This window comes from Cryomorphaceae bacterium (assembly GCA_017798125.1).
Classification (GTDB): Bacteria; Bacteroidota; Bacteroidia; order Flavobacteriales; family ECT2AJA-044; genus ECT2AJA-044.
This window is the reverse complement of sequence record CP059070.1, coordinates 2,767,544-2,825,214: the sequence shown is the minus strand read 5'-3', so window position 1 is coordinate 2,825,214 and position 57,671 is coordinate 2,767,544. Positions and strand designations below refer to the sequence as shown.

Sequence of the window (57,671 nt, the reverse complement as noted above, 5' to 3'; positions counted from 1 at the left end):
GTCCAACGCTTACCCGCTTCAACACAACGCGGCAGGATCCCTGATTCACTATCAAAAGGGCCGCCTCGTCCTGGACATGCTCCGCGAAGAAGTGGGAGACGTGGTGTTCCGCCGGGTCATTTCCCAATACGTCATTGAAAACGGATTCGGACTGGTAGACTCGGAGGAGTTGCTCAACTACTTCAGCGATGTCGCCGGCCGATCCCTGGGCTGGTTTTGGGACCAGTGGATTTATGAGGCCGGTGTTCCGACCCTACGGGTCGATGTAGACACCACGCGTTCAGAAGAACAGACGGTCTACGGATTCACCCTCAACCAATTTCAAGAATCCGAGCCCTTCCGCTTCGGTTGGAACTGGGAAATCGTACTGGAAGGCGGAGGCCGTTTGAGCGGTCGGGAATTCGTTGTAGATCGCCAACACCGATGGACGGTGAGCCTTCCCGAAGGACAGAGGATTGCCTACATCCTCTACGATCCAGACGGAATCGTGCTCAAACAGTTTGTGCATCCCTACACCATGGAAGAGCTTTTGGCCATAAGTCAGGATACCGCACATTACTTTTCCAGAGCCCAAGCCCTGAAAGAACTCAGTAGATTCCCTGGTCTGGCTCCAGCCGAAGATTGGCTGACCGCCATGCCGCTGGACGATGACCTTCGAAAGCTTTGGGCCCGCAACTTTATTTACTATCCCGAAGAGGCAGTGCAAGTCGGTACACAATGGCTGCAATCGAGTCGAGAAGAGCTGTACGAAACCGCTTGGTACTTGGGGCAGGGTGATCCATCCCTCTTGGATTCCACGCTCATCTCAGAGCTTTGGAAAACAGGAAGCCCTCTATTCCTAGAAACGCTTTTGGACGACTTAATGGAACGCGATGCCGAGCGCTTTGCCTACTTGCTTCAGGATACCTATCCCGGAAATAATGGAAACAATCTTGAAGTGCGTCGGGCCATGTGGAAATACGCCTTGGACGGCGAGGATCAATCCCTGAAATACCTACTGGGCTTTGGATCAGAGGCCTACAATCGCCAAACACGGGAAAATGCTTGGCGCGCTCTGCGCACCGTGGAGTGTAAAGACGTACGCTGGCGCGAGCAGCTCGAGGCCGCAAGCGAGCACTACAATTATCGTTTCCGCACAGCTGCGAAACGATATCTTCAGTATTTACAGGAAGTCAATTAGTGGGCCATCTGAAGGCCAATGCTCTCTGAGTGAACTTCTTTGTATTCATTCACCATTCCATAAGGCTGCTCGTCTACGACAAACTTCCCTTTGGTTACATGTCCCAAGAGCGTAAAGCGCACTCCCGCATCCATTAAGATGGTGATGAAGTCATCTTCCTCATCGGGATCTACACTCACCACAACGCGGCTTTGGCTTTCCCCAAAGAGGTAGGCGTCTTCGCGAATCTCGCTGTCGGTTAAGACATCGAATCCGAGGTCGTTAACGAAAGAAGCTTCTGCCAAGGCGACGAATAGTCCTCCCTCACTCACGTCATGTGCGGAGCTGATGGTACCCGCTTTAATCAGTTTCTTCAGAGCATCTTGCATGTTGAACTCCTCGTCCAAGTCAAAATGCGGTGCTGGACTGGCCTTGATGCCGTGGTGATGCACCAGGTACTCAGAGCTCGAGATATCTTCTTTTGGGTCACCGATGAGATAGATCAAATCTCCCTTCTTCTGAAACCCGAGTGGGGTGATGTTCTTTTTGTCCTGAACGATTCCCATCATACCAATCGTCGGAGTTGGGTGAACCGGTACGGTCTCATCACCGATGACACTTTGGTTGTAGAAGCTCACATTACCTCCCGTGACGGGGGTTTGGAACTTCTCACATGCGGCACTCATCCCCTTGATGGCCCCGACAAACTGCCAGTAGGCTTCAGGATTATATGGATTACCGAAGTTCAGGCAGTTCGTGATGGCACTGGGCTCTCCTCCCGAACAAACGATATTACGTGCAGCCTCAGATACAGCGATGGCTGTTCCCACTTCTGGGTCCGCATGGACGTAGCGAGAATTACAATCTACCGTAAAGGCCAGTGCACGATCGGTGTCTTTAATGTTGACCAATCCTGCGTCGGTGGGTTGGTTGGTGCTCATGTTCACGGTTCCCACCATGGAGTCGTACTGTTCGTAGACCCACTTCTTCGATGCGATGTTCGGTGCACCCATGAGTTTCTTAGCAACAGCAACCAGGTCTGAAGGCTCGGAAACACTGTTGATGTCGAATTTCTTGTATTCCTCGTAGTAGGCAGGCTCTTTGTACTCGCGCTCGTATTGTGGAGCTCCGCCGCCCAACACTAAGTGCTCTGCAGGGACTTCCGCCACGAGCTCATCATTCATGAAGTAGCGTACTTGACCGCCCTCAGTGACCACACCGATCTCCGCGCAGTTCAAATCCCACTTGTCAAAGATGGCCTCAACTTCTTTCTCCGTGCCTTTTTTCACGACCACCAGCATGCGCTCTTGCGATTCGCTGAGCAAAATCTCCCAGGCCTGCATATTGTCTTGACGGGTAGGAACTTTGTCCAACCAGAGGTCCATACCGTGCTCACCAGCCGCGCTCATTTCGCAGCTCGAACAGGTGATACCAGCAGCACCCATATCCTGCATTCCGACGATGCAGTCCGTCTTCGCCAATTCCAATGTCGCCTCGAGGAGGAGTTTTTCTTGGAACGGATCTCCCACCTGTACAGCGGGTAAGTCTTCTGCTGACTCTTCGGTAATGTCTTTAGAGGCAAAAGCGGCTCCGTGAATTCCGTCTTTTCCGGTCGATGAACCAACGATGTATACCGGATTGCCCGCACCGCTAGAAGTAGCGCTGATCATTTCGCCGACTTCCATAATACCGGCCGAAAAAGCATTCACCAATGGGTTCTGGTTGTAGCTTTCATCGAAGTACACCTCACCACCAACGATTGGAATACCAAAGGCGTTTCCATAGTCTCCAATTCCTTTGGTCACACCTTCGAGCAACCACTTTGTCCGCGCTTCTTCCAAGTTTCCGAATCGAAGCGAGTTCAACTGAGCAATCGGACGAGCACCCATGGTAAAGATGTCGCGGTTAATTCCGCCCACACCAGTCGCTGCACCTTGGTAAGGCTCCAAGGCCGATGGGTGGTTGTGCGACTCAATTTTGAAGGCGCACGCCAATCCATCTCCAATATCGACCAACCCGGCATTTTCTTCACCGGCCTCCACCAACATATGCGGTCCGTCCTTCGGCAATTTCTTCAACCAGAGGATGGAATTTTTGTACGAGCAGTGCTCGCTCCACATCACTGAATAGACGCTCAACTCCGTGAAGTTGGGAACGCGACCGAGGCGCTCCTGGATCAATTCGTATTCAGATTCAAGTAGCCCGAGGTTTTGGGCATCTTCTAGAGTGGTGAGTCGCGTGTTGGTATCGGTCATCGATGTCAGAATTTGCCGCAAAAATACCAAAGATTGGTCAGAGCATGAACCAAAAAAGTTCTTTCGGTTATATTTAGGAACTGAATTGAAAGAAAAAACGACCGATATGGAAATTAAAAGGCTCTTTGACTTCCCTTATTACGCCTTGGCACATCACCCCAAGAAGGATGCCATCGCCAGCAAAGTGAATGGGAAATGGGTCCATACTTCTACCCAAGAATTCGTCGACCAAGCCAATAAAATTTCTCGTGCCCTGCTGCGTATGGGCCTGCGGCCCGATGATAAAATCGCGATGATTTCCAACAACCGTACGGAGTGGAACATCGTTGACATGGGAATACTTCAAATTGGAGCACAGGACGTGCCGATTTATCCGACGGCCTCAGAATCTGATTACAAGTACATCTTTAACGATGCGGGCATCAAGCTCTGTTTTGTGTCGGATCGTGAGCTATACGAAAAGGTTATGCGGTGCAAGCCCGAAATTCCATCACTCGGCGAGGTCTACACCTTTGATGAGGTTGAGGGAGCAAAGAACTGGTCCGAAGTACTGGCTCTTGGGGAAGATGCGAGCAATCAATCTGAGGTGAAAGAACTCATGGATAAGGTCAAATATGAAGACCTAGCGACCCTGATTTACACCTCGGGTACGACCGGGACGCCTAAAGGGGTGATGCTCAGCCACAGCAATATTGTGAGCAACGTGATGGGCAGCCGTCCACGCCTTCCGGTAGATGCTCAGGCAAAAGGAGTGAGCTTCTTGCCGCTCTGCCACATCTATGAGCGAATGATTATCTACTTATATGTCTATTCAGGAGTGTCCTTGTACTACGCTGAATCACTGGACACGATCGGGGATGATATTCGCGAAGTGCAACCCGAAGTCTTTACGGCCGTGCCACGACTTTTGGAGAAAGTATACGACCGCATAATCGCCAAGGGAGAGGAATTGACTGGTGTTAAAAAAGCACTCTTTTTCTGGGCGGTAAGCGTAGGAGAAGAATACGATGTGGTCGGAAAGTCAGCCTTCTATAAAATGAAGCTGGGTATTGCCCGAAAACTAATCTTCAGCAAGTGGCAAGAAGCGCTTGGAGGTAAGGTGAAAGCAGTTGCCTCTGGAAGTGCCGCGTTAAATCCCAAGTTGGCTCGGATCTTCTTAGCTGCGGGCATTCCGGTGCAGGAAGGATACGGATTGACCGAAACCTCTCCTGTAGTTTCTGTAAACGGTGATAACGACAATGACCGCCGCATTGGAACGGTGGGGCCGATACTCGAAGATGTTGAAGTGAAGATTGCGGACGACGGCGAAATCCTTGTGAAAGGACCAAACGTCATGATGGGATACTACAACAAACCCGACGTTACGGCTGAAGTCATCACGGATGGATGGTTCCACACTGGAGATATAGGCAAGATCGTCGAAGGTCGATTCCTCAAGATTACCGACCGGAAAAAGCAGATCTTCAAGACCTCAGGTGGAAAGTACATTGCGCCTCAGATTATGGAGAACACCTTTAAAGAAAGCCGTTTCATTGAGAATATTATGGTGATAGGTGAAGGTCAGAAACACCCGTCGGCCTTCATTCAACCCGATTTTGCTCACTTGCGGAACTGGTGTGAAATAAAGGGCATTGAGTACAGTACCAATGCGGAGATGATTCACGATGAGCGAATCATCAAGCGGTACCATAAAGAAGTGGACAAGAAAAACGAGCCCTACGGAAATTGGGAGAAGATCAAGCGCTTTGAGTTGACTCCCGAAGTTTGGACGGTCGAAGGTGGGGAGATGACACCGACCATGAAGTTGCGTCGGAAGCCCATACTCGAAAAATACGCCGCTTATTACGAGAAGATCTACGGAGAGGCTCCGATGCAGAAATAAGCGAAATACTTCAGATTCAAGGGAATCCGTTCGAACCATTCGGGCGGATTCTTTTTTATTTAACACAAAGTACTATGCTTGCATAATATATTTTTTATATCTTCGACAACGATGAAAAGAGAAGAGACCATTGATTTCCAGGTAAAAGCGCTGTGGCACAGCATTGCCAGGATGTATAATGAAGAGGCTGAGAAATACGGTGGAACCTTGACGATTGCCTATGTGCTTTTGAATGTCGATCCAGAAGGAACGCCATCTACGGCCTTGGGTCCTCGCATCGGAATGGAGCCCACTAGTTTGTCTCGAACCCTGAAGAATATGGAAGAGAAGGCCCTCATTGAGCGCAATCCAAATCCAGCAGATGGGCGTGGCGTACTGGTGACCTTGACCGCCGAAGGAAAGAAAAAGAGAAAGGTGTCTAAGGATGCCGTGGTCAACTTCAATGAACGGATTAAGTCCGTTGTGCCAGACGCCGACATGAAATCCTTCTTTAAGGTCATGGACGCCATTCAACAAATGATCAACGAAAAGCAAATACACTTAGCAGACGTATGAAACGTACCATCAAAAAAGTTGCGGTCCTCGGTTCGGGGATCATGGGGTCACGCATTGCGATGCACTTTGCGAATATTGGCGTAGAAGTGCTCCTTTTGGACATCGTCCCCTTTGAGTTGACGGAAGCTGAAGAGAAAAAAGGCTTGACGAAAGAACATCCGGCCGTGCGAAATCGCATTGTGACGGAATCTTTCCAAGGAGCCTTGAAATCAAATCCGTCACCGATTTACAGAAAGAAATACGCCGATCGAGTTTCCCTCGGAAACTTTGATGATGACCTTCACCGCATCAAGGATGTGGATTGGGTCATCGAGGTCGTTGTGGAGCGCCTAGACATTAAGAAGCAAGTCTTCGATAAGGTGGAGCAACACCGTAAGCCAGGCACCTTGATCTCGAGTAATACGTCTGGGATTCCGATCCACTTGATGTTGGACGGACGAAGTGACGATTTCAAAAAGCACTTCTGCGGAACACACTTCTTCAACCCACCGCGCTACCTGCGCTTATTGGAGATTATCCCCACTCCTGAAACAGATCCGGAAATCACCGATTTCCTCATGGAGTACGGAGACTTGTTCTTGGGAAAAACGACCGTTCTGGCGAAGGATACACCGGCCTTCATTGCCAATCGTATTGGAGTGTACAGCATCATGAGCTTGTTCCACTCGGTCAAGGAACTCGGCTTAACGGTTGAGGAAATTGACAAACTCACGGGACCTGTATTGGGCCGTCCGAAATCAGCGACCTTCCGCACCTCGGACGTCGTAGGTTTGGATACCCTGGTACACGTGGCCAACGGGCTTAAGGAGGCCGTGCCCAACGATGAAATGAATGCGCTCTTTGCGCTTCCGGATTTCATCCAGCACATGATCGACAACAAACTGCTCGGGTCTAAAACGGGAGCCGGTTTCTATAAGAAGGTCAAAGGAGAGGACGGAAAGTCTTCCATTCTGACCTTGGATTTAGAAACACTTGAGTACCGCGAGAAGAAGCGCGCCAAGTTCGCCACTTTGGAAATGACCAAGCCAGTAACGGATTTGCGGGAGCGCGTTCCGATGTTGGTGAAGGGCAAGGATAAAGCCGGCGAGTTTTATCGCAAGATGTTTGCCGGTGTCTTTGCCTATGTGAGCCATCGCATCCCTGAAATTTCAGATGATCTTTTCCGAATCGATGACGCCATGAAGGCTGGTTTCGGATGGGAGCTCGGACCTTTTGAATATTGGGACTTGATCGGAGTCAAAAAAGGACTCGAATTGATCGAGGCTGAAGGACTTACCGCAGGAGATTGGGTGACCGAAATGGTCTCATCGGGCCGTGAGGCCTTCTACCAAATCACCGACGGTGAATTGGAGTACTACGACATACCGTCTAAAGCAACGGCGAAAGTGCCCGGACAAGATGGATTTATTATTCTCGACCGAATCCGTGAAAGCAAGACGGTTTGGAGCAATGCCGAGTCCGTCGTGGAAGACTTGGGAGACGGCATCCTCAACTTTGAGTTCCGTTCCAAAATGAATTCTCTAGGCAGCGGTGTGATTCAAGGGCTCAATAAGGCCATTGACTTGGCTGAACAGGATTACCGCGGGCTGGTGATCGGAAACCAAGCAGCGAATTTCTCTGTAGGAGCCAACTTGGGGATGATCTTCATGATGGCCATCGAGCAGGATTATGATGAGTTGAACTTCGCCATCAAGATGTTCCAGGACAGTATGATGCGCGTGCGTTACTCGAGCATTCCGGTGGTTGTAGCACCACACGGCATGACCCTCGGAGGAGGATGCGAAATGACCCTTCATGCCGACCGCGTTCAGGCGGCTGCAGAGACCTACATCGGACTTGTGGAGTTTGGTGTTGGGGTGATCCCGGGTGGAGGTGGAACCAAGGAAATGACCTTGCGTGCCGCTGAACGCTACATGAAAGATGACGTGGAGCTCAATGCTCTGCGCGAGTATTATTTGAACATCGGTATGGCCAAGGTGGCGACCAGTGCTTCAGAGGCCTTCGATATGAAGGTATTGCGCGAAGGTCAGGACCACATTTCCTTGAACAAGGATCGCCAGATCGCCGATGCAAAGGCTGGAGCCATTGAATTGGCCGAACTGGGCTATACACAACCGGTTCGCAAGAAGGTGAAGGTGTTGGGTAAGCAGGCGCTCGGAATGTTCTACATCGGAGCCCATGCCATGACCAGCGGCCACTACATCAGCGAGCACGATGAGCTTATCTCCCGCAAACTGGCCTATGTAATGGCTGGAGGGGATTTGAGCGAGCCTGCACATGTAAGTGAGCAGTACCTCTTGGATTTGGAGCGCGAGGCCTTCTTGAGCCTCTGTGGGGAACGCAAGACCCTCGAGCGCATCCAGCACATGTTGAAAACCGGTAAGCCCTTGCGCAACTAAAAATCGACGACAAAGATGGAAGCATATATCGTTAAAGGATACAGAACAGCAGTAGGGAAGGCGAATCGCGGACAGTTCCGATTTAAGCGCCCGGATGATTTGGCCGCGGAGACCATTCAAGGTCTAATGAAAGCGGTTCCAGAATTAGACCCTAAACGGGTCGATGATGTCATCGTCGGAAATGCCATGCCCGAAGCAGAGCAGGGCCTCAACGTCGGACGTTTGATCTCGCTTATGGGACTTAACGTAGTCGACGTTCCCGGAATGACGGTGAACCGTTACTGCAGCAGTGGACTGGAAACCATTGCCATTGCCACAGCGAAAATTAAGAACGGCATGGCCGATTGCATCATCGCTGGAGGAGTGGAAAGCATGAGCTACATCCCCATGGGTGGATACAAAGTAACCCCCAACTTGGATGTGGCCCGGAACAATCCGGATTGGTACTTCTCCATGGGTTTGACCGCTGAGGCGGTGGCCAACGAATTTAAGGTGGCCCGTGAGGACCAGGATGAGTTTGCCTACAACTCCCACATGAAGGCCTTGAAGGCCATCGAAGAGGGGCGATTCAAGGATGACATTCTTCCGATCGATGTCGAAGAGGTTTACTTGGACGAAAACGAAAAGCGTCAGACCCGAACGCATGTAGCGGATACAGATGAAGGTCCACGTGCTGGTACCAATATGGCGGCCCTAGGGAAACTACGTCCCGTATTTGCTCAGGGCGGAAGTGTCACAGCGGGTAACTCCTCACAAACCAGTGATGGGGCGGCCTTTGTGATTGTGATGAGCGAACGCATGGTCAACGAATTGGGCTTGAAGCCGATTGCGCGCTTGGTGAGCTATGCCGCCATGGGGGTAGAGCCTCGAATCATGGGTATCGGTCCCGTGAAGGCGATTCCTGCCGCATTGAAACAGGCGGACATGAAGCTCGCTGACATTGACCTCATTGAGCTGAACGAGGCTTTCGCTTCTCAGTCCTTGGCCGTTTTGCGCAAGTTGGACATCAACCAAGAAATCGTCAACGTGAACGGAGGGGCCATTTCACTGGGTCATCCGCTTGGGTGTACAGGAGCCAAGTTGAGCGTGCAGCTATTCAACGAGATGCGCCGACGAGGCAACAAATACGGAATGGTGACCATGTGCGTGGGAACCGGACAAGGTGCTGCGGGCATCTATGAATTCATCAATTAAGAAATGATTTAATACACGATATAATGGCACTCAAAGGAGGAGAATTCCTAATCAAAGACGCAACACCAGCAGAAGTCTTCATTCCCGAAGACTTTAACGAAGAACAACGCATGATGGCGGATGCCGCCACGGAATTCATTGAAAAAGAAGTCGTTCCTCAGCGCGAACGCTTCGAGAAGAAGGACTATGCCTGGACGGAAGAGCTGATGAAGCAGCTCGGAGAAATGGGCTTGTTGGGTATTGGGGTTCCGGAAAATTACGGTGGACTCGGAATGGACTTCAACACCACCATGCTGATTTGCGATCGCGTGAGCGGAGTCAGTGGTTCCTTGTCTACGGCCTACGGAGCACACACGGGAATTGGAACACTGCCCATCTTGCTGTACGGTTCAGAAGAGCAAAAGCAAAAGTACTTGCCGAAGTTGGCCAGCGGAGAATTCATGGGATGTTACTGCTTGACCGAGCCGGGAGCCGGATCAGATGCCAACAGTGGTAAAACCACGGCCGTATTGACTGATGATGGGGAGCACTACGTCATCAACGGTCAAAAAATGTGGATTTCCAATGCTGGGTTTGCTGACCTATTCATCGTTTTCGCTCGTATTGAAGACGATAAAAACATCACGGCGTTCATCGTAGAAAAAGGAGCAGAGGGGCTGGAGCTCAACGAGGAAGAGGATAAACTCGGAATTCGCGCGAGCAGTACCCGTCAAGTCTTTTTCAACGATGTCAAGGTACCGGTGAGCCACATGTTGAGTGAGCGTGGAAATGGCTTTAAGATCGCCATGAACGCATTGAATGTTGGACGAATCAAGTTGAGCGTAGCATGTCTCGACAGCGTTCGCCGTATTTCGACCTTGTCGACTCAATATGCAAACGAGCGTCACCAATTTGGTCAGCCGCTTTCTAGTTTCGGAGCCATCAAGGTAAAGCTGGCGGAAATGGCATCTAAAATTTATGCCTCTGAAAGCTTGACCTATCGTGCCGGTCAGGATATCGAAGATAAAATCAACCAATTGGTCGCTGAAGGAGCGGATCCACAAACTTCTAAGTTGAAGGGTGTTGAAGAATACGCCATCGAGTGTGCCATTGCTAAGGTACACGGATCTGAAGTCTTGGACTACGTTGTGGACGAGGGTGTTCAGGTCTACGGTGGAATGGGATTCTCAGAAGATGCACCGATGTCGGCGGCTTACCGCGATGCCCGAATTGCGCGCATCTATGAAGGTACCAATGAAATCAACCGCATGCTGACCGTGGGGATGATTTTGAAAAAGGCCATGAAGGGAGAGTTGGATTTGATGACTCCAGCGATGAGTGTAGCCAACGAGCTCATGTCGATTCCGAGCTTTGATACCCCAGACTACAGTGCTCTATTGGCTGCTGAACTGGAAGTGTTAGGCAAGCTCAAGAAAGCCATTTTGATGGTGGCTGGAAAGGCAGTTGAATCCTTCGGAATGAACATTGAAGCGGAGCAAGAGGTGATGATGAACGTAGCCGACATGATCATTGAAACCTATGCCGCGGAAAGCGCTATCCTGCGCACCTTGAAACTGGCCGAAAAGAATGGTGAGGACAAGGTGAAAGGCCAGATTGCCATGACCCAGTTGTACGTCTACAACGCCATTGAAGAAGTGGCACGTGCAGGTCGAGAGGCGGTCGGTTCCTTTGCGGAAGGAGACGAGCGCCAACTCTTGATGATGGGATTGAAGCGCTTTACCAAGCCAACCAACATCAATGTCAAAGAAGTACGCCGCGCAATTGCTGAAGAGCTGATTGCCGCCAACAAATACTGTTTTTCTATTTCCTAATAGGAAGTAGTCTGTTTTGGTTAATGTAGGGAGTCCCGACTGTGGTGGTCGGGACTTTTTCTTTCCCGTATCTTCGCGCCCATGGAAGTCCTGCGTTTTGAGCTAGCAAACGGCATACGCGTCGTTCATGCACCGATTGATCGGCCCGTAGCCCATTGCGGACTCTTCATCGATGCGGGCAGCCGAGATGAGCGTCCGGAAGAGCAGGGTATGGCCCATTTCATCGAGCATATGATGTTCAAAGGGACCTCCAAGAGAAAGGCCTACCACATCTTAAGCCGAATGGAAGACGTGGGCGGTGAATTGAACGCCTTTACAGGGAAGGAAGACACGACCCTGCACACTTCATTTTTATCCGCGTATTACGGACGGGCCATTGAGCTGATGAGCGATATTTTGCTCAATCCCAAGTTCCCAGCTAAGGAAATTACCAAGGAAAAAGCGGTGATTGTCGATGAGATCTACAGCTATGAAGACTCTCCCAGTGACCTCATTTTCGACGACTTCGAAGAAATGCTCTTCCCGGATGACGCCATCGGAAAAAACATTCTAGGCACTCCCGAAATCGTGCGCAGCTTCAAAGCGCCCATGCTCCGCGCCTTTCGCAAGCGGAGGTATGCTCCAGAGGAACTCGTTTTTGCCAGCGTTGGCCGAATCAGCGAAAAGAAATTGCGCAAGTACCTCGAAGAACATTTGGGTGGGCACAAGCTCCCGGCGGAGTCTTCGGAGCCGCGCATCGCGCCGCAGGCGCACCGTCCTCAAGAAAAAATCATTCAGCGCGAAACCTATCAAAGCCATTGTATCCTGGGGAACCGGTGCTATGATGCTTTTGACGAACGCCTGACGGGGATGGCCTTGCTCAATAATTTGCTGGGTGGGCCGGGTATGAATTCCCGTTTAAACCTCAATGTTCGAGAGCGTTACGGATTCACCTACCACATCGAGAGCTACTACCAGGCTTATAGTGACACGGGCGTGTTCGGCATCTACCTCGGTACGGACAAAGGACAGATGCAGCGCTCACTGGACTTGGTACAGCGAGAGCTCAAGAAACTGCGCGAAAAGCCTTTGGGGGTCTTGCAGCTCAGTCGGGCGAAGAAGCAGCTGCTCGGACAGCTGGCCATCGCCACCGAAAACAACGGCAGCCTTATGCTCGCCTTGGGAAAAAGTCTGCTGCAGCGCGATCGCTTTGACTCCATTGAGGAGCTCGCCGCGAAAGTAGAGGCGGTAAGCGCCGCGCAAGTTCAAGAACTGGCCAAAGATATTTTTGACCCCAGTCAATTGAGTACCTTGGTCTATCAAGCCAAATAAAATGGATTTTCTAGACCCCAGAATCGAAGACTACTCTGAGCAGCACAGCTCCCCGGAGAGCGAACTCCTGCAACGCATCAACCGTGAAACCCACATGCAGGTCCTCAATCCGCGCATGTTGAGCGGCCCCCTTCAGGGCCGGTTTTTGTCCCTGATTTCGCAAATGATTCAGCCCAAGTATATTCTTGAGGTCGGGACCTACACGGGTTACAGCGCTATTGCTATGCTTCAGGGCCTACGGCCCGATGGCGAACTCCACACCATCGATCGCGATGAAGAGCTCGCCGATCGCGTGTCCGGATATTTTCAAGAGGCCGATGGCGGAGATCGCATCCATTCGCATATCGGTGATGCGCGCGGTATTTTGGAAGACCTTAAACGACCTTGGGATCTGGTTTTCTTGGATGCCGATAAGGAGAACTACAGCCACTACTACGATCAGGTGATCGACGACCTTCAGCCTGGGGGATATTTACTTGCGGATAATGTGCTTTGGAGCGGAAAGGTGTTGGAGCCTGCTGCATCTGGGGATGTGGACACCGCTGGGTTGCAGGCCTTTAATGCCAAGATTCAAGACGATGACCGCGTGGAGAATATGCTTCTTCCTCTGCGCGATGGACTCATGATGGTCCGTAAGAAAGCATGATAATTGTTTACGGCTTTGCGCTAAGAAATGGTTAACTTTGTGCTACGTTTATTAACTCAAACACTTATTTATGAAGAGAATTTCTATGCTTTTTGCAGCAGTTATCGCTTTCGGATTTGCTTCCGCTCAGAACGATACTCTGTTGTGGATGAACTTTGAAAATGCAGATACTGCATTGATCGTGGCCGGTGCGCCATCTGGAAATGATGACCCAAACTGGATCAACTTGGATTTCGACGGATTGGCAGATGCGAATGGTCGTCCACAAGAGTGGTTCTTGTCTTTGGGATACGCTGACGTAGATTCAACCAACATCGTATTGGGTTCAAGCTCATGGTTGGCTGGATTCTTGCCAGGAAACCGCAACTACTTCATTTCTCCACAAGTTACTTTGGGGAATGACGCTTCTGAGTTGCGCTGGAAATCAGCTTCTCGCCAGACTCCATTGTACATCGATGGATACGCTGTAGTTGTTTCTACCACAGATAACTTGGAGACGAGCTTCACGGATACTATTTTCCGTGCAGGTCAATTCTTGGGTGCTGATTCAGATTCTTCTGGAGCAAGCCCAATCCCACAGTTCAACTGGTACGTATTCAGCGCTGGTTGGGTACAAGGATTTGACGGAACTGGTATCCAGTACGATCCAGGTGCAGATTCAACTCGTTTTATCGGTGAGTTGACTGAGCACACTGTAGATATGTCTGCCTACAACGGTCAGTCTATCCACATTGCTTTCATCCACAACTCAGATGATGACAACTTGATCTCGATTGACGACATCTTGTTGCTCGGAACCGATGCTTCTAGCATCGAAGAGAATAAGTTGGAAGCATCCATCCAGATGTTCCCTAACCCTGCGACGACTATCTTGAACGTTGAGTACGAATTGACCGTGTCTACTGAAGTCAATATCGTAATCACCGACATGCAAGGTCGTACAGTTGCTGTTCAGAACTTGGGAGATCAAGTTCCTGGAACATACGAGACCACTCAAGACGTTTCAAACTTTGCAGCTGGCGCGTACAACATGACCATCGAGGCCATGGGTACTAGCTTCACCAAGAATTTCGTTGTGAAGTAATTGAACGTTTTTATCGTTTTAAAAGGCCGTCCCGTTGGGGCGGCTTTTTTTATTTCAGAAAAAACAGGCCCCTCATTTTCAGATGTTTCGCATCGCTTCTTAAATTAGACACATGAAACGCACTCTACTCATTGCCACCTTGGTAGGGGCCTTCATAACCGCCTTTGGACAGAACGACACCATTTTCTATCTGGACTTCGAGTCGGGAGTGATGCCTACTAACTTTGTGGATACCCAGGATACAGCGGACATTACCGTTTGGCAGAACTACAGTCTAGACAGCATTCCCTCCGCCAACGGCTTAGATCCGAACTGGTTCTTAGGACCTGGAATTGCCAATGTGGATACGAGCAATACGGTGATCGCTTCGACTAGTTGGCTCGAAGGCTTTGCCCCTGGAAATCGCAATTACCTGATTTCGCCCGCCTTCTTTTTGGTTGACGATTGGACCAACTTAAGCTGGTACTCGGCCAGCAGGCACGCACCGATCTACCTCGATGGTTACTCCGTAGTCGCCAGTACCACGGGGAGTCGTCCAGAAGACTTTACGGACACGTTGTTCCGTGCAGCCCAGTGGATTGGATCGAATCCCAACCCAACCACGGACAGTCCGGTCCCGGTCTTCAATAACCATCGCTACAGCGAGGGGTGGGTACATGGATATGACGGTACCTACCTTGAAATCGACGGCGACTCACTGAATTGGCGGTGCGTACTCCAGCCCCATACGGTTTCCTTGAGCCAGTACGAAGGCATGAATGTCCGGATTGCCTTTGTCCACGACAGCGATGACGACAACATCATCTCCCTCGACAAGATTTTGCTTCGCGGTACCAAGATCATCGGATTGGAAGAAGAGGAGGCCCTACGGGCCGATGTCTATCCGAATCCTGCCGTAGGCAGTATCAACCTCCGCTTTACAACCGAGGAGCTCTCAGCGTGTACCTGGAAGCTTCATGACCTTCAGGGAAAAGTTGTTTCAGAGGGCCAACTCGGTACATTAATGCCCGGAACGCATACCGTCGAAGTTGATTTAGCTGGACTTTCTTCCGGGACCTATCTCCTTCACTACCAGGTCGGCAGCACTTCAGATTCCCGAGAGATTATTGTACATTAGAACATTAATGCGGTAAGATTGCTATTATTCTACCAACCGCATTTCTCCCTCGTTCGTCAATTCTGGTATGAAGAAGCTCTGGATCTACTCAATCATTTGCATGCTTCTGATCCCATTGGGTTCAGATGCTTGGCATATTGTGGGTGGTGAGATCTACTACGAGTGCATCGGAAATGACGATTACATCATCACCCTTAAGGTGTATCGCGATTGCAATAGTCAGGGAGCTCCATTTGACAATCCAGCTACGGTAGCTGTGTACGATAGCGCTGGCTTTTTGGTCACGACCGTTCAGATGTTCAGCCCAGCGATTACTACGGTTCCTCCGTACATCAATAACCCTTGCTTAACCAGTCCACCGAACGTCTGCGTCGAGGAAGGAATCTATGCCGAAATCGTCAACCTTCCGCCCATAGCCGGTGGGTATACCCTCGTGTATCAACGCTGTTGCCGAAACGCGAGTATCAACAATATTTTCTTGCCGGAAGAGCAAGGGGCCACATACGCTACAACCATTCCAGGCCCTCCTTATCACTGCAACAACTCGGCCTTTTTCAACAATTTTCCACCTATCGTTCTGTGTACCAATGACACCTTGGATTTTGATCACAGCGCTACTGATTTGGATGGAGATTCTCTGTACTATCGTTTTGCCACACCTTACAACGGAGGCTCCCAAATGAATCCAGCGCCGAATCCGCCGCTGCCGCCACCCTTTCCCAACGTGCTGTGGAATCCGGGATACACCATTCAGTACCCCATTGATGCGAACCCGGCCTTCGTCATCGATTCAAGCTCTGGTCAGCTTACGGGGTCTGCAACCTTAATCGGTCAATATGTGGTAACCGTTGTGGCAGAAGAATACCGGAACGGTGTCCTTTTGACCGAAAACCGCAGAGACTTCCAATTCAACACGGCCGTGTGTTTGAGCGCCACGGTTGCAGGCATTACACCGCAAACTCAGTTCTGTACGGGAACAACCTTCAATTTCAACCACCAGAGCCTGTTTACGTCCTTTTATTACTGGGATTTTGGCGATCCAACCACCACTACGGATACCAGTACATCACCGAATCCGACCTATACGTATCCCGACACCGGTACCTACATGGTTACTTTGGTGGCCAATCCCGGTTATTACTGTGCAGATACCATTACGACCTGGATTGAAATTGCCGAAGGAATCCCGGTGGATTGGTCGTATACAGGAATTGACTGTATCGATGGAAACGCCTTGGATTTCACGGTGCTGAGCCAGCACACTCCTGATGCTGTTTTTGATTGGGACTTTGGAGATGGTACTACCAGTCAAGTATCCAACCCATCCAAGTCCTATGCTGCTCCTGGAGAGTATTTGGTGACCTTGACCGTGAGCGAAAATGCCTGCACGACTTTTTTGACGGATACGGTTCGAATTTTTCCCGAGGTGGAGCCTGATTTCGATACGGATACGGTTGTGGGTTGTGCGCCTTTGACGGTTCAGTTTGTGGACAACATCAACACTTGGGTAAACATCAGTTATCTCTGGGAATTTGGAGATGGTTCGGCCAGTACGGCCAGTAGTCCTACACATACCTACAACCTCCCTGGAAGCTATGATGTCCGATTGACCATTGAAGTCTTGGAGGGCTGTGTAGACACCCACGTGGTGGTCATTGAGGATATGGTTGTCGTGGATCCGAGCCCTATTGCCGGATTTGTGGTAGATCCAGAGGTTACCTCATTTTTTGAACCAACTGTGGTGGTACAAGACACGAGTATAGGTTCGTATTGGACCACGTTTGACATGGGAGACTCCACCGTTTATTCGGCTTCGTATTTTGAGCACCGATATTTGGAGGACGGGAATTATACCGTCCGGCAAGTTGTTGGAAATGAATTCGGATGTACCGATACCATGTATCGGACGGTAGTCGTTCAGCCTGAGTATTTACTCTATGTACCGAATGTGTTTACGCCGAATCAAGATGGATTGAACGAGTCTTTTGCCCCAAAAATATTTGGAGAAGTGGACTATCAGTTCTCGGTATTCAGCAGGTGGGGGGATCTCGTGTTTTATTCGGAAATCGTTGGCGAAGGTTGGACAGGATTGGACGCCAAGAAGGATCGACCCGCACCGCAAGACACGTATTTGTGGGAAGTTAAGGTCATGGATGTCAATGGCGCTACCCATCGCGAAACAGGATTTTTCTCCTTGATTCGTTAAAGGGTCCCTCAAAACCTACTACAGCGTCATTCGGGTGCTCAGCCGTTGAAACCTCATGAAGAGCAGTACTGCGCTCACGGTTAGCCCCGCCGCAAGTCCGTACCAAATGCCCTGTTCATTAAGCCCTTCGCTAAAGGCCAAGTAATAGCCAAGCGGAATACCAATGATCCAATAGGCAAAGAGTGTAATCACTGTTGGTATCCGAACATCCTCTAGTCCTCGCAATGCCCCGAGCGTAACCACTTGGGCTCCATCGGATAATTGGAAAATAGCAGCGATCAACAAGAGGGCAGAAGCTGATTCAATCACCGGTAATTCATCGATGTACAGACGCGCCAAGGGTTCCCCGGCGGTGGCGAAGAGAATTCCTGCTGTTCCCATAAACAGGGTGGCGAGGATGAGGGCAGAAAATGCCGCATTCCTGAGGTTGTGGCGATCCTTGAGTCCGCGTTGATTCCCCACTCGGATGGTGGCCGCAGCGGCCATTCCACTGGCCAGCATGAAGCTGATCGAAGCGAGATTCAGGGCAATTTGATGTGCTGCCAAGGCCTCAGCTGAAATCTGACCAATCCAAATGGCAGCGATCACAAAGGCACCCACTTCAAAGAGCATCTGAAGACTGGTTGGAATCCCGAGTTGAAGTAAACGACCAAAGAAGTCTCTTCTCCATGGCATGGCAAAGAAGTACGGACGAAAAGGGCGGAAGAGATTGGATTTCCACAAATAGTACCCGATGCCCACAACCATTAAGCTCCTACTGATTAAGGTGGCAATACCTGCACCATTCAGCCCAAGCTCAGGGAAACCCCAGTTTCCGTAGATCAAAAGCCAGTTGAGACCAACATTTAAAAAGTTTGCGGAAAGGGAAATCAGCATGGGTTGAAACGTGTGCGAAAGACCTTCCATGAACTGCCGGAATGCCTGAAAGATCATCAGCGGTAAAAAGGACCAAGTAATGATGCTCAAGTAGGGGTAGGCCAGCTTCATCACTTGAGGTTCTTGGTCCAAAGAGCCCAGAAAAGGCCATGCCGCGAACATGAGTGCACCGAGTATAACCGTCACGATCAGATTCAAAGCCAAGGTGTGCCGAAGCATGGAGCCGATCATCCGAAACTGCTTTTCCGCGTGTGCTCGGGCAATAATGGGCGTTACGGCCTGAGAAATTCCATAGCCAACCACGAAAATGACAATCCAAATACTGTTGCCAAAGGCCGCCGCCGCCAAGGGCTCCGTACCCAATCGGCCGACCATCACCGAATCGGCTACACCAACCATGATATGCCCCAATTGGGAAAGCATAACTGGATAAGCGAGCTTCAAATTCTTGATGATATGATCCCTGAGGGTGAGGTCAGACATGTCGACAAAGGTACCTTAATCCGCGAAGGCCTTAAGAATGGGCGAAAATGAAATTTCTGTTAAGATGACTTGTGAAAAAGGCAATTAAATGTGATATTTGAAGTAACTGATGGGAGAATATACTTTTTAAAGAGATTCTTATGTTGAAAAGAGTACTATTCATTTTAGCGTTGTTTATCGGCTCGCTTGCTGTACAGGCAGGAGGAGATGATAAGACGTTTGATGTGTATCCAAATCCCGCGGTAGACGAAGTTGTCTTTCATTTCGAAGGTGATATGGCCATTAAAGGCGGTACCATCTCGATATACAATACGATAGGTGTCTTGGTTGGACAAGTTCCAGTTGGTCCGTCTGTGGATTTTCGTTTTAAAATTCCACAACAATGGACTCCTGGTCTGTACATCGTAACCTTTGAGGATACGGATGGGGCTTTAACCGCTCCGATCAAGTTGACCATTAAATCGACAATTTAAGTGTTAAGTGTTTCTGTTTCATTGGAGAGTCGGGTTCGCCCGGCTCTTCTTGTTTTTAGTCGAAACAGATAAGCGACTCTGGGCGTTTTAGTAGTATGAAACGACTCCTTCTCATCCTCACCCTTCTTCCGAGCACGCTACTTGCCCAGCATGGCATATGGCGTGAATTGGGCCCCACTCATCCGCCTGAGAATGCGCAAATGAGGCCAGAGACCTTTACGCGTATTAAAGGGACGGGAAGATTAGCTTTTGTTGAATTTGATACGCGGTTGCCCAACCGCATTTTCACTGGCTCCCCCTCGGGAGGCCTGTTTATTTCTGATGATCGCGGAGTCTCGTGGCGAAACGGGGGAACAGACTTTTTTTGGGTTCCCGGAGTTTCACACATTCAAGTCGCACCAGAGTCATCCTCGACCTGGTTCATTGCCAACGGAGATGGGGATGCGGACTTTTCATTTTCACTAGGGGTTGCGCGCACACGGGATGAGGGTCAGACCTGGGAGTGGATTAATGGAATCGAGGAGTCGCTTCCGTTTACAGATCTCAATAAGCCATGGAAAATCGTTCGGATTCGAAAACTCCTGATTGATCCAAGGGATGGAAATCGTTTATGGGCGGCAACAACGGAAGGACTCTTTCTGGCGACCAATGCCCTTGCAAAAGCAGATCAAATCCGGTGGAAAAAGGTGGCTTCGGGAGTCTTTTACGACCTCTGCTTTCAACCAGCATCCATGGGACGAGTCCTACTGGCCTCGGGCGATGGATTGTACCGATCGCGAGATGGTGGATTCCAGTTTGAACAAATGACCCTTCCGGATGAATTTGGCTTTCAGAAGGATGACCTACCCGTAAAGCAATTGACTATTCGCATCAGCCCGGCGGATCCCTCCACGCTTTGGGTCGCCTATACCGCCAATGAAGGCCATAGCTCCCGAAAGTTCAATGCCGAATTGTACTCAGTGGATTTGGATTCTGAGCAATGGTCTTTTGTACGTGCTTTTGGCAAGGACTTAGGTGTACAAAGAAGGCTGGGTCATGGCCGATCACAGGCCTTTGCAGTGCATCCGACCAACCCCGACGAATTGTACTGGGAAATGTGTTAACGGTTTTACAAAACCGAAGACGGGGGGCAAAATGTGGCGGCGGTGACCAAAGATTATCACGATGATCTTCATTGGATTTCTTTTGATCCCCATCGTCAGGAGCTGTATATCGCAACGGACGGTGGAATCAATAGATCCGTCGATGGTGGCCAATCCTGGGAAGACTTGACCAATGGAATTGGCGTAGCCAACATGTATAATGTAGGATCGTCCATGACCCGTCCTGGACATCTCTCCTACGGAGGGTTTGACACGGGGAATGTATGGCGTGACCCTCTTGGGATTTGGCGGCAAGTCTTCTTTGGCGATGGGTTCAAGTCCATACCTGTAGTGAATGACTCCAGTATATACATCTACTGTTCGTCTAGTTCTGGATTTGGAGTGACGGATCCAAATGGGAAAACAAGTTACTTGACGCCGAATGGGGCCATTGGAGGTCGACAATGGAAGAAGCATTACAGCATTGATCCCCGGCAACCGGAACTCGTGTATTACGCAGCTCAAAAAGGACTTATTCGATCTTGGAACAGCGGTGTGGAATGGGAGATGGTTTGGCCTGTTCCTGAAGGAGGAGAAGGTTGGGAGGCCTACCTCAACCGATACAACACCAATGAACTTTACTTCACAAGTATTTCAGGAGTCAAGGGGATCTGGAAAACGAATGACATCCGGAATGAACGGATCAAAGACATGAAATGGGAAGAGCTGCATCCGTGGCTTTCTGCCTATGAAGGAGGTGAAGAAATCAAAATGACTGTGACCGATGTTGAACCCGACCCCTTTCAACCTGGAGCGTGTTGGATTTCTTTTGGGAAACTAGAAAGCGGATTTAAGGCGTACCCTCATCCAAAGGTCATTTACTTCAACGGAAGCGGTTACGAAGATTGGACCGGTCTTTTCGAAGGCGATCCTTCGCTGAAAAACAGAAAGGTAACGGAGGTAGAGGCGGACCCTGGTCATCCCGGACGAATTTATGTGGGCACTTCTTCTGGTGTTTTTGTCAAGGAAGGCCGCGGAGGAATCTGGAAGGAAGAGCGAGGAATTCCTTACGCCGAAGTGAGTGAACTTGAATTGCATCCATTTGCGCGTGTTCTTCGGGCGGCTACTTTTGGCCGAGGATTATGGGAGATGGACCTTCCTCAAGTGAGCGAAGAGATAAAGGTGAGGGGGAATCAGCAATGGACCAATCGCTCGATCTACACCAACTTGGTCGTCAAAAAAGGATCTGTTCTCGCCTTGAAAGGCAAGACATGGATCGCCAAAGAAGTTCAAATTAGAGTGGAACCCGGAGCAAAAGTCATCGTACAAGGAGAACTCTACAGATCCGAAGATTCAGACTGGCGAGGCTTTAAAGTAGAAAGCTCCAAGGGCTTTCTTTTCTTCAAGGGAAAAACGGGCGAGGTCGAGAGCCGAAGCGTCATCGAGCGCTGATCACGTCTGTAACACCCCGGTGTTGTAAGGGCGCTCCGCAGGTGCGTGATTCGCCATTTCAATCCCTATACTCAAGACTTTTCGCGTATCGCGTGGGTCTATGACGGCATCCAACCAAAGGCGTGAAGCTGCGTAATACGGAGAGGTTTGGTCGTCGTAGCGCTTCTCAATAGTCTCCAATAGAGCCTGCTCCTTCTCAGGTGTAATCTCTTCCCCCTGAGCCTTGAGCCGGCTTTTTTCAATTTGAAGCAAGACTTTGGCGGCTTGAGCTCCACCCATCACGGCAATGTTGGCTGTTGGCCAGCCCACAATGAGACGTGGATCATAAGCCTTACCACACATCGCATAGTTACCGGCCCCATAGCTGTTTCCGACGACTACGGTGAATTTGGGTACCACACTGTTGCTCATGGCATTGACCAGCTTGGCACCGTCTTTAATAATACCTCCGTGCTCACTGCGCGATCCCACCATGAATCCCGTCACATCCTGCAAGAACACCAGTGGAATTTTCTTTTGGTTGCAGTTCATGATGAATCGGGCCGCTTTGTCGGCTGAATCGGAGTAAATGACCCCGCCAAACTGCATCTCACCTTTTTTACTCTTCACCAACTTGCGCTGATTGGCCACAATTCCCACGGCCCAGCCATCGATACGGCCATAACCACAGACGATGGTCTGCCCGTAGTTGGCTTTATACTCTTCCCAACTGTCCGCATCGATCAAATGCTCAATGAGCTCATGCGTGTTGTAGGGCTTATCTCTCTTCTCGGGCAGAATGCCCATGATCTCTTCATAGGGCTTTGCCGGAGCCTGCGGCTCGATGCGATTGAATCCCGCCTTATCAAAATCACCCATCTTGTCCATGATGTTCTTGATGGAATCCAGGCAGTCCTTGTCGTCTTTGCTCTTGTAATCCGTCACCCCAGAAATTTCGCAATGGGTTGTGGCGCCCCCTAAAGTCTCGTTGTCGATGTCCTCACCAATGGCCGCTTTCACCAAGTAGCTCCCCGCAAGGAAAATAGACCCCGTTTTATCGACGATAAGCGCCTCATCGCTCATGATGGGTAAGTAGGCCCCACCAGCCACGCAAGAGCCCATAATGGCCGCGATTTGGGGGATACCCATACTGCTCATGACCGCGTTGTTGCGGAAAATCCGACCAAAGTGCTCTTTATCTGGGAAAATCTCGTCCTGCATCGGCAGAAAAACCCCTGCTGAATCCACCAAGTAGATGATGGGCAATCGATTCTCCATGGCAATCTCCTGAGCCCGCAAGTTCTTTTTACCCGTGATGGGGAACCAGGCTCCAGCCTTCACCGTGGCGTCGTTGGCTACGACCACGCACTGACGCCCCTGAACATAAGCGATTTCAATAACCACACCACCGCTCGGGCAGCCGCCGTACTCCTCGTACATGCCGTCGCCGGCAAAGGCTCCGATTTCCACACGCGGACGCCCCTTGTCTACCAAGTAGTCGATGCGTTCGCGGGCCGTCAACTTGCCCTGTGCGTGCTGTTTTTCGATTTTCTTTTGACCTCCGCCCAGGCGGATCTTGGCCAAGCGCTGCTCCAAATCAGAAACCAGGAGCTTTAGCGCATCTTCATTCTTATTGAATTCGATGTCCATATCTTTTTGTGTAGTGGGTCAAATTTATCTGCCTCACGGCAGGATGACAAATTAAGCGTCCCGAAGTTCACCCTGCAACAGAAAAGCGTAGGCGGCTGGGCCTTTGGCGAAAAGCAGGTCCAGAATACTCAAGTCCTCCAAAAAGCCGTGTCGGTCACCAAAGACCTGATGATACTCCTCGGCTTGAAGTAGACTTGGTTTTTTGGGGTGGATTCGATCCCGATAGTCTTTTTCTCCTGGGCCTGCGGCCCGATATTCCACAAGCTCTTCCCAATCTAATTCCATTTCAAGCTCCTCGGCTACCCATGCGCAGCTGGCCAAGCACAAGTCCGCCAGCGTTTCAAAACGCTGCTCAAATAGCGTTTTTAGGGAGTCCTCGTAGTACTCAAAATAAGGGGAGCTGCGGTAACTCGCTTCCAGGGTGCGCCAGTGAATCAACGGCCAGTTCTCGGCGTAGCTCAGTGGGGCTTTGGCCGTTTTTAAACGCTCTCCCGAGCGGTGCAGAATGGGAACGATGAGGTTCTTTTTTCCGTGCGGGTCTGCAATGCTCGCTCTACTTCGGTAGCTCTGCTTCTGATAGTTCTCGGATAAATCAATAGCGTTTGCCCCATCGTGCCGTAAGGCAACCCAATAAGAAATCGGAGGGAAATAGGCGAGGCTAAAAAGCTTACGCGGCATTACTTCTTCGCTTCTGAATGAATCGGAAACCGAAGTATCCGATCAAGAGTACAATGAAGTAGGGGAAGAGGGAAGTCCTGCGTCCTTTTCCATGCACCATGGTGAATACGCGTTCTGTTCGGATCTTGTCCGCTCCTTCTTGGAATTTATCGAAGCTCATCCATATGAAGGATGCCTTACCGACGATATGATCCTCCGGGACAAAGCCCCAGAATCTCGAGTCGAGCGAATTGTGGCGATTGTCTCCCATCATCCAGTAGTAGTCCATCTCAAAGGTGTATTCCGAGACCACCTCACCGTCGATGGATACTTCTCCTCCATTGACTTGAAGGTCATGGCCCTCATAGAATCCAATGACGCGTTCGTAGAGTCGAATATTTTCTGGACTGAGACGGACGGTTTCACCTTTTTTCGGAATGTACAAGGATCCAAAATTGTCCACGTTCCAAGGAAAATGTTGGGGATCTTGTGGAAAAATAGTCTCATCCGTTTGATCGGCCGGTTTAATCATCGGTTCCACGCTTTCCACGTTGGGAAATTGGCGGAGCTTGTCTACATTTTCTTGGGTCAACAAGAAGATGAAATCGGTCCGTGAACTCTGGCCCCCTTCCGTAATGTCCATTTCGAGCAAGGTCTTGCGGTTGAAGCCCTGACCATTGGTTTTGACCAAGTAGGTGAACTGGGGAGCGGCTCGCTCGGGGAGCCAAACACTATCGCTGTTTACGGAAAGAACAGCTTGATCAATGCGAATGCTGTCTCCCGGAATTCCCACACATCTCTTGATGTAGTTGGTGCGTTTGTCCACGGGTAGCTGACTGTCCATCGGGTAGTTGAAAACCACGATGTCGTTGTTCTTGATTTTACTGAATCCCGGCAGACGGTGGTAGTCGAACTCCACCCAATCCACAAACGAAGGGAAGCCGAGTAGGGGAACCGTGTTGTGCATGAGTGGAAGACTCAACGGTGTCATGGGCATTCGAGGACCATAACTCATCTTACTCACGAATAGAAAATCACCAATCATCATGGACTTTTCCATGGATGAAGTGGGAATGGTATACGCTTCAATGGTAAACGTTCTGATGACCGTAGCAGCTACAATGGCAAAAGTGACCGCCTCAATCCACTCGCGATTCCCGCTCTTATCACCTCGCAGTCGAGCACCTTCGTATTTGGCATCTTCCGAACGCCCGATGATGGGTAAGTAAATACCTAAGGTGAAAATGGCCAGAATTCGATCAGAAGTACTTCTGCGGCCAAAGACCTGAAGGGTTTCAGAGAACACCACCATCCACATGATCCAACTGACCATGGGAAGGTAAAGGAGAATTACCCACCACCACGGGCGTTGAATCATTTTCATGATCTGCAATTCCCCGTAGATAGGAATAAGCAAGGGTGTCGTGGGTTGGTCAATCTTCTGGAGGAAGGGTTGGAAGTAGGCAAATCGGATCAACTGCAAGATCCCAAGGCCGAGTAAGAATCCGGTCCAAGTCATAGGTTCAATAGGTCTTTCATGCCGTAGACTCCTGTTTTTCCAGGGAGCCATTCGGCGGCGAGTACTGCGCCCAAAGCAAAACCTTTTCGGTTTTTGGCTTCGTGACGAATCGTAATTTGATCAATCGAGCTCTCGTAGACGACTTCGTGGGTTCCGGGTACGTCTCCTTCCCGTTCAGAACGAATCGCTAGTTCATTTATTTCACGGGCATTTTCCAAGGTCCATCCCGATTTGCGCTCCAAAGCTCCAATGATGTCTTCGGCCAGGGAAATGGCTGTGCCGCTTGGCGCATCTTTTTTACGAACGTGGTGCATTTCCATCATGTCCACTTCGTATTCCTCAAACGGATTCATCAATTGGGCCAAGCGTTGATTCAGGGCAAAGAAGACATTGACGCCGAGGCTGAAATTGGAGGCGTAAAAAAGGGCGCCATTGACATCGGCCCGTAGGGCCAGCACATCATCCCAATGATCTAACCATCCCGTAGTTCCACTTACTGTGGGAACGCCTTGTTTTAGTGATCGCGAAATCAGCTCAACGGCCGAATCAGGATGGCTGAAATCAATCGCAACATCACAGTCTGCCAGGTCAGCGTCGGAAGTTTCATCCCCGTTGCTCGTGGTGATCTTAACAGGAACCGAATGGCCGCGCTCGAGGGCAATCGCCTCGATTTCACGTCCCATAGTTCCATAACCGAGCAGGGCAATCTTCATGCGGGCTAAGTTAAAACTTTAGGGTAAACCCAACTGCTGGGCGGGGTCCCATTTGAGGTGTAAAATGCACCTGAGGCTGGACTTCGATGGAGAGTTCGTCACTGACGTCGAACTCGTAGAGGTGGGCATCGACCATGGCATCAAGCACATTGATGAGGTAGATACCTGCTGTCAGAATGACGCTGAAGTCTCTATTTCGGCGATAGAAGTCAGTAAGGGTTATGAGGTTGTCGTCTGTGTATTGCGGGTAGTCGTCTTCCAGTCCGTTCTGGCGATCGATATAAGCCTGCTTGAATTCATTGTATTGGCGGTTGTTGTCAATAATGAAGTAAACGCTGGTACCTAATGCCGCGTAGATGATGGGAATCTTCCAGTACTTTTTGTTGTAAGCCTGCCCCAATCCCGGCACAATTAAACTCCTGACCAGGGCTTTCTGGGGAGAGTGAAAGAGGGTGTCTACCGTGTTCAGTTCATCGGACCCTACAACCTGTAGTGTGTCTCCGGGCACGGGACGCCACAAGGTATCGGTCTGTCCTTGAGCGCTAAACGCGAACAGAAGTCCAAAGACCAGGAAAAAAAATTGAAGACGGGGGTTCATTCGTTTTTCAATAGCTCGGCAATCCGATTGAGCTCTTCATCCGATGCGAAATGGAAAATAATTTTTCCTCGACCGTAGCGGTTCCGCTGTATTTCGGTTTTAGCTCGAAACTGTTTGCTGAGATCGTCGTTCATGCGCTGATAAGCAAAGGGAAGCGGAGTAGCGCCCTTTCTTGTAGAAGGCGCCGTGCTTTTCATTTGCTTCACGCGTTGCTCGACCTCTCGTACGGATAAACGTCGCGCGATGACCTCTTCGTATAAGGTAAGCTGGGCGTCTTCATCTTCGATATTGATCAACGCACGTGCATGGCCCATGCTGATCATTTGGTCCCGAAGACCTGCTTGAATCAGGTCATTGAGCTTTAACAGTCGCAAGTAGTTCGTTATGGTCGAACGCTTCTTACCCACGCGATTCGACATTTCTTCCTGGGTCAATTGGCACTCCTCGATCAATCGCTGATAGGACAAGGCGATTTCAACGGGGTCCATTTCTTGCCGCTGTATGTTCTCAACTAAAGCGAGTTCCAACATGGCTTGATCATTCGCCAAGCGAACATATGCCGGTATTTGATTCAAGCCAGCCATCTGAGCGGCCAAATAGCGCCGTTGTCCGGCAATCAGTTCATAGTGCCCTTGTTTGACCCGACGAACGGTAACGGGTTGGATGACGCCGAGCTGAACAATGGAAGCAGCAAGTTCTTCAAGCTGTTCCGCATTGATGTTGGTTCTCGGCTGGAAAGGGTTTTGGTGGATTTCCTCTAATTTGAGTTCTGCGATACCTCCAAGGATTTCCTTTTGGTGCGTCTGATTGTTCTGCAAATCGCTGTCCGGTTCAGACAGCAGGGCGGATAGTCCTCTTCCTAAAGCTTGCTTCTTCGCCATTATCCTTCAGTTTTTTCCAGTGATTCCTCTGTCCAGTTTGCGTTCTTCTCGAGGAATTCACGCGCCAAATTTAAGTAGTTCACGGCACCCGTGCTTCCGGCGTCGTACGTAATGATGGATTCCCCATAGCTGGGGGCTTCTCCCAAACGGACATTGCGCTGGATAATGGTGTCAAAAACCATGGTCTGAAAGTGGGTCTTCACTTCTTCGACCACTTGATTACTCAATCGGAGGCGAGAATCGTACATAGTGAGGAGTAAGCCTTCAATGTCTAGACCTGGATTGTGCAGGCGTTGGACGCTTTTTATGGTGTTCAGAAGTTTACCCAAGCCTTCCAGCGCAAAATACTCACACTGGATAGGCACAATAACAGAATGTGCGGCCGTTAGAGCGTTCAGCGTGATGAGTCCAAGCGAAGGTGCGCAGTCAACCACCACGTAGTCGTATTCGTCGATGATTTCGCCGAGCGATTTCCGCAGCATATGCTCACGTTGATCTTTATCTACCAATTCAATTTCGACACCGACTAAATCCAAGTGGGCGGCCATGAGATCAACGTTGGGACTTTCCGTGGTTAAGATGGCGTCACGGGCTTTCACTTCGTGTTCGAGAACCTGATATGTTCCCACGAGCGAATTCTTGGGATCGAATCCCATCGCCGATGTCGCATTTGCCTGAGGGTCAGCGTCCAAAAGAAGAACTCGCTTTTCAAGCACCCCTAAACAAGCGGCTAAATTTACTGCAGTAGTGGTCTTTCCAACACCACCTTTTTGATTCGCAACGGCAACGATTTTACCCATGTTCTCTTACACCTAAATCTTTCAACATCGTACTTTTCAAAGTACCGCAATTCGAGGCGAAAGCCAGGGCTCCGGGCTTTTTTTTTATCAACAGGATATTATTTGTTAACTTACCGTTAAACCCAAACCCCCACCGTCTATGGAATACGCGTTTATTCTGCTGCAATCGAATCAGGGGATGCCCCCAAACCTATTCGAGCAAACCATCATTATTCAGATTCTTGTCGCCATGTTCTTGGGTATTCTTTTCATGGAATCCGGAACGGATAAAATATTTGATTGGAAGGGGAATCTAGAGTTCCTTCGAGGTCATTTTGACGACACCGGGTTGCGGGAAATGGTGCCTTTTTTGTTAGGGATAGTAACCCTGGTAGAATTGGCGGCTGGATTGCTCAGTTCTCTGGGGGTTGTGAAGCTGCTGTTTTACGACGACAATACCTATGCTTTTTACGGTGCAGCGGTTTCGAGCTTAGCGCTTTTGATGTTGTTCTTTGGGCAACGCATTGCGAAAGACTATAAAGGTGCCGCAACCGTGGCTACATATTTCATTCTAACCCTAGTTGGAATGTTCATTTTGAACTATTAATCAGACCTGTGATTATTAGAGAAAGTGGGCCTTTATTATTTTAATGTTAATTGTATATTTGGCCATCTGGCTACAAATAATCTTACTGATACTATGAAAAAACTACTATTCGCTTTCGCCCTTTTGGGTGGCTTTATGGTGCAGGGACAATCGCACCAGCACGGAGTTGAACCGTGTGGAACGAATCAGTATTACGAGGATATGATGGAGCGCTTCCCAGATATGGAGTGGCGCCGAGATGCATTGATTCAAAACAGTTTTAGAAGTTCGGCTTCTGGAGATTCAACTTTGGTTATTCCGGTTGTATTTCACGTCATGCACGAATACGGATCTGAGAACATTTCAAAGACCCGAATCTTGAATGAAGTTGCACGTATGAGCGAGTACTTTCAAAAGCTCAACTCGGATACGACTCAAATCGTTCCTGCATTTCAGGGGATCATCGGGAATGCAAACATCGAGTTCCGTCTAGCGACTAAAGATCCAGGTGGAAATTGTACGGATGGTATCAACCGTATTCCTACCAACGAATCTCAGTTCGGAGACTTTGCTTCAAAAATTAACCAATGGCCTGCTGACCGCTACCTGAATATTTGGATTGCTCAAGTAGCCGGCTCTGGTTCTTCTGGACCTGGATTGGTTCTAGCTTACGCGACCTTCCCGGGAACGTTCTATGCCTTCGACGGGATTATGTGTCGTGCAGATGCGGTTTACGGTGGAACATTTGACGATGGTTGGACATTGAACCATGAGGTAGGACACTATTTAGGCTTACTGCACACTTGGGGTAACGGGCAAGTAGACACCGAGTGTGGAGATGACGGTATTTCCGACACCCCACCAACAGCGGGATCATTCTCATGTGATTTAGCGAAAGACGAGTGTAATCCAGGTACTGTCGAGAATGTTCAGAACTTCATGGACTACGCGGCTTGCGGTCTTCCACAGATGTTTACCACGGAGCAAGCGAGCTACATGCGCGATCAGTTGTTGACCGGTCGTCCATTGTTGGCTGTTCCTTCAAACTTGGCATTCACCGGAACAGACGGCAGCCCAGCTCCTGAGTGCTCTCCTATGGCGGATTTCCACGCTGGACGCACCTACGCTTGTGTTGGAGATAACGTGGCGTTTTTTGACGACAGCTATCGTGCGAACAACTACACGTACAACTGGTCATTCCCAGGAGGAACGCCTGCAACTTCTTCTGATGCAGACCCGACTGTGGTTTTCAACTCTCCGGGCTGGAAAGAAGTGACGTTGACTGTTTCAAATGCTGCAGGTCAAACTACTGTGACGAAACAAGCTGTTCATATTTCACCAAATTGGGCTGTATTCCAGCCGGACCACGTAGAGAGTTTCGAAAACGAGACGGGATACTACTGGCGACGTGAGAACTTCTTGGACAACGAGCAGAAGTTCACCATTGAAGGTATTGCAGCAAGTCAAGGTGGTTCCAGTGTTCGCTTGAACAACTGGAAGAATGTTGATCCAAATGCTCAGATCCCATCAGATGATTTTTGGTATTACAGTCGTTTAGGTGGACGAGTTGACCGTCTGGTTTCTCCTCCTTATGATCTTAGCCTCTTGCAAAGCGGATCTCTCTTGTTTGACTATGCTTATGCCACCAATGCGGCCTTCCCTGATGATATTACAGAAGAACTTCGTGTTTGGGTGAGCACCAACTGCGGCGTCTCCTGGTCACCGCGAGGAACGATCAACGAAGGTGATTTGGTTACAGCCGGTGGTGTAGGTGGTCAACGCTTTATCCCGGACGCTGGCGATTGGGTAACTGGTGACATAAACGTAGGAACAGTTAGTGGAAATGATCACGTCATGTTTATGTTTGAGTTTACTTCAGGTGACTTGAGCAATGATTTGTACATCGATAACATCCGTTTTGACGCGGTGGTAAGTGTTGACGAGAACCAAGTTCGTGCTACAAACTTGAACGTCTATCCGAACCCGGCTAATGAGCGCTTGTTTATCGAACTCCCTGCTGTTAATGGAGATGAAACGCTTATGATTTACAATGCCTCTGGTCAGTTGGTCTACGAATCGACTGCTGAAGCGAATGTGACTAAAATGGAAGTTGAGGTAGCCGATTGGGCCCGTGGAATTTATCACATCCAATGGGTCAGCCCAGCTGGAACCCTTCAGTCTAAGTTTGTTCACTAAGAGCTAAATAATATAGACTTAATAGCCTCGCTTTCTGGCGGGGTTATTTTTTTATTCGCTCTGAACCTTTTGATAAACTTGAAAGTTATATAACCGAGAGTAGACAAGTTCTCATGGTTAAATAGGTTTTGATTAACGCGAAAGCCCCGCAGTAATGCGGGGCTTTCCACTTTTTACAATGTCGTTTGCTTGGTTCCAGATCGGATTTATAAGGCTTTAGATGTCTTCAAATCGAACGTCGGTAAATTTATCCGCCGAATCAACTTCAGAAGAAACCGTTTCAGCCTCTGAGACACTAACTTCAATTGGAGCTCTATCAGCGTCTTGTTTCTCAGTAATGATGGTATTACCCTTCTTATCAAGGATGAAGTCCGTTGTTTCCTCTAAAAGCGCTCTAAATCCCTCGAAGTCTTCTTTGTATAGGTAAATCTTGTGCTTTTTGTAGTGAAAGGATCCATCTTCGTTGGTGAACTTCTTACTTTCCGTAATGGTAAGGTAATAGTCGTTAGCGCGAGTGGATCTTACATCGAAGAAATAGGTCCTTCTGCCTGCTCGTAAGATTTTGGAAAAGATATCCTCCTGATCCCTTCTTTCGTGTCCTTCCATCAATGTCGTTTTGTGAGGTCTCTTACAAACATAGCAAAAACCTCTTAACGCCGACATTCCTTTGTTTAGGCGGCTGAGGACTCCTGTTCTTCCAGCAATTGCTGTTCGTAGAGATCAGCATAATATCCTTTAGCATCGAGTAATTCTTGGTGTTTTCCGCGTTCGATGATTCCTCCATGTTCAAGGACGATAATCTCGTCTGCATGCTTAACGGAACTCACCCTATGGGAAATGATCACAGTCGTTCTGTCCTTCATGATCCGTTTGAGGTTCCGAAGGATGGTCTCTTCCGTTTGAGTGTCCACGGCAGACAGGCAGTCGTCAAAGATTAGGATTGTAGGGTTCACGATAATCGCACGTGCAATGGAAACGCGTTGTTTCTGACCCCCAGATAGTGTCACACCTCGTTCTCCAACCTTTGTTTCGAAGCCAGAAGGAAACTCTTGGATGTTCTCCAAAACATCTGCATCTCTAGCCGCTTGCTCTACCCGTTCTTGGTCGAATTGGTTCAATCCAAAGGCTATGTTGTGTGCAATGGTGTCAGAGAAAAGGTATCCCTCTTGAGGGACGTACCCGATCGAATTTCTCAGATTCTTGAGGTTAATCCCTTCAAGAGGTCGATCATCAAGTAAGACTTCTCCTTGTGTTGGATCATATAGTCGTCCGATAAGATGCGCTATGGTGCTTTTTCCAGAACCTGTTTTACCCACAATCGCAAGGCTCTTTCCTGGTTCGATCTTTAGGTCAATGTTTTTAAGTGCCTGAATGCCGCTATCGGGATAGGTAAACCCAACACCCTTGAATTCGATTCCGCCGTGGATAGGCGTTTGCTCATTAGTGGGATTTTGAATTTCTGGATCGATGTGCAGGAATTCGTTGATTCTCTTCTGCGAGGCTTCGGCACGCTGTACAATACTGGTTACCCAGCCTAGGGAAGCGACAGGCCAAGTCAGCATGTTTACGTAGATCACGAATTCGGCAATATTACCTGTAGTGATGACCCCTTCAATGGCTAGTCTCCCTCCAATGTAAATGGTCAGAAGTGTGGATAGACCGATTAACAGAATCATTAGAGGGAAAAACAAGGCATTGACTTTGACCAAATCCAGCGAGCGGTCTCTGTAGGTCAACGCCTCACGATCAAAATCGATGGCAGATCGATCTTCGCGAGCGTACGATTTGAGCACTCGAATTCCCGAAAAATTCTCTTGCACAAAGGTGGAAAGTGCAGATAATTGCCGTTGTACCCTTTCCGATCGCGTGTTGATTTCCTTGCTCACGTAGTAAATGGCCACACTTAGTATAGGCATCGGTAGTAAGGCGTAGATCGTCAACTCCACATTGACTAGAAGCATTGAGCCGATGACCAATACGAGTTGTGAGAAGACGTTGATCGAATACATGATGGCGGGCCCTAAGTACATTCGGACTTGTGAAACGTCCTCACTTATTCGGTTCATGAGATCACCCGTGCTGTTTCTCTTGTAAAAGGAGATGGTCAGTGCCTGGTACTGCTTGAAAATTTCATTTTTCAGATCAAACTCAATAAAGCGAGACATGACAATGATGGTCTGCCTCATGAAGAACATAAAAATGCCTTGAGCCAGCGCAGTGCCGATGACAATCAGCCCATAGGTCAATAGCGTGCGTTGGAGATCCCCTACGTCCGCGCCAAGAGCATTTTCTTGAAAAGCTTTGATGGCTTCGCTAACCGTATCAAATCCTTGGCGAACCATCCGAGCTGGGACCAAGGAGAAAACGTTCGAAATGATGACGAAAATAACTCCCAAAAGGAAGCGCCACTTGTACTTCCAGAAGTATTTATTGAGGTGGGCGAGCGCCTTCATGCGTTTGGTATCGAGTGAAAATAGGGTTAGTTTTGCAGCGCTCTACACAAGCGAAATAAACGGACCCTTTTGAGCGATATGCTAAGGGGAACGTTCTCCTACACAAAAAGATCAAAGTTATGAAGAATTTAGCGCAAGAAGTGCCTACAGATCGCGACGGCGAGCTGGTGTTCGGTCGTATCGACCGCATGGGGCATGAGCAAGTGGTTTTCGGTCGCGATGAAGCGACTGGTCTGAAGACCATTATTGGTATTCATAATACGGTATTGGGCCCAGCTTTGGGTGGTACGCGTATGTGGAACTATACCGACGAATCCGCTGCACTTCGAGACGTATTGCGATTGTCCAGAGGGATGACCTTTAAAGCGTCCATAAGTGGACTAAATCTAGGTGGTGGTAAGGCGGTGATCATCGGTGATGCATCAAAGGACAAAACCGATGATTTAATGCGCGCTTTCGGACGATTTGTCGACAGCTTAGGTGGAAAATACATTACGGCAGAGGATGTCGGGATGACCACGCACGACATGGAAGTGGTCAAATCTGTTACAGATCACGTGACCGGAATTCCGGAATCCATGGGCGGAAGTGGAAACCCTTCTCCCGTGACGGCCTATGGCGTTTTCATGGGGCTTAAAGCTGCAGCTACCTATAAGTGGGGCACTCAAGACCTAAAGGGTCGCAAAGTTCTGGTTCAGGGAATCGGTGCTGTCGGGCAAAACCTCGTCAAACACTTGACAGAGGAAGGGGCTCACGTCATTATCTCAGACATCAATGAGGACAAGTTGGCCGATGTTGCAACGAAATATGGAGCTGAAGTACAAATGGGCGATGGTGTGTACGACCTAGATATCGACATTTACGCTCCATGTGCTCTTGGTGCTACCGTTAACGACAATACTTTGGAGCGCCTGAATTGCTCGGTGATAGCTGGTGCTGCGAATAACCAATTGGCCGAAGAAGACCGCCACGGAAAAGCCTTGATGAATCGCGGTATTATCTACGCGCCGGACTTTTTAATCAACGCCGGTGGTTTGATTAATGTCTACTCCGAAATCGAAAAATTCGATAGAGCAGAGGCATTGCGCAAGACGGAGAAGATTTACGATACGACCTTGGATATTCTTCGCCTTTCAGAAACAAAGGGGATTCCTACAGCTCACGCCGCATTGCAACTTGCGCAAAAACGCATCGACGAAAACCGATAAAACCACATGGTCAACAGACGCTTCATCCGAATTCGTGTTCTTCAAGCACTTTACGCCTTTTACAACAAAGAAGGGGAGGAGTTGTCTCGTGCCGAGAATGAGTTAATGCGCTCCATGGATCGCATTTACGATCTCTACGCCTTGATGCTTGAGCTGCTCATATCCTTTCACCGTTTGGCCGAGGAGCGCATTGAAGACGGCAAACGGAAGAAACTGCCCACCCATGAGGATCTTCACCCTAACCTCAAATTTGTAGAGAATCCGGCATTGTTGGATCTGATTGGGAGCGATAGCCTTCGTCAATACAGTCAGTCGCACGCGGTCAACTGGAGTGATCAGCGAGAGTTCGTTCGAGGACTCTTTAAGACCATCCGCGAGACCGAGCTGTACAGTGCGTACATGGAGCGGGAAGAAGAGACCTATAAAGGACATCGTGATTTTCTGGTAGACGTGTATACGGCGTGTGTAGCCGGAAATGAAACGCTGCACGAAATCTTGGAGGAGAAGAGCATCTACTGGGTGGAGGATTTAGCATTGGTCAACAGTGCGGTTGTACGCACCCTTCAAGCGCTCAAACCTCAAGCGGGAGCTACGAAGGCTATAGAGCCCTTGTATCGAGATGTGGACGACAAGGACTTTGCCACAGAATTGCTTCGAAAGGCCGTCACGCAGAGCGAGCGATTCGAGGAGATGATAGCCGAAAAGGCCAAGAATTGGGAAATGGAGCGCATTGCGCAGATGGACATCCTGTTGATGAAACTCGCATTGGCGGAATTCCTTTATTTCGAAACCATTCCCGTCAAAGTGAGTATGAATGAGTACATCGAGTTATCGAAGGACTTCAGCACGAATAAGAGTAAAGTCTTCATCAATGGAATCCTAGATAAATTGGTGGCAGAATTGAAAGATAGCGGCGAATTACGGAAATTGGGCCGCGGTTTAATTGAATAAATCCAGTAGACAATGAATATCAAGACTTTGGCCCTAGTGGCAGGAGCGGGTTTGATGATGATCTCTTGCGGAGAGAAAGCATCGAACCGTGTAGAAAACGGAAACGCTACTCCAGTAGTTACAGAAACTCCGGCGGCAAGCACCCCAGAGGTTCAGCCCGTAATGAACGAGCAAGCGCAACAAACCAACGTGGACATCGTGGATACAGAAGGCACACCAGTCTTCTCATTCGATCGTGAGTTTCACGATTTCGGTCAAATTGAGCAAGGAACTAAGGCTGAAACAGTCTTTACCTTTACCAACACTGGGGATTCTCCATTGATCATTACGAGTGCTCGCGGAAGCTGTGGTTGTACTGTACCAGATTGGCCAAACGAGCCTATTGCTCCAGGTGAAACGGGAGAAATTGCCGTGAGCTTTGACAGCAAGGGTCGCCAAGGAAAACAGCAAAAGTCTGTGACCATCGTGGCCAACACAACTCCTAACACCAAAGTACTTCAGATTACTTCTGAGGTAATGGTGCCTCAAGCTGCGGAGTAAGATGATTCTATTGCAAGCAGCAGGAGGAGGATTTGGCGGGTTTTTACCCTTCCTTCTCATCATTGTGGTCTTCTATTTCTTTATGATTCGACCACAGATGAAGCGTCAGAAAGATGAGAAGAACTTCCGCGGAGAAATTCGCAAAGGTCAGCGGGTCGTGACCAACGGTGGACTTCACGGAAAAATCTCAGAGATGACGGATACCACCGTTACTCTGGAAGTCCAGAACGGGATCAAGATCAAAATGGAAAAAGCGGCCATCAGTAAAGAGTTGAGCGCCCAATACCTAAAGACCGACGACAAGAAGTCCAACAAGAAGGACACCAAGAAAGTCGAAGAGAAGAAGGACGCATAAGCGATTCTACATAAGGTTTCTAAAGAACGAGCCCCTCTGCTGGGCTCGTTTTTTTATTTTTATCCTATGGCCGCCTCCGCACTTCGAAATCCATTAACTCGCTTGATTCAAGACGATCGCAAGCGGTCCATTTTCATCTTCTGCTTGGCCCTTTCGTCGCTGTTCTGGATTCTGAGTAAACTCTCACGGACCTACACGGCGGTTATAGATCTTCCGATTCAATATGAGCACCTTCCTGATGATCGAATCTGGCTTTTGGACCAAGCGCCCACCATTACTCTTGAAGTAGAAGGCTACGGATTTGACCTCTTGGGATATCGATACCGGAATCGAAACAACTTGGTTCTGGATTTTGACCGGGTTGAATTGCGCCAACGGCGCAGCGAAAAGCAGCGCGCCTACATCCAGTTGAGCGAGTTCCGAACCGGATTGTCCGACGAACTCTCGGGTTCGGTCAATGTCCTCTCCGTTTATCCGGATACCTTATTTTTTCCTTTTGCCCTGCGGGCCGATAAGCCGCTTCCCGTAGAGGTTGACCTGGCCATCGCCTTCAAAACGGGCTTTGGAGCGACCTCTGAAGTCATTATTGATCCGCCATCAGTCAAAGTTTCGGGCCGAAGCGAGGTAATGGACACTTTGAGTCGCGCTCTGACCGAATCCTGGAACGTTCAAAATGTAGAAGACACGCTTCGCGCGACGCTCAAACTGGCCGCTCTCGACAGCACCTTGCGCTTCAGCCCTTCTGAAGTCGAAGTTCTATTGCCCGTTGAAGAGTTTACCGAAGTCGCCTACGAAATACCCGTCCAGATGTTGGGCCTTCCGGATTCCTTGGGTCTGCGCCTTTTTCCTCCGCGCGTCAAGGCCATTTGCCGAGTACCACTATCGCGATATCAAGAACTGTCCGCGGCCGATTTTACGGCGGTGGTCGAATATCAGCAAATCACCAAGACGACTGGAGACCGCGTTCGACCTACTTGGACTACGATTCCAGATGTTGCGGAAATAGTACGAACCGAACCCGAGCGCGTTGAATTCTTAATCCTCCGCAAATGATCAAGGTAGGGCTCACAGGCGGTATTGGATCGGGCAAGAGCACCATTGCGCGGGTCTTTCAGAACTTGGGAATCCCTATCTACGATGCCGATTCGAGAGCTAAGGCTCTCTATCTCGAAGACGCCCTTCTCAAAGAACAGGTCATCCAATTGCTCGGAGAAGAAGCCTACACGGATGGTCGATTGAACCGCCCGTGGATTGCCGAACGCGTCTTCAACAACCAAGCGCTATTAGAAGCTTTGAATAAGCTCGTGCATCCTGCCGTAGGCAGAGATTTTTACGCCTGGTTGGAGAAGCAAAACACGCCGTATGTATTGAAGGAGGCCGCCATCATGTTTGAGTCTGGATCGCATTTGACACTGGATGAAGTCATCCTGGTCAGTGCTCCGGTGGAAGTTCGCTTGGAACGCGTCATGAAGCGCGATGGCCTGACTGCGCCGGAGATACGTCAGCGCATGGCGCGTCAGTGGAGCGAGGAAGAGCGGAGGGCGCACAGTCAACACGAAATCAATAACGACGGTCACCACTTGGTACTGCCGCAAATTTTGGCCTTGCATGAAGATTTTATCCGTCGAGCAAATTCGTGAGGCCGATCGGCTCACTATAGAACGAGAGCCTATTTCGTCCATTGATCTCATGGAGCGCGCTGCCGCAGGGATCACCGATCGACTCACCGAGATCTTTGACCCCAATACCCCATTTACCATCTACTGCGGGATGGGCAACAATGGAGGAGATGGCTTGGCCATTGCCCGCCAACTCAGGTCGGCGGACTACGACGTTCGCGTGGTCGTGATTCAGCATCGCACAACGGGAAGTCCTGATTTCGAAACCAACTTATCCAAGCTGAACGCGTTTGAGACTTGGTCGTCTGATGATCGGCCTGAAGGGGACGAGCCGGATCGCATACGCATCGATGCCATTCTCGGATCTGGCCTTAGTCAGCCTTTGGACGGCTTCCTCGCCGAAGTATGTCAAGCACTTAATCGGGATCGTCGCTTTACAATTGCCGTTGATGTGCCGACCGGAATTTTTGCAGACGACAACCGCGAAAATGACCTGAGTTTGGCCCTACGGGCCGATGCTACTTTGACCTTTCAGTGGCCCAAGCGAGCGCTACTCTTGCCCGACAGCGGCCCCCTATGCGGCCCCTTTGAATTGATTGACATCGACTTGGATGCTCAATACGAAGATGAAGTACTGACTCCGAACTACTTTGTGGATCACTATTGGGTGGCGCAGCGATATCGAGAGCGTCCCAGTTTTGCGCACAAGAACCGATTTGGCCATGCCTTATTGGCCGCTGGGGCTCGTGGTACACTCGGTGCCGCCATCATGAGTGCTCGCGGAGCCCTTCGAAGCGGAGTAGGACTACTTACTGGATACCTTCCTGGCTCCGCGGAGCTGATATGGCCATCTAGTGTTCCAGAAGCTATGGGTGTCTTTGACCCCTTGCCCGAACATCTCAGCGATCTACCACAATTGGATCGATATACGGCTATTGGCGTTGGTCCTGGCATTGGACAGGATGAGGACACCTCCCACATGCTTCAAAACCTGATTCGTCAAGCCAGCGTTCCATTGGTTTTTGATGCGGATGCTCTGAATATTCTCGCGGAAAACCTGACCTGGCTTTCTTTTTGTCAACAGATGCCTATTCTAACCCCGCATCCAGGCGAGTTCGCTCGCTTGAGCGGGGTGAGCCCCGGGCCAGATCAATATGACGCGGCATTGGAGTTCGCTGCCCGCCATCAATGCGTTTTAGTCTTGAAAGGAGCCTACACAGCGACGGCTCTGCCCAATGGAGAGATGTATTTCAACAGTACCGGTCATTCAGGGCTCGCAACTGGTGGGAGTGGAGATGTGCTCACGGGTTTGCTCACGGGTTTGCGTGCACAGGGATACGGTGTTGCTGAAGCGGCGATCATGGGTGTATATCTGCATGGTAGAGCAGCTGAACTGGCACTTGCCGACCAGAGTGAAGAGAGCCTTTTGGCTACGGATCTGCCGGAATATTTTGGACAGGCCTTTGCCGAACTCTAACTTTTTTTTGAAAAATTATCACGAGCGATGCAACGCTTGGAAAGGCCGCTCGTCTTTTTATTATGAAAACCGAACCGAAAAGACCTCCCTTGGATCCAAAGGATTACTTGATTGAGCAGTGTCGCAATGGGGATCAGCGCGCGATGATGGAGCTGTACGACCGATATGCACGGGCCATGTACAACACCTGCAAGCGACTCCTGAATGACGAGACAGACGCGGAAGATGCCATGCAAGAGGCCTTTATGAAGGCCTTTGATCGACTCGATCAATTCTCAGGAGGAGTGACGTTCGGAGCCTGGCTCAAAAAGATTGTGGTTCATCAGTGTTTGGATCGTATCAAGAAAAGAGAAATTGAATGGATCAGCACAGAAGAGACGATCCTTCAACCCGTAGCCGAAGCTGAAGATGACCGAGGAACGTATCAGGTGGAACAGGTCCATCGAGCTATTGATGCGCTACCAGGTGGATATAAAATGATATTGAGTCTGTACCTACTTGAAGGTTACGACCACGAAGAAATAGCGCAAATCTTGTGTATTGATCCAGGAACGAGTCGGTCGCAGTTTGCACGAGCAAAAAACAAACTGAAGCATATTTTAACAGAACGTCATCATGTCGGATAAGTTAGAAGATTTCATTCGGGAGCAACAAGAGTCCTTTGATCGGGACCGCCCACCTCTCGGGCACCGCAACCGCTTCGAACAAAAGTTACAGGGTAAGCAAGCCGCTGAGGAGAACGAATCTACGCGCTCATCGGCCCGTCAGGGCCTAATGAAGATCGCCTATACAGCCGCCGCCGCGGTAGTGATTTTCGGAGCTGTATTCGTTTACCAGAACTACAGTTTGGTTCCCGTGGAAGAAAAGATTGTCGGAGACCAGAACATGTACCTCGAGGAGGTGTCGAGCGAAATGGCTCAAGTGGAAGATTACTACCGACGGACCATTTTGGCCAAGAAGGAAGAAGTGCAACAAATGCCAGGTGCAGAAGACTATATCCTGCAGAGTTATTTCACCGAATTGGACGAATTAGAAGAAGCCTATGAAGAGCTGGCCAAGGCCTTGGCTCGAAACTACAGTGACGAACGCGTAATCAATGCTATGATCGAAAATTATCGTGATCGCATTGATGTGCTGGAAGCACTGACCAACCAACTCCAAACCTTGAACGAACAGAAAAACTACGGAAATGAAAACGCTTAAACACACAACACTACTTCTCGCTCTAGCTCTGATGCCTACCTTTCTATGGGCACAGTACCTGGAGCGGACCATCGAGAAATCCTTTGACGTGGGTTCCAGTGGAGAGCTCTTTATTCGAAATAGCTTTGGTGATGTTCAGTTGACCGATTACCCGGGAAATTCAATCGAAATCGAAGTGAAGATTACCGTTGAAGGAAAATCAGATCGCGCAGTGAACGAAGCCTTCGAAAAGATGGATGTGAAATTCTCAGTCAATGGCGATCGAGTTGTTGCCGAGACGAAGAACGACTGCAACTGCGGAAATAAAATCGAGAAATTCTCGATCGACTATGAAGTGCGTGTACCGCAATCTACTCAAGTCGAAATCCGCAATTCCTTTGGAGATGTATTCGTAGAGGATCGCTACGGTCCAACACGACTCGATGTGCAGCATGGGGACTTCCGTGTATCGGGATGGAGTCATGAGCAGAATGAAATCGAGTTGGCTTTTGGCGACGGTTTTGCCAAGAACATCAACGGTCTCAATGCAGAAATTCAACACAGTGATTTCATTGCCGAGAACATCAAAGCCTTAGAGTTGGATGTGAAATTCAGTGATGTGGAGATTGAGCGCGTCGAAAAGATGATTGGAGACCTTCGGGTGCAGCACAGTGATTTCAACCTCGATGTAGCGGGCGTTGAATGGGATGCCATGGACCTTGATGTTGACTTCTCTGATTTTGAGCTCAGCATAAATGAACAAGCCCGCATGCGGATGGAAATTAAAGCGAGCTTCTCCGACGTGGATGGGGCTTCAGGAATGAAGATCCAAGAGAAAGAAACAGGATTCAATAGCGAGGAATACCGAATTACGGTCAATGATGAGGCGGCGCCGATCATCAGGACGTCCGTTCAGCACAGCGACTTCAATATTTCCTGGCGATAAAAGCGGGAAAGAGGTCGAATAAGGACCAACTAAGCTTACAACTCAGCAACCGACCCTTTTCCTTCCCGGATGAGGGTCGGTTCATTTCCGGTGCAGTCAATGATGGTTGAGGGCTCATTGTCCCCAATACCTCCATTAATGGTAATCTCAACCATACGCGCATAGCGCTCGTGAATCAATTCTGGATCAGTTGTGTATTCCACCACATTGTCGGGATCGTGAATGGAACTTACTGCGATTGGATTGCCAAGAGCTTGTACAATGGCCAATGGTACTCCGTTATCCGGAATACGAATCCCGACGGTCTTCTTTTTGTGATGGAAGAGCTTGGGGATCTTATTTGTGGCGTTCATGATGTACGTATACGGTCCTGGCAGGGTGCGTTTCAATAGCTTGAAGACCGAAGTAGGGATGGGCCGAGTATAATCGGAAAGCATGGTCAAGTCATTGAAAACGATGGAAAAATTCGCCTCTTCTAGACGCGTGCCCTTCAGTTGAGCAAGTTTTTCCATGGCCTTGGTTTGACTTAAGTCACACGCGAAAGCGTATACCGAATCCGTCGGAACAATGACAATGCCGCCTCTGCGAAGTGCATCGACTACTTTGTTAATGGCGCTGTCGTGTGGATTCTCCGGGTAGATCTTGAGGAGTTCTGACATGGCAAGATGTGGGTTAGGGATGTCCGCTTCCTTCGCGGAATGCGAACGGACTCCTTAAGCTAGTTCATTTTGAGGAGAAACGAAAACTGCCTTACTCGTGAATGAGCATCTTGTGCCTACCGGTATCCCCTTCAAGAACGATCACAAGAGTTTGGGCATGTAAGGTCCAAGTGACCAACTTAGTATCGGAAATACGGTAGTATAGATGTCCTTCCGTTTGACGATCAGGTTGCCCCAAGACCTCAGTGATTTCTGTCTCCTTCAGATATCGTAGACTGTCCATTTCCATCACAGCGTCAAGCATAGACGGACGGTAGGGGTATTGACCCTTTTCCCAAGTGCTCCAGAGCTCCGAGTCAAAGGCTAGGATTTCGATTTGTTCTTCGGTGGATGCCGCGGACTGCTCTTCATTCCCACACCCCGACAAAACCAGAAGAAGGAGGAGGCCAATGAAGAAAGAGCGTAACATGCTTTTTACGAATTCCCTTTGGCGTGGTCTGCCAAGAATTTTTCGAGCCCAATGTCTGTCAGTGGGTGCTTGAACAAGGCGGCAATTGCGCTCAAAGGAGAAGTAATCACGTCCGCTCCAATCATCGCGCAATCTTTGATGTGTAGCGGATGACGAATACTTGCGGCCAATATTTCCGTTTCGTAGCCGTAGTTGTCAAAAATGATGCGGATTTCTTCGATCAATTGAAGTCCATCATTGCTGATGTCGTCCAAGCGTCCCAAGAATGGACTTACATAGGATGCACCTGCTTTTGCGGCCAACAAGGCTTGTGAGGCGCTGAAAATTAGAGTGCAGTTGGTTTTAATTCCGTTGTCTGAAAAGTGCTTAATGGCTTTAACACCTTCACGAATCATGGGCACTTTAACAACAATTTGATCATGCAGTGCTGCTAGGGCTTCTCCTTCACGTACGATTCCATCAAAGTCCGTGGCCACAACTTCGGCACTGACGTCTCCATCAACGATGTCGCAAATATCAACATAGTGTTGGATGATGTTGTCCTGACCAGTAATACCCTCCTTGGCCATCAAAGATGGATTAGTGGTTACGCCGTCCAGAATTCCGAGGTCCTGAGCTTCACGGATTTGGTCGAGATTTGCGGTGTCGATGAAGAACTTCATGAATGGGGTTTTAAGTATTGATGCAAAGATAGAAACTCAAGGCGCATCTGCTGCTTGAATTTTTGCTCGTAAATAGAATTGATGTAAAGCGGCAATCATCAGAAGATGGCCAATATCGTTGTGGTTGAACCATGGGGATGGAGCCAACTTGAGTGCGGCGACCAGGGCGGATGCGATCAAAAAGCCCAGTCCGAGGAAAAACTCGCGTTTGCCCGCCGAGGGACGGTTGTGTTTTAGATGCAGGGGAAGTACATATCCCAATATGCCGACGGCGGTGAAAATCCCAACTACAGCAAAATTTAACGTCGTAAAAATGGACGTTAAAAAAGCGGCCAAAAAGAGGTGAGGAGTCCATTCCCACACTCGATTAATACCCCGATCGCGGAAGTACATATTTGAGGCCAGCATAAAGAGCCAGATAGCAATAGCATTGAGTGCCCATGGGAACCGATGAAAAGAACGACCAAATTCGTAATTAAACGCGTGAGCAATGCCTCCGGCAAAAGTGGAGAGGCCCATGAAAATGAAAAAGAGGGCGTACATCCTGTTGAGCTTTCCTCCCTTGCGGTTCAATCGAAGGGCAAAGCTCCAGGTGAAAAGCGTGATGAGCCAATCCGTAAGGACTGTAGTAGGCTCTTGAATCAAGGTGCCGAATAGGGTTATTTCGGGTACGTTGGACATGGCTTTTCGAAGCTAATAAAAAAAGGAGCAAGCTACTCGCATCGCGCCGCTACAACCTCTTACCCTTGCTACCTTCCGGTCCTGGGGGATTCAGAGGGAGCTGGCCGTACGAGACTTGCCCCTTAAGGGCGCAAAGGTACGGAAATAGTTGGTTATATTTGCCCTACTAAACAAACCTCCCGACCATGAATCAAGACATGAAAAAGATCGCCATTAATTATGCACTCATTAGTGCTGGTATTGGAATTCTGTATACGTTAATCGGTTACATTACCGGTTCAACCAGCCTGTTTACGACCTGGTATATTGGATTGGCCATTGCCGCAGTCGGAATTGTGATTACCGTTGTAGGAACGAACAAGTACAAAGGAACGCAAGACGGATTCATGTCGTTTAAAGATGCCTTTACCGTCAGTTTCCTCATCCTCTTTTTGGCGGGATTGATCAGTACGGTATTTAATATTCTCATGTTCAACGTCATCGACCCTGGGTTTGCCGAGGAATTGAACCAAGCTATTTTGGAAAGTACTGTTGGCATGATGGAGCGTATGGGCGCTCCTGAAGAGACGATTACTCAACAAATCGAAACCATGGAGTCAAAGGGTGGTCAATTCAGCTTTGGCAACCAGATTAAAGGTTTCGGTATGGCCCTTATATTTTACGGGGTATTGGCATTAATTATCGCGGCCTTTACCAAGAAAAAGGCACCTGAATTCATGGATGCTGGTACTACTGAAGGTAGCGAAGACTAAAAAACACTCGATTGGACTTATCCATTGTTGTTCCCTTATTGAATGAGGCGGAATCCTTGCCCGAATTGACGGCCTGGATTGACCGCGTTTGCGTTGAACATGGCGTCACTTATGAAGTCATTTTTGTGGATGATGGATCAACCGATAATTCCTGGGCCGTAATTGAGGAATTGCGCTCCGAATTTCCTGGTGTAAAAGGAATCAAGTTTCGCCGAAACTACGGAAAGTCCGCAGCCTTGAATGAAGGCTTTGGCATGGCTGAAGGCGGAGTCGTTATTACGATGGACGCCGATTTACAGGATAGTCCTGACGAGATTCCGGAATTGATGCGCATGATCACTGAGGACGGATACGACCTTGTGAGTGGTTGGAAGAAAAAGCGCAAGGACCCCATCAGCAAGACCATTCCAACGAAGCTCTTTAATTGGGCGACACGTCGAATCAGTGGCATTCAACTCCACGATTTCAATTGTGGACTTAAGAGCTATCGAAATGATGTGGTCAAGAATGTCGAGGTCTACGGGGAAATGCACCGCTATATTCCTTTTTTAGCGAAGAACGCTGGTTTTGCGAAGATTACAGAGAAGGTCGTTCACCACCAAGAGCGGAAGTATGGCAGAACCAAGTTCGGCCTGGACCGCTTTGTCAATGGCTACTTGGATCTACTATCGCTGTATTTCGTTTCGCGCTTTGGAAAGCGTCCAATGCACTTCTTTGGGCTCTTGGGAAGCATCATGTTCTTCATAGGATTTGTGGCTTCCGGCTGGATTGGAGGGTATAAATTATGGGCACTTAATGCCGGACTAAAACCGGGATTGGTGACCGATAACCCTTGGTTTTTCATTGCGTTGACGACCATGATTCTTGGAACACTTCTGTTTCTGGCGGGCTTCATTGCCGAGATGGTGCATCAGAACAACAGAGAGCGCAGTCAGTACAACATTGGGCAAAAGCTCGGCTGGTAGCCATGAGTACTTTGAGGCTTTCATTTATTGTTCCGGTATACAACCGACCGGATGAGGTCGAGGAACTTCTTTCCAGTTTAAAGACCCAGACCGATCCTGATTTCGAATTAATTCTGGTGGAGGACGGAAGCGATTCCGACAGCAAGCACGTCGTCGAAAAATACAGCGATGACCTGGACATCCACTACTTCTACAAGGAAAACGCCGGTCCGTCCATCGCCCGAAACTACGGTATCGAACGCGCTTCGGGAGATTATTTTCTCTTTGTTGATTCCGACTGCATTCTTCCCTCACATTATGTGGCGGAGGTACGACGCTATCTTACGGAGCATCCTGATGTACAGGCTTTTGGAGGGCCAGACATGGCCGATAAGAGCTTTAATACACTACAAAAATCCATCAGCTATAGTCTGACCAGCTTTCTCACTACTGGTGGGATTCGCGGAGGAAAAAAACAGGTGGATAAGTTTCATCCTCGATCCTTTAATCTCGGGTTTTCGCGCAAAGTGTACGAGCAGATGGGTGGTTTTCCCGATACTCGACTTCACCCGGGCGAAGACATGATCTTGGCCATTGAAATCATCAAAGGTGGTTTCCAGACGGCCCTTATCTCAGAGGCTTTTGTGTACCACAAGAGAAGAACGAGCTTGAGTCAGTACAAACGTCAGGTATATCGCTTCGGCTTTGTGCGCATCGTTATTTCCACGATGTATCCCGATACGTTTAAGCCTTTCTTTTTGATTCCTACGGCCTTCACGGCCGGATTCGTATTGGCGGTACTCGGCGCAATTATAAGTGAGCCCTGGATGTTAGGATCTTACCTGATCTACTTTTTACTCGTATTCCTAGATGCTACGGTGAAAAACAGATCCATTGTCGTAGGCCTGCTGTCACTCGTCACAACGGCCATTCAAATGTACGGTTATGGCACCGGCGTTGCCTTTTCGCTCTGGAAGCGCTGGACCATGAAAGAGGCTAAATACCTTGAATGGGCAGAGACCTACCGAGGCTAATAAAGCCCCTAATCTTTTGTATTTTTGCGCCTTATGAAAAAAATCATCTCTTGGTTGATCCGATATGTGCCCCGCAAGCATTTACAGCGCGTGAGCCACATTGGGCTTCGGGTTATTTCCGTTTTTTATCGTGGAAACAACGTCATGTGTCCGGTCAATGGCCGCACCTACCGCAAGTTTTTGCCCTACGGACGATTGAAGCCAAGAGATAATGCACTCTGTCCAGACAGTCTTTCATTAGAACGTCACCGACTCCTTTGGCTCTACTTTAAAGAAAAGACCAACCTCTTTTCAGAAGAAGTACGCTTCTTGCACGTTGCTCCAGAGCTCTGCTTCATGGATCACTTCGAAGAAGCACCTAACATTGAATACGTGACGGCGGACATCGAAAGTCCCTTGGCCAAGGTCAAGATGGACATTCACGACATTCCTTTTCCAGAGAATAGTTTTGACGTTGTCGTGTGCAATCACGTAATGGAGCATGTAGACGACGACATCAAATGTATGAGCGAAATTCACCGGGTCCTCAAGCCGGGTGGATGGGCCATTATGCAGGTGCCACAAGACTACGATCGCGAAGAGACCTTGGAAGATCCTACCATTACGGATCCCAAAGAACGGGAGCGCGTATACTGGCAAAGCGATCACGTGCGTTTGTACGGTAGAGACTACGGTAAGCGTTTGGCCAAGGCGGGCTTCAACGTGAAGGAAGACCAATTCTTAGAGGAGCTCGGTCCCGAAAAGCAGCGTTACTACGCATTGCCCGGACGAGAGATCATCTACTTCTGCACCAAGTAGTTTCCGTATCTTTGCACGGTGAAAATGAAGCACTTCATCACCTTATTTTTCGCCCTCACGGGCGGATGGATTTGCGCGCAGCCGAGTTTCAACGAACTCGATGCTGAAGGCCGTCGTCACGGTCCCTGGAAAAAGAATTTCAAGGACGGAGGAGTTCGCTATGAGGGCACCTTTGAGCATGGCGAAGAAGTTGGTACGTTCACCTTTTATTATCCCGATGGGGCCAAAGCTGCGGTCAAAGAGTACGGCGTAGGGCCAGGGGACTGCTATGCGACCATGTATCACGTTACCGGAAAACTCTTTGCGCAAGGAAGCTACGTGGATACCTTCAAAATTGGTCAGTGGAATTACTGGGATGCGCGCGGGAACTTTGTCTCCCAGGAGCATTATGTGGACGGAGTTCAGGACGGAAAACAGTACTCCTTCTACACGGACAGTGCAGTTGCGGAGATCACGCATTACGAGATGGGTGAACTCCATGGAGATTGGCGAATCTATTACGACGATGGTACGCTTCGTGCCGCAGGCACTTATGATCATGGAGCCTTAGCGGGAGTGGCTGAATACTATAATCCAACGGGGGATATGGACTCGAAGGGCAAGTATTATCAAGGTGAGAAGGACGGATGGTGGATCTTCTATGAGAACAAAAAGCCCGTCCGTAAGGTATTGTATGACCGCGGAAAGGAAATAGAAGCGGAGGATTTGTAATGGCAAGAGTAGTAGTAGGACTTAGTGGAGGCGTGGACAGCAGCGTTGCGGCGCATTTGCTCATTGAGCAAGGGCATGAGGTGATCGGACTGTTTATGCGCAATTGGGTAGATGACAGTGTGATCATCGATGCCGAATGCCCCTGGGTGGAGGATTCGAACGACGCCATGTTGGTCGCTGAAAAGCTCGGTATTCCCTTTCAGGTCATTGACTTGAGCGAAGAGTACAAGGAGCGAATTGTGGACTACATGTTCTACGAATACGAGCATGGAAGAACGCCGAATCCAGATGTCTTGTGCAACCGCGAAATCAAGTTTGACACCTTTTTGAAAGCGGCCATGAAGCTCAATGCCGATTTTGTGGCAACCGGGCACTACTGCCGCAAGATCACGACGCTGGACAAGGCGGGTCAGCCCGTACATCATCTACTTAAGGGTCAAGATCCGAATAAGGACCAAAGCTATTTCCTTTGTCAACTCAGTCAAGAGCAGCTTTCGAAGGCCCTTTTCCCCATTGGCCATTTGGAAAAACCCGAAGTGCGACGTTTGGCTAAAGAACTGGACCTTGTGACTGCGGAGAAGAAGGACTCCCAAGGCCTTTGCTTTATCGGTAAGGTTCGTCTTCCTGACTTTTTACAACAGCAGCTCAAGCCCAAAACGGGAGAAATTTTGGAGATCGCTCCAGATGCCGAAGTATATGCCGAGGGGACAGAGCCTTCTGATGAGGATCGCGATGCGTGGTTAGCTCATCAAAGCAAACCCTTCCGGTACGAGCGACGTGATGGAAAAGTAGTGGGCGAGCATTCCGGAGCACATTACTTCACCATTGGTCAGCGAAAAGGCTTGGCCGTGGGAGGTACGGCGGAACCGCTCTTTGTGGTGGGGACAGATGTAGATGAGAACGTGATCTACACAGGACAAAGCCACGAGCACCCTGGCCTTTGGCGGGCCGGTCTCTTCATCAAAACCGAAGAGGTGCACTGGGTACGCGAGGATTTGCGTCTGGCTCCGGGTGAAGAGCTACGGGTCGATGCCCGTTTCCGCTATCGTCAACCCCTTCGCGGAGCAACGCTCTACATGCGCGACCACGGGTTGTATGTGATTTTTGACGAGAAGCAAAGCGCCATCACCCCTGGCCAATTCGCCGCCTGGTACATTGGCGACGAACTGATCGGCTCTGGTGTCATCAGCGAATAAATGAAAAGTTGGTTCCTCATTCTGGCCTTGAGTGCCGCGTCCATCGTTGGAGCGCAGGATTCAGGTAAAATGTGGATCTTCTTCAGCGATCGAGGTCCCGTCGCGGACCGCATCGAACGGGTAACCGATCACTATTCGGACCGAGCCATCGAGCGCCGCGAGCGGCAGAACATTTCGTGGACGGCTTCTGATCTTCCCGTTTTCGAGGACTATATTTTGGCCCTACGGGCCGATGGACTCCAAATCGTCCAGCACAGCCATTGGCTCAATGCGGTATCCGTCCGCGCAGATGATGCCTTTCAGCGCTGGAACCGGCGTAACCTTCCCGATTTTGTTGATCGAGTAGAACCGGTTCGTCAATGGAGCTATGAGCTCGGTGATGAGGACCTTCCTCCGTCCAAGGCATTCGGCTCCAGCGATGCGGATTATGGAGATGCGCTTCAGCAAATTGAGATGATTAACGGGTTGGGCCTTCATGCAGCAGGGTATCGCGGTGAAGGCATGACCATAGCTGTCTTAGACGGCGGTTTCTTCGGTGCAGAAGGCATGGCTGTTTTTGATCATGTCCGAGAATCTGGTCGATTGGTGGGCGTTAAAGATTTTGTGGACGGAGGCGATTCCGTCTACGTTTCCAGCACTCATGGGACCTTTGTATGGAGTATAATGGCCGCTAATGAGCCCGGCGTAATGATTGGAACGGCTCCAGATGCAAATTACCTCCTTGCCCGAACGGAAGATACAGGATCAGAAACGATGGTGGAAGAAGACAATTGGGTGGCCGGTGCGGAATGGGCGGACTCCGCCGGAGCAGATTTGATCAATTCGAGTCTAGGCTATACTCGGTTCGACGGGGATGTGGGCTACACCTATGAAGACATGGACGGCAACACGACCATCGTAACGCGAGGGGCAGATATGGCTGCCAGTAAAGGGATTTTGGTGGTCAATAGCAACGGGAACTACGCGCAGAGCTCATGGCGATACATGGGTGCTCCGGCCGATGGAGACTCCGTTTTTTCCATTGGTGCCGTCAATCGAGATGAGGAATACGCTTCGTTTAGCTCCGTGGGTCCCACTTATGACGGACGTATCAAACCGAACGTCACTGCCCTTGGGGAGCAGGCTACCATCGCCACGTTGAATGGAGGAACTGCTCGTGGGAATGGAACCAGTTTTTCAGCTCCGGTGATCACGGGAATGACGGCCGCTCTGTGGGGAAGACTACCCGAACACAGCAACTGGAAGGTGATGAAGGCGGTTGAAGCCAGTGCGCACTTAGCTCAAAGACCCAACAATGAGATGGGCTATGGGATACCAGATTACGGATTGGCTTATGAGCTGTTGTTGAACGCTACGGACAGCTTAGCTGTGGTGCGGGATCCTTGGAATGTTTTTCCGAACCCCTTTGTCAACGAATTGAATATTGTGCTGAGTGGACCGGTTTCATCAGATGCGGTCTTTCGCCTCTCGACCATTCACGGTCAACGAATCTCCGATGTGGCTTTTGGAGGCGACTATTATCTTCGGTTATCTTTACCTTCCGACCTGCCGGCCGGTGTCTACCTTTTGGAATGGTGGGCCAATGGCGAGCGTCAGGAGGTTAAAAAAGTGATCCGAAGACATGGAGGACAATAGAATCACCCAACTTTTAGGAATTGAATTGCCGATCATCCAAGCCGGAATGATCTGGTGTTCGGGATGGGAATTGGCCAGCGCGGTCAGCAATGCTGGTGGTTTGGGCATTATAGGAGCCGGGAGTATGTATCCCGATATTCTGCGTACCCATATTCAAAGGTGCAAAGCGGCCACCGATAAACCCTTTGGGGTCAACGTCCCGATGCTTTATCCGGACATCGATCAACTCATGGAGATCATTGTTGAAGAAGGTGTACAAGTTGTATTCACTTCTGCCGGAAATCCAAAAACCTGGACGGCCCACCTCAAGAGCAAAGGAATCAAAGTCATTCACGTCGTCAGCAATGTCCGGTTTGCACTGAAGGCCCAAGAGGCAGGAGTGGATGCGGTTGTTGCCGAGGGCTTTGAGGCCGGAGGTCATAATGGCCGGGAGGAGACAACGACCCTTTGCTTGATTCCCATGGTAAAGGCTGCCTTAGACATTCCAGTCATTGCTGCGGGAGGCATTGGAGATGGAAATGCCATGGCCGCTGTATTCTGCCTTGGTGCCGAAGGAGTCCAAGTGGGAAGCCGATTTGTTGCCTCTGAGGAGAGCTCGGCGCATGTCAACTTCAAGAATACTGTAGTGGAAGCGCCTGAAGGAGCGACCACCTTAACCCTAAAGGAGCTCGCACCCGTTCGGCTCATTCGAAATAAGTTCTTCAACGACATTCAAGAGGCCTATTCCAGGTGCGCTTCGGTGGACGAGCTCAAAGAAATTCTCGGCAGAGCACGAGCGAAACGAGGTATGTTCGAAGGAGATTTGGACGAAGGTGAATTGGAGATCGGTCAGGTGAGCGGCCACATTCGCGATATTAAGCCAGCCGCGGAAATTGTCAATCAAATTTGGACCGAGTTCAAAGAAGCCTGCCGTTGCATAGGCCAAATGGCGAGCTCCTCGTGAAACTTCAGAATTTTCTCAAGACGCTAGGTCCGGGAATACTCTTTGCCTCCGCTGCGATAGGCGTGAGTCACTTGGTCCAGAGTACTCGTGCCGGAGCGACCTACGGCTTTTTGCTGGTCGGAGCCGTCTTGTTGGCCAATGTGATTAAATTTCCATTCTTCGAGTTCGGTTCTCGATATGCCGTTTCCACCGGGACTTCGCTGTTGGCGGGGTATCGGAGAGTAGGCCGATGGGCGGTTTACGTCTACCTCTTCATAACACTGGGCTCCATGTTTGCCGTTACCGCTGCGGTCAGTTTTGTCTGTGCCGGAATCTTGAATAATCTACTGGGACTGTCCATTTCCATGGCCAATATGACCGGTCTGCTCTTTCTTGCAGTTGTTGCGCTATTGCTGATCGGGAGGTTCAATGCCTTGGATGGGCTGATGAAAGTGGTTTCTATTTTTCTTCTATTAAGTACGGTTGCTGTATTTGTGCTGACGATGATTCACGGACCGGTAGTGGACCATCGCGCCGTTGAGGCGCCGGGCTTCTGGGAACATTCAACCCTTGCCTTTACGATTGCCCTTATGGGCTGGATGCCTACGGCCGTGGATCTTTCCGTTTGGAATAGCCTGTGGACCTTGGCCAGGATTCGTCAGACCGGTTACCGACCGACCGTTCGAGAGGTGCTGGTCGAGTTTCGCATTGGCTATCTAATTTCAGCGGTCTTGGCGCTCTGCTTCTTGTCCCTTGGCGCTTATTTGATGTACGGAACGGGAACTGAGTTTTCGAGCTCTGCGGTGGCGTTTGCGGATCAAATCGTTTCCTTATATACCTTTAGCCTGGGTGAAGAATTTAGGTGGGTGATTGCTCTTTCGGCCTTTACCGTCATGTTGTCTACGACGGTTACGGTATTTGATGGATATGCCAGAACCCTCCGTGAAATATCCCTACAACTCCGAGATAAACCGCTTCCCCGGCAGTTTGACCCAGCTTTTCTTCTGGTGCTTGCAGGAGGGAGCTATCTGATCATTTTCGCCTTTGTTACATCGTTGAAGTCACTTGTGGATTTTGCGACAACCTTGAGCTTCGTTTTTGCTCCGGTTATCGCTTATTTGAACCTTCGGGCCATGACTGGGGAAGAAGTCACGGGAGATGGCCGTCTCGGCGTGGGCTGGCGAATCTACGGGTGGGTTGGAGTCGTATTATTAAGTCTTTTTTCTGCATTCTTTTTAATCTGGATGTGGACCTAAACCAACGATTTGAGCAATTCTTGCGTTTGTCTTGAAAACCGATCATGAAACAGCTCAGGGCAGAGCTTTAGGTTAAAGGATTACAAATAATTAACTTTACAGCTTGCCTGGTTATCAGAAGCGTCTACCTATGAAGAAACTACTCGTTTTGTTGGCCTCGGTCTTCCTTTGGACAGGAGCCTCTGCTTCTCACATTATGGGAGGAGAAATTACTTGGGAATGTCAGGCCAATGGTCAGTATGTTTTCACCCTGAAAGTTTACCGTGATTGTAACGGTATTCCTGGGCAAACATCAGCACAAACCCTGAACATTTGGAACTACGGATCATTCCCTAACACTATCATCTGTAATTTCATTTCTCAAACCGATATTTCACCACCCTGTGGATTTCCGTGTTCGAATCCAACAGCTGGTTCAGCGGAGGAGTACGTATACATCTCAAACCCGGTTACACTTACAGGTACGCCGCCAGCGAACGGCTGGGTGTTTACCTGGGACGATTGCTGCCGCAACGGAGCCATTGACAACCTGATTCTGACCGGTGGAGGTTCTACAGGTCACACGCTTCGCGCGATCATGTATCCATATACACCTGTCGGTGCACCGAATGCGAACCCAGCCGATCCTTGCTACGATAGCTCGCCAATTTTCCTGGAAAGTCCAGCTACGGTGCTTTGTACGGGTTTCCCATTTACCTACAACCAGAACGCATTTGACTCGGATTTGGATTCCCTCTACTACGATTGGGATCAACCACTTCGGGACAATCCTTGGCCAGCAACAGCCTTTACCTTTGTCGCTGGATATTCTTTCAATAGCCCATTTCCAGGACCAACGCAAAATGCCAACAATACTGGCGCAACCCTGAACAACAATTCGGGTGAAGTGAGTTTGACCAATTATACTCCAGGATCATACGTGAGTGTGGTTCGAGTTGAAGCATGGCGATGCGGTCAAAAAATTGCTGAGGTCTTCCGTGATCTTCAGACGACCTATCTAGGTGGTGCGGACTGTCCGGGCCTTCCTGGTGGTTTGACGAATAACCCGCCTCAGGTGACCATCTCGGCTTCGACCTTTACGCCGGTGACTCCATCCTTGTTTGTGGATACTGTATTTGCAGGACAAACGGTAACGTTTAACATGCAAGCTTCGGACTTTGATCCTCAGCCTGCGGGTACCCCAAGTCCAATCCAGAACGTAACCATCCTAGCTTCTGGGGCTCAGTTTGGGGCAGGATTTACAAGCACCACTACGGGCTGTTTGCAGCCTCCGTGTGCTACGTTGAATCCGGCAACACCGATTACGAATCCCATTGGTTCGGCAACGACATTTACGTGGAATACGGATTGTTCCAACTTGAACTACAGCAATGCATGTGCTTCGAGCAATACCTATACTTTCCTTCTCCGGGCTTCCGATGACTTCTGTAATGCACCTGCATTTTTCTATGGTACTTTCCAGGTAACCGTTCTTCCTGGGGTGAGCGACCCTGCTGAAGTGAAGTGTATTCGAACGTTGGCCAACGGAGATGTGGAACTGGACTGGACGCCACCATTGGATACCGGACTGGTATTTAATGAGTATATCATCTACCATCAACCCGTTGGGGGTGGGGGATATGGTCAGATTGGAACCATACCCGATCCTACCGTGAACACGTTTACCCACGTTGGTGCACCTGGTGGAGGAAATTATATTGTACGTCAATCAACCGGTTGTGGCTTCTTATCACAACCAAATGATACCATTTCTCCGATTGAGCTTACCGTTGCAGCACCACCTCCAGGTTCAGTTGCGAACTTGACGTGGAACTCTCCTTTCCCGGGTGGGCTACCAGCTACGTCAACGGGATACTACTACATCTACCGCGAATTCCCTGCGGGTACTTGGTCATTGCTTGATTCAACACAAACGACTGCTTATTCTGATACAGTGAACTTGTGCAATGAATTCATCAATTACCGAGTAGAGACTCAGGATACGTCGAGAAACTGTAATTCTCAATCAAATGTGGACGGAGCGCAATTGGCTGATTTGACTCCTCCTAATGTGAGTCCCGCGGACAGCGCCACGGTGGATATCAACAATAACTTGGCAAGTATTTCATACCAAGCGACTACAGCAACGGATGCGGTATACTACATTATTTACACGTGGGATGCGATTAATTCGGCGTGGAACCCCATCGATACTGTGTTTGATTTATCTCAAACTACCTACGTCAACCTCAATAGTAATGCGGCCAATGGACCTGAATCCTATGGTGTGGCCGTCGTAGATAGTTGTGATAATCGCTCCCCTGTTTCGAGTATTCAAACCACTATGCATTTGAGTAACGAGCTCGATGCATGTGCTTATGCGGACAGTTTGTGGTGGACCAGCTATGTAGGTTTCCCAATGGCTTCGTACAATATCTATGTCAGTGAGAATAGCGGTCCAGTAACGTTGCTTGGAACGACCGTTGCTGGTGATACGACTTTTTTGCATGCGAACTTAACTCCTTTCAGCAGCTACTGCTACTACATTGAAGCGGTTGGAACTGGGGCGGAGACTTCCCGATCGAATCAGCTGTGCATATTTGCTGACGCTCCTTTAGCGCCTCAGTGGGAGTACATGAAGTTTGTGACTGTGGATATCACGGCCAACTTGGTCGACATGGAAGTCTATGTGGATACGGTTGCTGACGTTATTGAACATCGAATTGAACGATCCTTTGGATTGGCCGGCCCTTATTCTCAAGTTGGCTTGGTACCTCAGCCTTTAACCGGTTCCGAGATTCAATTCCAAGATCTTACCGCCAATTTCAATCTGCAGGAATATTACTACCGCGTTGTTGCTGTGGATGATTGTGGAGCTGATGTGTTGATTTCGGACACTTCCAATACCATTCACCTCGATGTTGTCGCAAATGCGAATCTGACTAATGAGCTATCTTGGAACGCATATCGTTACTGGGATGGTGGGGTAGAATCCTACAACATTTATCGTTGGATTGACGGTATTCCGAATATGACTCCGTTGGCGAACGTTCCGGGTAATACAACCACTTGGATCGATAACTTGAATACCACCTTCTTAGGCCAACAAGGAAATGGACAGTTCTGCTACTATGTGGAGGCGATTGAAGGAGCAGGAAATGTATATGGATTCCTGGAGCTGAGCACGTCCAACTTGACGTGTGTGGAGCAGAATCCTAGAATGTTTATCCCGAACGCCTTCAATCCATTGAGTTCAATTCCGGAGAATCAAGTCTTCAAACCTTCGGCACTCTTTGTAGACCAATATCCGTATGAAATGCGCGTATTTGATCGTTGGGGTAAAGAAGTATTCTACACCACGGATTCCACCATTGGATGGGATGGTACCTTTGAAGGTGAAGATATGCCAGGAGGAGTTTATACTTATGCCATTGAATACCTACCAGAAGGTGCTGATGAGGCTATTCGATACTCCGGTTATGTAACTTTGATTCGATAAGTACAAGAAAAGTGTTGAAACCCCGCCTCGGCGGGGTTTTTTTGTGCTTTTCCGTATCTTGAAGGCAAATACTGAGGTCAGTGCTACGATTTGCTATCCTGCTGCTGTTGACCCTTACTTTGTCCGTTCCCGCTGAAGCTTTCCATATCATGGGGGGCGAGATTACGTGGGAATGCAACAGCAATGGAGAATATATTTTT

General features: G+C 49.4%; 51 protein-coding genes and 1 other RNA gene (1 of these 52 cut by a window edge). 36 read left to right on the top strand and 16 right to left on the bottom strand.

The window, feature by feature from the left end:
- On the top strand, positions 1-1,180 hold the 3' portion of the coding sequence (locus HZ996_12640) for a M1 family metallopeptidase (protein QTN39955.1). 1,088 nt of this gene lie to the left of the window's left edge; only the last 1,180 of its 2,268 coding nucleotides appear in the window; its start codon lies off the left edge, out of view; the stop codon is at positions 1,178-1,180.
- Here the strand turns inward: HZ996_12640 and purL are convergent.
- Positions 1,177-3,414: a phosphoribosylformylglycinamidine synthase subunit PurL gene (gene purL / locus HZ996_12635; protein ID QTN39954.1), complete on the bottom strand. Its 2,238-nt coding sequence runs from the start codon at positions 3,412-3,414 to the stop codon at positions 1,177-1,179. The genes HZ996_12640 and purL overlap by 4 nt on opposite strands.
- Before the next feature lie 106 nt (positions 3,415-3,520).
- Between purL and HZ996_12630 the strand changes: the two genes are divergently transcribed.
- The 10 genes from HZ996_12630 to HZ996_12585 all read left to right on the top strand — a co-directional run bounded on the left by HZ996_12630 (position 3,521) and on the right by HZ996_12585 (position 17,619).
- Complete coding sequence (locus HZ996_12630; GenBank protein QTN39953.1) at positions 3,521-5,296, top strand: long-chain fatty acid--CoA ligase; 1,776 nt, start codon at positions 3,521-3,523, stop codon at positions 5,294-5,296.
- Positions 5,297-5,407: 111 nt separating this feature from the next.
- A complete protein-coding gene (locus HZ996_12625) occupies positions 5,408-5,851 on the top strand; it encodes a winged helix-turn-helix transcriptional regulator (GenBank protein ID QTN39952.1) in 444 nt (147 codons plus the stop codon).
- Complete coding sequence (locus HZ996_12620) at positions 5,848-8,250, top strand: 3-hydroxyacyl-CoA dehydrogenase (GenBank protein QTN39951.1); 2,403 nt, start codon at positions 5,848-5,850, stop codon at positions 8,248-8,250. Before HZ996_12625 ends, HZ996_12620 begins: the two co-directional genes overlap by 4 nt.
- A 15-nt stretch (positions 8,251-8,265) precedes the next feature.
- Positions 8,266-9,444: an acetyl-CoA C-acyltransferase gene (locus HZ996_12615; protein QTN39950.1), complete on the top strand. Its 1,179-nt coding sequence runs from the start codon at positions 8,266-8,268 to the stop codon at positions 9,442-9,444.
- Between the two features lie 23 nt (positions 9,445-9,467).
- On the top strand, positions 9,468-11,255 hold the full coding sequence (locus HZ996_12610; protein QTN39949.1) for an acyl-CoA dehydrogenase family protein: 1,788 nt from the start codon (positions 9,468-9,470) through the stop codon (positions 11,253-11,255).
- Between the two features lie 81 nt (positions 11,256-11,336).
- Positions 11,337-12,566: an insulinase family protein gene (locus HZ996_12605; protein QTN39948.1), complete on the top strand. Its 1,230-nt coding sequence runs from the start codon at positions 11,337-11,339 to the stop codon at positions 12,564-12,566.
- A 1-nt stretch (position 12,567) separates the two neighbouring features.
- Positions 12,568-13,212 carry an O-methyltransferase gene (locus HZ996_12600; GenBank protein ID QTN39947.1) on the top strand — a complete coding sequence of 215 codons (645 nt, stop codon included), beginning with the start codon at positions 12,568-12,570 and terminating at the stop codon, positions 13,210-13,212.
- A gap of 70 nt (positions 13,213-13,282) precedes the next feature.
- Positions 13,283-14,296 carry a choice-of-anchor J domain-containing protein gene (locus HZ996_12595; GenBank protein QTN39946.1) on the top strand — a complete coding sequence of 338 codons (1,014 nt, stop codon included), beginning with the start codon at positions 13,283-13,285 and terminating at the stop codon, positions 14,294-14,296.
- A gap of 112 nt (positions 14,297-14,408) precedes the next feature.
- Positions 14,409-15,413 (top strand): T9SS type A sorting domain-containing protein, encoded by a 1,005-nt coding sequence (locus tag HZ996_12590; GenBank protein ID QTN39945.1) that lies wholly within the window; start codon positions 14,409-14,411, stop codon positions 15,411-15,413.
- Positions 15,414-15,480: 67 nt separating this feature from the next.
- Positions 15,481-17,619: a PKD domain-containing protein gene (locus tag HZ996_12585; GenBank protein ID QTN39944.1), complete on the top strand. Its 2,139-nt coding sequence runs from the start codon at positions 15,481-15,483 to the stop codon at positions 17,617-17,619.
- Between the two features lie 18 nt (positions 17,620-17,637).
- On the opposite strand, the gene HZ996_12580 is transcribed toward HZ996_12585, so the two are convergent.
- Positions 17,638-18,978 carry an MATE family efflux transporter gene (locus HZ996_12580; GenBank protein ID QTN39943.1) on the bottom strand — a complete coding sequence of 447 codons (1,341 nt, stop codon included), beginning with the start codon at positions 18,976-18,978 and terminating at the stop codon, positions 17,638-17,640.
- Positions 18,979-19,118: 140 nt separating this feature from the next.
- Here HZ996_12580 and HZ996_12575 point away from each other — a divergent pair, with 140 nt between their 5' ends.
- From HZ996_12575 to HZ996_12565, 3 genes are all read left to right on the top strand, one after another.
- Positions 19,119-19,451: a T9SS type A sorting domain-containing protein gene (locus HZ996_12575; GenBank protein QTN39942.1), complete on the top strand. Its 333-nt coding sequence runs from the start codon at positions 19,119-19,121 to the stop codon at positions 19,449-19,451.
- Positions 19,452-19,546: 95 nt separating this feature from the next.
- Entirely contained in the window at positions 19,547-20,554 is a 1,008-nt protein-coding gene (locus tag HZ996_12570) for a hypothetical protein (protein QTN39941.1), read from the top strand.
- A gap of 42 nt (positions 20,555-20,596) precedes the next feature.
- The gene (locus HZ996_12565) at positions 20,597-21,985 is read left to right on the top strand and encodes a hypothetical protein (GenBank protein QTN39940.1); all 1,389 of its coding nucleotides are present in this window, start codon (positions 20,597-20,599) and stop codon (positions 21,983-21,985) included.
- On the opposite strand, the gene HZ996_12560 is transcribed toward HZ996_12565, so the two are convergent.
- From HZ996_12560 to HZ996_12530, 7 genes are read right to left on the bottom strand one after another with little or no spacing between them, the layout of a single operon-like run.
- Positions 21,986-23,614, bottom strand: coding sequence for an acyl-CoA carboxylase subunit beta (locus HZ996_12560; GenBank protein QTN39939.1), 1,629 nt, complete (start codon positions 23,612-23,614; stop codon positions 21,986-21,988). It abuts the gene before it with no gap.
- Positions 23,615-23,665: 51 nt separating this feature from the next.
- Positions 23,666-24,292 carry a WbqC family protein gene (locus HZ996_12555; protein ID QTN39938.1) on the bottom strand — a complete coding sequence of 209 codons (627 nt, stop codon included), beginning with the start codon at positions 24,290-24,292 and terminating at the stop codon, positions 23,666-23,668.
- Positions 24,282-25,790, bottom strand: a complete 1,509-nt coding sequence (lepB, locus tag HZ996_12550; GenBank protein QTN39937.1) for a signal peptidase I — start codon at positions 25,788-25,790, stop codon at positions 24,282-24,284. Before lepB ends, HZ996_12555 begins: the two co-directional genes overlap by 11 nt.
- Positions 25,787-26,503, bottom strand: coding sequence for a 4-hydroxy-tetrahydrodipicolinate reductase (gene dapB, locus HZ996_12545; GenBank protein QTN39936.1), 717 nt, complete (start codon positions 26,501-26,503; stop codon positions 25,787-25,789). Before dapB ends, lepB begins: the two co-directional genes overlap by 4 nt.
- 10 nt (positions 26,504-26,513) lie before the next feature.
- Positions 26,514-27,101: a hypothetical protein gene (locus HZ996_12540; GenBank protein QTN39935.1), complete on the bottom strand. Its 588-nt coding sequence runs from the start codon at positions 27,099-27,101 to the stop codon at positions 26,514-26,516.
- On the bottom strand, positions 27,098-27,982 hold the full coding sequence (locus HZ996_12535) for a ParB/RepB/Spo0J family partition protein (GenBank protein QTN39934.1): 885 nt from the start codon (positions 27,980-27,982) through the stop codon (positions 27,098-27,100). Before HZ996_12535 ends, HZ996_12540 begins: the two co-directional genes overlap by 4 nt.
- Complete coding sequence (locus tag HZ996_12530; GenBank protein ID QTN39933.1) at positions 27,982-28,782, bottom strand: ParA family protein; 801 nt, start codon at positions 28,780-28,782, stop codon at positions 27,982-27,984. The genes HZ996_12535 and HZ996_12530 overlap by 1 nt, the downstream gene beginning before the upstream one ends.
- A gap of 178 nt (positions 28,783-28,960) precedes the next feature.
- Between HZ996_12530 and HZ996_12525 the strand changes: the two genes are divergently transcribed.
- Together HZ996_12525 and HZ996_12520 are read left to right on the top strand one after the other, a co-directional pair.
- Positions 28,961-29,368 carry a DoxX family protein gene (locus HZ996_12525; protein QTN40057.1) on the top strand — a complete coding sequence of 136 codons (408 nt, stop codon included), beginning with the start codon at positions 28,961-28,963 and terminating at the stop codon, positions 29,366-29,368.
- A 93-nt stretch (positions 29,369-29,461) separates the two neighbouring features.
- Positions 29,462-31,543: a T9SS type A sorting domain-containing protein gene (locus tag HZ996_12520; GenBank protein ID QTN39932.1), complete on the top strand. Its 2,082-nt coding sequence runs from the start codon at positions 29,462-29,464 to the stop codon at positions 31,541-31,543.
- Positions 31,544-31,759: 216 nt separating this feature from the next.
- On the opposite strand, the gene HZ996_12515 is transcribed toward HZ996_12520, so the two are convergent.
- Positions 31,760-32,149, bottom strand: a complete 390-nt coding sequence (locus HZ996_12515; protein ID QTN39931.1) for a PUR family DNA/RNA-binding protein — start codon at positions 32,147-32,149, stop codon at positions 31,760-31,762.
- A gap of 65 nt (positions 32,150-32,214) precedes the next feature.
- Positions 32,215-33,996 (bottom strand): ABC transporter ATP-binding protein, encoded by a 1,782-nt coding sequence (locus HZ996_12510; GenBank protein QTN39930.1) that lies wholly within the window; start codon positions 33,994-33,996, stop codon positions 32,215-32,217.
- Positions 33,997-34,115: 119 nt separating this feature from the next.
- Between HZ996_12510 and HZ996_12505 the strand changes: the two genes are divergently transcribed.
- The 10 genes from HZ996_12505 (at position 34,116) to HZ996_12460 (ending at position 42,274) form a co-directional block, all read left to right on the top strand.
- On the top strand, positions 34,116-35,204 hold the full coding sequence (locus tag HZ996_12505) for a Glu/Leu/Phe/Val dehydrogenase (protein QTN39929.1): 1,089 nt from the start codon (positions 34,116-34,118) through the stop codon (positions 35,202-35,204).
- 6 nt (positions 35,205-35,210) lie between these two features.
- A complete protein-coding gene (gene nusB / locus HZ996_12500) occupies positions 35,211-36,155 on the top strand; it encodes a transcription antitermination factor NusB (GenBank protein QTN39928.1) in 945 nt (314 codons plus the stop codon).
- A gap of 54 nt (positions 36,156-36,209) precedes the next feature.
- A complete protein-coding gene (locus HZ996_12495; protein ID QTN40056.1) occupies positions 36,210-36,695 on the top strand; it encodes a DUF1573 domain-containing protein in 486 nt (161 codons plus the stop codon).
- Between the two features lies 1 nt (position 36,696).
- Positions 36,697-37,050, top strand: a complete 354-nt coding sequence (gene yajC, locus HZ996_12490; protein ID QTN39927.1) for a preprotein translocase subunit YajC — start codon at positions 36,697-36,699, stop codon at positions 37,048-37,050.
- A 66-nt stretch (positions 37,051-37,116) separates the two neighbouring features.
- Positions 37,117-38,103, top strand: coding sequence for a YbbR-like domain-containing protein (locus HZ996_12485; GenBank protein ID QTN39926.1), 987 nt, complete (start codon positions 37,117-37,119; stop codon positions 38,101-38,103).
- The gene (locus tag HZ996_12480; protein QTN39925.1) at positions 38,100-38,690 is read left to right on the top strand and encodes a dephospho-CoA kinase; all 591 of its coding nucleotides are present in this window, start codon (positions 38,100-38,102) and stop codon (positions 38,688-38,690) included. The genes HZ996_12485 and HZ996_12480 overlap by 4 nt, the downstream gene beginning before the upstream one ends.
- On the top strand, positions 38,659-40,146 hold the full coding sequence (locus HZ996_12475) for an NAD(P)H-hydrate dehydratase (protein QTN39924.1): 1,488 nt from the start codon (positions 38,659-38,661) through the stop codon (positions 40,144-40,146). Before HZ996_12480 ends, HZ996_12475 begins: the two co-directional genes overlap by 32 nt.
- A gap of 62 nt (positions 40,147-40,208) precedes the next feature.
- The gene (locus HZ996_12470; protein QTN39923.1) at positions 40,209-40,772 is read left to right on the top strand and encodes an RNA polymerase sigma factor; all 564 of its coding nucleotides are present in this window, start codon (positions 40,209-40,211) and stop codon (positions 40,770-40,772) included.
- The gene (locus HZ996_12465; protein QTN39922.1) at positions 40,762-41,349 is read left to right on the top strand and encodes a hypothetical protein; all 588 of its coding nucleotides are present in this window, start codon (positions 40,762-40,764) and stop codon (positions 41,347-41,349) included. Before HZ996_12470 ends, HZ996_12465 begins: the two co-directional genes overlap by 11 nt.
- Entirely contained in the window at positions 41,336-42,274 is a 939-nt protein-coding gene (locus tag HZ996_12460) for a hypothetical protein (protein QTN39921.1), read from the top strand. The genes HZ996_12465 and HZ996_12460 overlap by 14 nt, the downstream gene beginning before the upstream one ends.
- Positions 42,275-42,309: 35 nt before the next feature.
- Here HZ996_12460 and HZ996_12455 read toward each other — a convergent pair whose 3' ends face one another.
- The 5 genes from HZ996_12455 to ffs all read right to left on the bottom strand — a co-directional run bounded on the left by HZ996_12455 (position 42,310) and on the right by ffs (position 44,866).
- Positions 42,310-42,933, bottom strand: a complete 624-nt coding sequence (locus tag HZ996_12455) for a threonylcarbamoyl-AMP synthase (GenBank protein QTN39920.1) — start codon at positions 42,931-42,933, stop codon at positions 42,310-42,312.
- Positions 42,934-43,024: 91 nt separating this feature from the next.
- Positions 43,025-43,402, bottom strand: a complete 378-nt coding sequence (locus HZ996_12450; protein ID QTN39919.1) for a hypothetical protein — start codon at positions 43,400-43,402, stop codon at positions 43,025-43,027.
- Between the two features lie 5 nt (positions 43,403-43,407).
- Positions 43,408-44,064, bottom strand: coding sequence for a fructose-6-phosphate aldolase (gene fsa / locus HZ996_12445; GenBank protein ID QTN39918.1), 657 nt, complete (start codon positions 44,062-44,064; stop codon positions 43,408-43,410).
- A 36-nt stretch (positions 44,065-44,100) separates the two neighbouring features.
- A complete protein-coding gene (locus HZ996_12440) occupies positions 44,101-44,745 on the bottom strand; it encodes a hypothetical protein (GenBank protein ID QTN39917.1) in 645 nt (214 codons plus the stop codon).
- 22 nt (positions 44,746-44,767) lie between these two features.
- Positions 44,768-44,866: signal recognition particle sRNA small type (gene ffs / locus HZ996_12435), an RNA gene on the bottom strand.
- A gap of 64 nt (positions 44,867-44,930) precedes the next feature.
- Here ffs and HZ996_12430 point away from each other — a divergent pair.
- The 10 genes from HZ996_12430 to HZ996_12385 all read left to right on the top strand — a co-directional run bounded on the left by HZ996_12430 (position 44,931) and on the right by HZ996_12385 (position 57,471).
- Positions 44,931-45,497: a DUF4199 domain-containing protein gene (locus tag HZ996_12430; protein QTN39916.1), complete on the top strand. Its 567-nt coding sequence runs from the start codon at positions 44,931-44,933 to the stop codon at positions 45,495-45,497.
- 11 nt (positions 45,498-45,508) lie between these two features.
- Positions 45,509-46,462 (top strand): glycosyltransferase family 2 protein, encoded by a 954-nt coding sequence (locus tag HZ996_12425; GenBank protein QTN39915.1) that lies wholly within the window; start codon positions 45,509-45,511, stop codon positions 46,460-46,462.
- Positions 46,463-46,473: 11 nt separating this feature from the next.
- Entirely contained in the window at positions 46,474-47,475 is a 1,002-nt protein-coding gene (locus HZ996_12420) for a glycosyltransferase (protein QTN40055.1), read from the top strand.
- A 33-nt stretch (positions 47,476-47,508) separates the two neighbouring features.
- Positions 47,509-48,273, top strand: coding sequence for a methyltransferase domain-containing protein (locus HZ996_12415; protein ID QTN39914.1), 765 nt, complete (start codon positions 47,509-47,511; stop codon positions 48,271-48,273).
- A gap of 18 nt (positions 48,274-48,291) precedes the next feature.
- Complete coding sequence (locus tag HZ996_12410) at positions 48,292-48,984, top strand: toxin-antitoxin system YwqK family antitoxin (GenBank protein ID QTN39913.1); 693 nt, start codon at positions 48,292-48,294, stop codon at positions 48,982-48,984.
- Positions 48,984-50,180, top strand: coding sequence for a tRNA 2-thiouridine(34) synthase MnmA (gene mnmA, locus HZ996_12405; protein ID QTN39912.1), 1,197 nt, complete (start codon positions 48,984-48,986; stop codon positions 50,178-50,180). Before HZ996_12410 ends, mnmA begins: the two co-directional genes overlap by 1 nt.
- The gene (locus tag HZ996_12400) at positions 50,181-51,815 is read left to right on the top strand and encodes a S8 family serine peptidase (GenBank protein QTN39911.1); all 1,635 of its coding nucleotides are present in this window, start codon (positions 50,181-50,183) and stop codon (positions 51,813-51,815) included.
- Positions 51,802-52,758: a nitronate monooxygenase gene (locus HZ996_12395; protein ID QTN39910.1), complete on the top strand. Its 957-nt coding sequence runs from the start codon at positions 51,802-51,804 to the stop codon at positions 52,756-52,758. Before HZ996_12400 ends, HZ996_12395 begins: the two co-directional genes overlap by 14 nt.
- A complete protein-coding gene (locus HZ996_12390; GenBank protein ID QTN39909.1) occupies positions 52,755-53,993 on the top strand; it encodes a divalent metal cation transporter in 1,239 nt (412 codons plus the stop codon). The genes HZ996_12395 and HZ996_12390 overlap by 4 nt, the downstream gene beginning before the upstream one ends.
- Before the next feature lie 130 nt (positions 53,994-54,123).
- A complete protein-coding gene (locus tag HZ996_12385) occupies positions 54,124-57,471 on the top strand; it encodes a gliding motility-associated C-terminal domain-containing protein (GenBank protein QTN39908.1) in 3,348 nt (1,115 codons plus the stop codon).
- The last annotated feature ends 200 nt before the right edge of the window (positions 57,472-57,671 follow it).

What these genes read in the sequence shown, in the direction of transcription:
- HZ996_12605 (QTN39948.1), top strand. Translation starts at nt 11,337, where the DNA reads ATGGAAGTCCTGCGTTTTGAGCTAGCAAACGGCATACGCGTCGTTCAT.
- HZ996_12620 (QTN39951.1), top strand. Translation starts at nt 5,848, where the DNA reads ATGAAACGTACCATCAAAAAAGTTGCGGTCCTCGGTTCGGGGATCATG.
- HZ996_12525 (QTN40057.1), top strand. Translation starts at nt 28,961, where the DNA reads ATGCCCCCAAACCTATTCGAGCAAACCATCATTATTCAGATTCTTGTC.
- HZ996_12585 (QTN39944.1), top strand. Translation starts at nt 15,481, where the DNA reads ATGAAGAAGCTCTGGATCTACTCAATCATTTGCATGCTTCTGATCCCA.
- HZ996_12575 (QTN39942.1), top strand. Translation starts at nt 19,119, where the DNA reads ATGTTGAAAAGAGTACTATTCATTTTAGCGTTGTTTATCGGCTCGCTT.
- HZ996_12540 (QTN39935.1), bottom strand. Translation starts at nt 27,101, where the DNA reads ATGAACCCCCGTCTTCAATTTTTTTTCCTGGTCTTTGGACTTCTGTTC.
- HZ996_12480 (QTN39925.1), top strand. Translation starts at nt 38,100, where the DNA reads ATGATCAAGGTAGGGCTCACAGGCGGTATTGGATCGGGCAAGAGCACC.
- lepB (QTN39937.1), bottom strand. Translation starts at nt 25,790, where the DNA reads ATGACTTGGACCGGATTCTTACTCGGCCTTGGGATCTTGCAGTTGATC.
- HZ996_12600 (QTN39947.1), top strand. Translation starts at nt 12,568, where the DNA reads ATGGATTTTCTAGACCCCAGAATCGAAGACTACTCTGAGCAGCACAGC.
- HZ996_12400 (QTN39911.1), top strand. Translation starts at nt 50,181, where the DNA reads ATGAAAAGTTGGTTCCTCATTCTGGCCTTGAGTGCCGCGTCCATCGTT.
- HZ996_12630 (QTN39953.1), top strand. Translation starts at nt 3,521, where the DNA reads ATGGAAATTAAAAGGCTCTTTGACTTCCCTTATTACGCCTTGGCACAT.
- HZ996_12485 (QTN39926.1), top strand. Translation starts at nt 37,117, where the DNA reads ATGGCCGCCTCCGCACTTCGAAATCCATTAACTCGCTTGATTCAAGAC.
- HZ996_12590 (QTN39945.1), top strand. Translation starts at nt 14,409, where the DNA reads ATGAAACGCACTCTACTCATTGCCACCTTGGTAGGGGCCTTCATAACC.
- HZ996_12570 (QTN39941.1), top strand. Translation starts at nt 19,547, where the DNA reads ATGAAACGACTCCTTCTCATCCTCACCCTTCTTCCGAGCACGCTACTT.
- HZ996_12555 (QTN39938.1), bottom strand. Translation starts at nt 24,292, where the DNA reads ATGCCGCGTAAGCTTTTTAGCCTCGCCTATTTCCCTCCGATTTCTTAT.
- HZ996_12515 (QTN39931.1), bottom strand. Translation starts at nt 32,149, where the DNA reads ATGGAAGGACACGAAAGAAGGGATCAGGAGGATATCTTTTCCAAAATC.
- HZ996_12495 (QTN40056.1), top strand. Translation starts at nt 36,210, where the DNA reads ATGATGATCTCTTGCGGAGAGAAAGCATCGAACCGTGTAGAAAACGGA.
- HZ996_12440 (QTN39917.1), bottom strand. Translation starts at nt 44,745, where the DNA reads ATGTCCAACGTACCCGAAATAACCCTATTCGGCACCTTGATTCAAGAG.
- HZ996_12465 (QTN39922.1), top strand. Translation starts at nt 40,762, where the DNA reads ATGTCGGATAAGTTAGAAGATTTCATTCGGGAGCAACAAGAGTCCTTT.
- fsa (QTN39918.1), bottom strand. Translation starts at nt 44,064, where the DNA reads ATGAAGTTCTTCATCGACACCGCAAATCTCGACCAAATCCGTGAAGCT.
- HZ996_12385 (QTN39908.1), top strand. Translation starts at nt 54,124, where the DNA reads ATGAAGAAACTACTCGTTTTGTTGGCCTCGGTCTTCCTTTGGACAGGA.
- HZ996_12470 (QTN39923.1), top strand. Translation starts at nt 40,209, where the DNA reads ATGAAAACCGAACCGAAAAGACCTCCCTTGGATCCAAAGGATTACTTG.
- HZ996_12625 (QTN39952.1), top strand. Translation starts at nt 5,408, where the DNA reads ATGAAAAGAGAAGAGACCATTGATTTCCAGGTAAAAGCGCTGTGGCAC.
- HZ996_12530 (QTN39933.1), bottom strand. Translation starts at nt 28,782, where the DNA reads ATGGGTAAAATCGTTGCCGTTGCGAATCAAAAAGGTGGTGTTGGAAAG.
- HZ996_12455 (QTN39920.1), bottom strand. Translation starts at nt 42,933, where the DNA reads ATGTCAGAACTCCTCAAGATCTACCCGGAGAATCCACACGACAGCGCC.
- yajC (QTN39927.1), top strand. Translation starts at nt 36,697, where the DNA reads ATGATTCTATTGCAAGCAGCAGGAGGAGGATTTGGCGGGTTTTTACCC.
- HZ996_12535 (QTN39934.1), bottom strand. Translation starts at nt 27,982, where the DNA reads ATGGCGAAGAAGCAAGCTTTAGGAAGAGGACTATCCGCCCTGCTGTCT.
- HZ996_12450 (QTN39919.1), bottom strand. Translation starts at nt 43,402, where the DNA reads ATGTTACGCTCTTTCTTCATTGGCCTCCTCCTTCTTCTGGTTTTGTCG.
- mnmA (QTN39912.1), top strand. Translation starts at nt 48,984, where the DNA reads ATGGCAAGAGTAGTAGTAGGACTTAGTGGAGGCGTGGACAGCAGCGTT.
- purL (QTN39954.1), bottom strand. Translation starts at nt 3,414, where the DNA reads ATGACCGATACCAACACGCGACTCACCACTCTAGAAGATGCCCAAAAC.
- HZ996_12505 (QTN39929.1), top strand. Translation starts at nt 34,116, where the DNA reads ATGAAGAATTTAGCGCAAGAAGTGCCTACAGATCGCGACGGCGAGCTG.
- HZ996_12460 (QTN39921.1), top strand. Translation starts at nt 41,336, where the DNA reads ATGAAAACGCTTAAACACACAACACTACTTCTCGCTCTAGCTCTGATG.
- HZ996_12580 (QTN39943.1), bottom strand. Translation starts at nt 18,978, where the DNA reads ATGTCTGACCTCACCCTCAGGGATCATATCATCAAGAATTTGAAGCTC.
- HZ996_12560 (QTN39939.1), bottom strand. Translation starts at nt 23,614, where the DNA reads ATGGACATCGAATTCAATAAGAATGAAGATGCGCTAAAGCTCCTGGTT.
- HZ996_12510 (QTN39930.1), bottom strand. Translation starts at nt 33,996, where the DNA reads ATGAAGGCGCTCGCCCACCTCAATAAATACTTCTGGAAGTACAAGTGG.
- nusB (QTN39928.1), top strand. Translation starts at nt 35,211, where the DNA reads ATGGTCAACAGACGCTTCATCCGAATTCGTGTTCTTCAAGCACTTTAC.
- HZ996_12415 (QTN39914.1), top strand. Translation starts at nt 47,509, where the DNA reads ATGAAAAAAATCATCTCTTGGTTGATCCGATATGTGCCCCGCAAGCAT.
- HZ996_12610 (QTN39949.1), top strand. Translation starts at nt 9,468, where the DNA reads ATGGCACTCAAAGGAGGAGAATTCCTAATCAAAGACGCAACACCAGCA.
- HZ996_12595 (QTN39946.1), top strand. Translation starts at nt 13,283, where the DNA reads ATGAAGAGAATTTCTATGCTTTTTGCAGCAGTTATCGCTTTCGGATTT.
- HZ996_12475 (QTN39924.1), top strand. Translation starts at nt 38,659, where the DNA reads ATGAAGATTTTATCCGTCGAGCAAATTCGTGAGGCCGATCGGCTCACT.
- HZ996_12430 (QTN39916.1), top strand. Translation starts at nt 44,931, where the DNA reads ATGAATCAAGACATGAAAAAGATCGCCATTAATTATGCACTCATTAGT.
- HZ996_12395 (QTN39910.1), top strand. Translation starts at nt 51,802, where the DNA reads ATGGAGGACAATAGAATCACCCAACTTTTAGGAATTGAATTGCCGATC.
- HZ996_12520 (QTN39932.1), top strand. Translation starts at nt 29,462, where the DNA reads ATGAAAAAACTACTATTCGCTTTCGCCCTTTTGGGTGGCTTTATGGTG.
- HZ996_12615 (QTN39950.1), top strand. Translation starts at nt 8,266, where the DNA reads ATGGAAGCATATATCGTTAAAGGATACAGAACAGCAGTAGGGAAGGCG.
- dapB (QTN39936.1), bottom strand. Translation starts at nt 26,503, where the DNA reads ATGAAGATTGCCCTGCTCGGTTATGGAACTATGGGACGTGAAATCGAG.